Source organism: Streptomyces sp. BL1, from assembly GCF_057628045.1.
Genome location: NZ_JBXYWZ010000002.1, coordinates 3,814,576 through 3,870,104, shown reverse-complemented (window position 1 = coordinate 3,870,104; position 55,529 = coordinate 3,814,576). Strand labels below are relative to the sequence as shown.

Below are 55,529 nucleotides of genomic sequence, written 5' to 3'. Positions count from 1 at the left end.
AGCGCACAGCACAGAGAAGGCCCCGTCCGAGAAATCGGACGGGGCCTTCTGCGTGTGCGGCCCGGGCCGCCCGGCTCCCGAGGGGCCGCCGGTCCGCGCGGCTCCCGAGAGTTTGCCGGTCCGCGTCGCTCAGTCCTCCTTGAGGTGCTTCATCGTCAGGTGGGAGTCGACGCGGGAGACCGCGGGGTGGCCCATCACCTTCGTGATCAGGAAGCGCTCGTAGGCCTCGTGGTCGGGAACGGCGACGCGGATGAAGTAGTCGGGGCGGCCGAACATCCGGAGGAACTCCACGACTTCGTCGTACGACTGGACGGTCTCCTCGAACTCCTCGACCGTACGGAGGTTGTTGACGCCGATCTCCACGGCGACCATCACCTCGACCGCCCGGCCGGCCGCCGCCGGGTCCACCCGCGCGCGGTAGCCGGTGATGATGCCCGCGTCCTCCAGGCGCTTCACCCGGCGCAGACAGGGCGGTGGCGTGAGGCCGACGCGCTTGGCCAGCTCGACGTTCGAGAGACGGCCGTCCTGCTGCAGTTGGAACAAGATTTCACGATCGAGGGCATCCATGCCGCAATCATTGCTGATGACCCCGGATCTTGGGTAGCTATCGGTAATCCTGTTACGCGGGATTCTCCATAAAATTGCCCAGTATGACGATGACTGTGCATGCCGCTGAGGCTGCCGCGGAGGCCGGAGGGGGGCCTCCGGGGCGGCGGGGGAAAAGCGATGCTGTCGCGGCGTTCCGGGACACGAGTTCCGTGGGGCTGGGGCTGTTCCCGCTGGGGATCGCCTTCGGGGTGCTCGTGTCGCACTCCGGGCTCGACTGGTGGTGGGCGGCGGCCTGCACGGCCTTCGTCTACGCGGGCTCGCTGGAGTTCCTGCTCGTCGGCCTGGTCGTGGCGGCGGTGCCGCTCACCCAGATCGCGCTGACCGCGTTCCTCGTCAACTTCCGGCACGTCTTCTACGCCCTGTCCTTCCCGCTGCACCGGGTACCGGGCAAGGCCGGCAAGGCGTATGCCACGTTCGCGATGACGGACGAGGCGTACGCGCTGACCGCGGCCGAGCCGCCGGAGCGGATGAGCGGCCGCCGCATGCTGTGGCTCCAGCTGTTCTGCCACGCCTACTGGGTGCTGGGCGCCGTCGCCGGGGCGCTGCTCGGCAAGCTGATCCCCGACGGGGTGGTCGGCCTGGACTTCGCGCTGACCGCCCTGTTCGTGGTGCTCGCCATCGACGCGTACCGGGCGGGCCGCGATGTGCCGACGCCGGTGCTCGCGCTGCTGAGCTCGCTCGTGGCGCTGGTGCTCTTCCCCGGGCAGATGCTCGTGGTCGCGATGGCGCTGTTCACCGGCGCGCTGCTGGTGCGGTACGCCCTCATGCGGCTCCGCGAGGGAGGTCCCGCCGATGCCTAGCACCGGATATCTGCTGGCGGCCGTCGCCGTGGCCGCGGGCGTCACCTGGGCGTTGCGGGCCCTGCCGTTCGCGGCGCTGGCGCCCTTGCGGGAAGCGCCCGTCGTGCACTACCTGAGCGTGCACATGCCGATGGGCGTGATGGTCGTCCTCGTCGTGTACTCGCTGCACGACGCGGAAGTGACCCGCGCCCCGTACGGGGCGCCGCTGGGGCTGGCGCTCGCCGTCACCGTGGGACTTCACCTGTGGAAACGCAGCGCGGTGCTCAGCATCCTCGCCGGCACGGCGGTCCATGTGGTGCTCGCCAGCACGGTGTTCGCGAGCTGATACGGGCTCGTGAGCTGACGCGGCTCGTGGGCTGAGGCGGCTCGCGAGTTGACGGGGGCTCGTCCGTCGGGGTGCGGTTCTGTGCAGTACGGGCTGCTGTGCGGGCGCCCTATGGTAAACACTGCTGAATGATTGACTGGGATCTCCGGAAGTTCAGAGTGCTGCGGGAGCTCCAGCGGCAGGGCACCGTCACGGGCGCCGCGCAGGCGCTGTCCCTCACGCCGTCGGCCGTGTCACAGGCGCTGACCGGCCTGGCCAAACAGGTCGGTGTCCCCGTGATCGAGCCCGAGGGGCGGCGCGTCCGGCTGACGGAGGTCGCGCACGTACTGCTGCGGCACGGGGAAGCCGTGTTCGCGCAGCTGGAGCAGGCCGAAGCGGACATCGAGGCCCATGTGAAGGGCGACGCGGGGCTGGTGCGCATCGGCTCGTTCGCGACGGGCGTCGGCACGCTCGTGACGCCCGCGGCCGAACGGCTGCGTACCGCGCACCCCGGCCTCCAGGTGGAGGTGCACGAGGCCGAGGCGGCGGAACTCTACGACCTGCTGGAACGCGGCGTGATCGATGTGGCCCTGTCGCTCGCCGCGCAGGCGCCGGCCGCCGCGGACCGGAAGTTCACCCACTTCTCGCTGCTCGCCGACCCGCTCGACGCGATCCTGCCGGCCGGGCACCGGCTGGCGGGCGAGGCGGGACTGCGGCTGGCCGATCTCGCGGACGAGCCCTGGGTGTTCGGCGCGTCCGGGCCCTGGCGGGAGATCACCCTCGCGGTGTGCGCCGACGCCGGATTCGTACCGCGGGCCGCGCACACCGCGTCCGACTGGGGCGCGATCCTGTCCATCGTCCAGGCGGGGCTCGGCGTCGCCCTCGTCTCCCGGCTGGTCGACGCCCGGCGGGACGGTGTGGCCGTACGGGTCCTCGCCGCCGACCGGCCGCGGCGGCACGTCGTCGGCGCGGTACGCCGCGGGTCCGAGCGGGCGCCGAGGCTGCGGGAAGTGGTGCGCTGTCTGCGGGAGGTGGCGGAGGAGCGGTCTTCCGTTCAGTTCTCCTGAACGGTGCGTCCGGAAAGTTTAGATGGACGTGAAGCGTTGTGAGGGCCGAGAGTTGGCTTCATGAGCCGTACAGCGTCCCTTGCCTCTCCCCCTTCCGCCGCCTCTTCCTCTCCTGCCTCTGCCGCTCCGTCCGGTGTGTCCGTTGCGTCCGGGGGTGGTGAGCCGGTGGCGTCCGGTTCCGCGCCGGGCCGGTCGGTCGTCGTACGCGGGATGGCGCTGGCCACGGCCGCCACGGCCATCTGGTCCGGCAACTTCGTGATCGCCGACGGGATGGCCGGCACGATTCCGCCCGTCCAACTGGCCTTCTGGCGCTGGGTGATCGCGCTGCTCGCGGTGCTGCCGTTCGGCATCCGGCACCTGCGCCGCGACTGGCCCGTCGTCCGCCGGCACCTCGGCTTCCTGTCGGTCGCCGCGCTGCTCGGCGTGACGCTGTTCAACACCCTCATCTACGTGGCCGGGCGCACCAGTCCGGCCACGAACCTCGCCCTGATCGCGGCGGCGGCCCCGCTGGTGATCGTCGTCGGCGCGCGGGTGTGCTGGCGCGAACGGATGGGCGCTGCCCGCTGGGCGGGCGCGGTGCTGGCGTTCGCCGGCATCGTCGTCCTCCTCACGAAGGGCTCGCCGGCCGCGCTGCTCGGCCTGCGGTTCAGCGCGGGCGACGGCTGGATGGCCGCGGCGATGCTCACCTTCGCCGCGTACAGCCTGATGCTGCGGCGCAAGCCGCGCGGCATCTCCGGGCTCAGCCTGCTGCTGTCCACGTTCGTGCTGGGCACGCTCTTCCTGACGCCGGCGTACGCGGTGGACGTCGCGGTACGCGGCACGTTCCCGGTGGACGCGGGCACGGTGGGCGCGCTGCTGTACGTGGGCGTCGCGTCGTCCGCCGTCGCGTACTTCGCGTGGAACAAGGCGCTGGCCACGGTGGGGGCGGCGCGGGCGGGCGTCGTCTACTACCTGCAGCCGGCGTTCGTCGCCCTGTTGGCCTTCGCCGCGCTCGGCTCCGCGGTGAACGCCCCGCAGGTGGTGAGCATGCTCCTCATCCTCACCGGAGTAACCCTCAGCGCAAGACGCGCCACCGCTCGCGCGTAGGTGTGGGGCCCGGCGTCCCGCCCCGGTGTGGGCAGCTGGTCCGCCCAGGGGGCGGCTGCGTTGGATGTGCGGCTCCGCCGCGCGGGGCGGGCACACCTGCCCGGTGTGGGCAGCTGGTCCGCCCAAGGGGGCGGAACGGGTGGGCACACCGGACCGCACCCGCGAGGTCACGTCCCCCACGCACCCAACGCACGCGCCGCCGTGAGGGGTTGGCCCCAGACCCGCCCCTACCCGTTTCTTCCGGGGCTCCCGCCCCAGACCCCAGCCCTGCCCTACGGGCAGGAAAGAGGGGGAACCGGGGCTACGCCCCGGCCCCCACCGCGCTCCGCGCGAAAGAACGCGGGGCTCCGCCCCTGCACCCCACGCGCTGTGCCCGAAAACGGGGTCTGCGCCTCGTTCCGCAGGCGCGGGAGACACCGCGGGGCTCCGCCCCTGCACCCCACCGCGCTGGCGCGCGAAAGACCGGGGGATCCGCCCCAGACCCCGGCAGGGATCCCGTTACCGGGACGCCCCCAGGGGGAGCGCTTCGGCGAGGGTGCGCCACTCCTCGCGGGGGAGGTCGGCCAAGGGGTCGGTCGTGACGGGCTGGAGGGCTACGTGGTCGGCGCCGGCCGCGTGGAACGCGTCGACGCGGGCCCGTACACGGGCCGCGTCGCCGAGGGCGAAGACCGCGTCGAGCAGCCGGTCGCTGCCGCCGTCGGGGAAGTCCTCCTCGGCGAAGCCGAGCCGGAGGAGGTTGTTGGTGTAGTTGGGGAGGGCCAGATAGCGCGCGAGGTAGCCGCGGGCGGTCTCGCGGGCCCGCGCGAGGTCCGTGTCGAGGACGACCTTCAGCTCGGGGGCCAGCACCGCGTCGGCGCCCAGCGTCTCGCGGGCGGTGGCGACGTGCTCCTCCGTCACCAGGTAGGGGTGCGCTCCGGCCGCGCGGTCCCGGGAGAGCTCCAGCATCTTCGGGCCGAGCGCCGCCAGCACCCGCCGCTCGGCGGGCAGCGGCGTCGGCGCGGAGTCGAGGCCGGTCAGATACTCCTTCATCGCCGAGTACGGCTTGGCGTACGCCGGCGCCAGCGGCCCGTGGCTGACGCCGATGCCGAGCAGGAAGCGGCCGTCGTACGCCTCGTTGGCCGCCGCCGTCTGCGCGGCGACGTCCTCCGCGGAGTGTTCCCAGATGCTGAGGATGCCGGTGGCGACCTGGATCCGCCGGGTGGCCTTCAGAAGGGTCTCGGCCTGGGCGACGCTGGGGTTTCCGCCCAGCCACACCGTGCCGAAGCCGAGTTCGTCCAGTTCGGCGGCGGCTTCGGCGATCTCGCCGTCCGCTACGGGGGACGAGCCGGAGCGCAGTGCCGCCGTCCAGATGCCGACAGTGCCGAGGTCCTGTGCGGTGGAAGTCATGTCGGTCACAGCTCCGCCAGCCGGTACCGGTATTCCTGGGGCGGCACGACTCCCGTCTTTCGGGTGGTTCTCAGGTGATTCACAGGCTTGGCACAGGCGGCTCTCATAGCGGGCGCACAGCCTTGTGGACATGAATGAGTCGCCCGCGTCCTCTCCCGCCCCTGCCCGCAGTGACCTGCGGCGGCCCGACGGCAGTCCGGTCCGTGTGCTCGTCGTCGACGACGAGCCGTCGATCACCGATCTGCTGTCGATGGCCCTGCGCTACGAGGGCTGGGACGTACGGACGGCGGGCGACGGCGCGGGCGCGGTGCGGACGGCGCGCGAATGGCGGCCCGACACCGTCGTACTGGACGTGATGCTGCCCGACATGGACGGGCTGACCGTGCTGAGCAGGCTGCGCCGCGAGACGCCCGACGTGCCCGTCCTCTTCCTCACGGCGAAGGACGCCGTCGAGGACCGGATCGCGGGGCTGACGGCCGGCGGCGACGACTACGTGACGAAACCGTTCAGCCTGGAGGAGGTCGTGGCCCGGCTGCGCGGGCTGCTGCGCAGGGCGGGCGCGGCGGCGGCGCGGAACGATTCGATGCTGACGGTCGGCGATCTCGTACTGGACGAGGACAGCCACGAGGTACGCAGGGACGGGGCCGAAATCCGGCTCACCGCGACCGAGTTCGAGCTGCTGCGGTTCCTGATGCGCAATCCGCGCCGGGTGCTCAGCAAGGCACAGATCCTGGACCGGGTGTGGAGCTACGACTTCGGCGGCCAGGCCAACGTGGTCGAGCTCTACATCTCCTATCTGCGCCGGAAGATCGACGCGGGCCGGGACCCGATGATCCATACGCGGCGCGGCGCCGGTTATCTGATCAAGCCGGCCGAGTAGCGGAGGAGCCGGAGCCGATGGCCACCGCAGCCCCGCCCCCGCCCCGTAAGGGCAGCTCCCGTACGGGCGACTCCCTTAAGGGCGATCCCCGTCAGGGCAACTCCCGTACGGGGCGCACCCGTACGGGCCGTTCCCGCACCCGCGCGCCCCGTTCGCTGCGGACGCGGCTCGTCCTCGCCTGTGTCGCGCTGATCGCGGTGGTCGCCACCGTCATCGGCACCGTGACGACGATCGCCCTGCACTCGCGCCTCTACCACCAGCTGGACAAGCAGCTCACGGACGTCTCCATGCGCGCGGCGGGGCCGCCGGGGCACAGGAAGCCGCCCCGCGTGGACGACTTGGCGTTCCTCAACCTGGGCGGGCAGCCCATCGGGACGATCGGCGCCGTCGTGGACCCGGAGAGCGGCAACATCACCGAGGCGGAGACGAGCGTCCAGGAGTCGTCCGGCACCGGCCGCCCCTCCGTGACGACGGAGGCGCTCACCGCGGAGCAGATCGATGCCCTGAGCACGGTCCCCAGGGACAACGCGAAGCACACCGTCGACGTGCCCGGCCTCGGCGGCTACCGGATGCAGGCCGTACCCCTCGACGACGGCATCCTGCTCGTCGGCGTACCGACCGCCGAGGTCACGGACACCCTCAACACGCTGATCCTGGTCGAGGTGTGCGTCACCGCGTCCGGGCTGGTCGCGGCGGGAATCGCCGGCACCGTGTCCGTACGGTTCGCCATGCGTCCGCTGCGGCGCATGGCGCAGACCGCCACGCGCGTGTCCGAACTCCCCCTGCACGAGGGCGAGGTGCGGCTCAGCGAGCGCGTACCGGAGCGGGACACCGACCCCCGTACGGAGGTGGGGCAGGTCGGTGCGGCGCTCAACAGGATGCTGGGGCACGTCGGTTCGGCGCTGACGGCACGGCACGAGAGCGAGACGCGCGTACGGCAGTTCGTCGCGGACGCCAGCCACGAACTGCGCACCCCGCTGGCCTCCATCCGCGGCTACGCCGAACTCACCCACCGCGGGCGGGAGGAGACCGGCCCCGACACCCGGCACGCGCTGTCCCGCATCGAGGCGGAGTCCACCCGGATGTCGGGCCTGGTGGAGGATCTCCTGCTGCTGGCGCGGCTGGACGCGGGCCGACCGCTGGAACGTACGGAGACGGACCTCGTACCGCTCGTCGTGGACGCCGTCAGCGACGCCCGCGCCGCGGGCCCCGCGCACAGCTGGCGGCTCGGCCTGCCCGAGGAGCCCGTTCTCGTGCAGGGCGATTCCGCCCGTCTGCAACAGGTGTTGGTGAATCTGCTGGCCAACGCCCGTACGCACACGCCGGAAGGCACCGTCGTCACGGCCCGCGTACGGCAGGACGAGGACGGCCGGGCGGTCGTCGAGGTCGAGGACGACGGGCCGGGCATCCCTCCGGAGACGCTGCCGCGCATCTTCGAACGGTTCGCGCGCGGCGACGCGTCGCGCTCCCGCGCCCACGGCAGTACGGGCCTCGGGCTCGCCATCGTGCAGGCCGTGACGGCGGCGCACGGCGGAGAGGTGGACGTCGACAGCGCGCCGGGACACACGGTGTTCCGGGTGCGGCTGCCGGCCACGGACGGGACCTGAGCGGCACCTCACAGCCCCGGCACAGCTTCAGCACAACGGTCTGACAGGCCACTTCGGCAGCGTGCGGCCCATGCAGACCGATACCCGAACCGCCCCGCAGGCCCGCCCGCCGGCCGCGGCGGAGACCGCGGCGGGCACCCTCCCCGCCCGCCGCCACTTGCCCGCTTCCCGCTCCGGGCGCGGTACGCGCACCGTGCTGGATGTGGTGGTGCCTGTGTACAACGAGGAGGCGGGGCTGGAGGCGTGTGTGCGGCGGTTGCACGCGTTTCTCTCGGCGCATTTCCCCTACGGGTTCCGGATCACGGTGGCGGACAACGCGAGCGTGGACGGGACCCCGTATGTGGCGGGCCGGCTGGCGGGGGAGCTGGAGGGGGTGGCGGTGGTGCGGCTGGAGGAGAAGGGCCGCGGCCGGGCCCTGAAACACGTATGGGGAGCGTCCGATGCGCCGGTGCGGGCGTATATGGATGTGGATCTCTCCACGGATCTGAACGCGCTGTTGCCGCTGGTGGCGCCGCTGATCTCGGGGCACTCGGACCTCGCGATCGGCTCCCGGCTGGCGCGCAGCGCCCGGGTGGTGCGCGGGCGGAAGCGGGAGTTCATCTCCCGCACGTACAACGTGATTCTGCGCCGCTCGCTGGCGGCGGGTTTCTCGGATGCGCAGTGCGGGTTCAAGGCGATCCGCGGCGAAGTCGCCGAACGGCTGTTGCCGCTGGTGGAGGACAACACGTGGTTCTTCGATACGGAGTTGCTGGTGCTGGCGGAGCGGGCCGGGCTGCGGATCCATGAGGTGCCGGTGGACTGGGTGGATGATCCCGACAGTCGGGTCGACATCGTGCAGACGGCCACGGATGACCTGAAGGGGGTGTGGCGGGTGGGCCGCGCCCTGGGACGGGGGGTGCTGCCGTTGGACCGCCTGCGCCGCCCGTTCGGGGATGACCCGCGCGATCGCGAACTGGCAGGCGTACCACGGGGGTTGGCCCGCCAAGTCCTGGGCTTCTGTGTGGTGGGCGGGTTGAGCACGCTGGTGTTCCTGGCGCTGTTCTCGCTCTTCCGGCAGGGGATGGGGGCGCAGTGGGCGAACGCGCTGGCCCTGCTGGTCTCGGCGGTCGGGAACACGGCGGCGAACCGGCGCCTGACCTTCCGGGTCCGCGGCCGGGAACGGGCGGTACGCCACCAGGCCCAGGGGCTCCTGGTGTTCGCCATCGGCCTGATCCTCAGCAGCGGCTCTCTCGCCGCCCTCGACTGGGCGGTACCGCAGGCCTCGCACGGTACGGAGCTGGCGGTGCTGATCATCGCGAACCTCGCCGCGACCGTCGTGCGCTTCATCCTCTTCCGCCTCTGGCTCTTCCCCGCCTACGGCGGCAAGAGTCACAGCCCCGACCACGGCTCCACGGAGCGCGGCGGCAAGACCCACAGCGACCACGGCGGCGCCTGCAACGCCACCCGCACAGGAACAGCCCCGGACACAGACGCGAACACGAACAAGAACAACAACAAGAACAAGGAGCGGACTTCCGCATGACCACCGTCACTCACCCGCCCGCGGCGGCACCCGGGCAGGACGGCGGACCGCTCGCGCGGGCCCGTGCCCGGCTCGACGCCCGGCACCCGGACCGGCCCCGCTGGGAACGTCCCGCGTACTGGGGGCTGCTCGCCGTCACGGCGGTGCTGTTCCTGTGGGACCTCGGAGCCTCCGGCTACGCCAACTCCTTCTATTCGGCGGCCGCCCAGGCCGGCAGCGTCAGCTGGAAGGCGTTCCTGTTCGGCTCGCTGGACTCCGGGAACGCCATCACCGTCGACAAGCCGCCGGCCACGATGTGGCCGATGGCCCTGTCCGTACGGCTCTTCGGCCTCGGCCACTGGCAGATGCTGGTGCCGCAGGCGCTGATGGGCGTCGGGACGGTGGGCGTGCTGTACGCCGCCGTACGCCGCCGGGTCGGCCCGGCGGCGGGGTTGCTGGCCGGTGCGCTGCTGGCGTTGACGCCGGTCGCCGCGCTGATGTTCCGCTTCAACAACCCGGACGCGCTGCTCGCGCTGCTCATGGTGACGGCCGTCTACTGCGTGATGCGCGCGGTGGAGGACGCCCGCGCCAAGTGGCTGCTCCTGGCGGGCGCTTGCTTCGGCTTCGCCTTCCTGGTGAAGACCCTCCAGGCCTGGCTGATCCTGCCGGTACTGGCGGTGGTCTACCTCGTGTGCGGGCCCACCCGGCTGCGCCGCCGGCTCGGCCAACTCCTGCTGGGTGGGCTGGCGATGGTGGTCTGCGCCGGCTGGTGGGTGGCCCTGGCCGAACTCTGGCCCGCCGGCTCCCGCCCGTACATCGGCGGCTCGCAGACCAACAGCTTCCTTGAACTGACCTTCGGCTACAACGGGTTCGGCCGCCTCACCGGCGACGAGACCGGCAGTGTCGGCGGAGGCGGGCCCGGTGGACCCGGCGGTGGCGGCGGCCCGGGCGGCGGTGGCCCCGGCGGTGGAATGTGGGGGCAGACCGGCCTCGGCAGGCTGTTCAACGACTCGATGGGCGGCCAGATCGCCTGGCTGCTGCCCGCGGCGCTGCTGCTGCTCATCGCCGGACTTGTGCTGACGCGGAAGGCCCCGCGGACGGACGGCGTACGGGCTTCCCTGCTGCTGTGGGGCGGATCGCTGCTGTTCACCGGCCTGATCTTCAGCCTCATGTCCGGGATCTTCCACGAGTACTACAACATCGCGCTCGCCCCGTACGTGGCCGCCGTCGTGGCCATCGGCACGGTGCTGCTGTGGCGGCGGCGCGAACGGCGTTCTGCCGTGCTGACGGCGGCAGTTGTGGTCGCCGGTACGTCGGTGTGGGCGTTCGTCCTGCTCGGCCGGGCCTCGGGGTGGCTCCCGTGGCTGCGCTGGACGGTGCTCGTCGTGGGGGTCCTGGCGGCCCTCGGAATGGCGGCGCACGCCGTGCTGCCGCGCCGGGTCGGTGCTGTACTGGCGGGGGTGGGCCTGGTGGCGTCCGTCGCGGGCCCCGCCGCGTACACGCTGAGCACCGTCACCACCCCGCACTCCGGCTCCATCGTCCTGGCCGGCCCCTCCACGGGCGGCGGCCCTGGCGGGGGCCCCGGCGGCGGGGGTCCCGGAGGCCCCGGCGGCGGCCCGCCGAACGCGCCCGGCGGCAAGGGGAACGCGCAGGGGAAGTCCCCGGCGAATCCCGGCGGAGCGCCCGGCGCGAACGGTCGGCCCGGGGCTCAGGCCAACGGCAAACAGGGCACGCAGCCCGACGGAAGCGCCAACTCGCGCCCCAACTCGTCCCCCAACGCAAAGCCCAACTCGTCGCCGAACTCGCAGGCGCCGCCCGGAGGTCGGCGTGGCGCGATGCCGGGGATGCCCGGCATGCGGGGTGACGGCCGCGAGGGCATGCGGGGCGGAGGGCCCGGCGGAATGGGCGGGTTGCTCAACGGCGCACAGGTCAACTCGAAGGCGAAGAACCTCATCGCGAAAGACGCCGACAAGTACACGTGGGCGGCGGCCGCGATCGGATCGCAGAACGCTGCCAGCTACCAGCTGTCGACGGGCGATCCGGTGATGGCCATCGGCGGCTTCAACGGCAGCGATCCGTATCCGACGCTTGCCGGCTTCAAGAAGTTGGTGAGTCAGGGTCAGATCCACTACTTCGTTTCGGGGTCGATGGGGGGTCCTGGCGGGGGCAACGGGTCGGCTGCGGCGATCAGTTCGTGGGTCTCGAAGGGGTATGTGAAGGTCACGGTGGGGGGTGTGAGCTTCTACGACCTGACGCGGCCCAGGAGTTCACCGTGACGGCACCCCTCGCGGGGCGGCTCCCTGTGAGGGGCGCACTCCTCTTGAGGGGCCTGCCCTGTGAGGGGCACCCTTTACCCCTCAGCGGGGCGGCTCCCTGTGAGGGGCATACCTTTTACCGGGGCGGTGCCCTGTGCGGGGCAACCCCTCAGGGGGCGCGTGCGTTGGGTGCGTGGGGGACAGACCTCGCGGGTGCGGTCCGGTGTGCCCACCCGTTCCGCCCCTTGGGCGGACCAGCTGCCCACACCTAGGTGGGCCGTTGCCCACACCGAGGCTGGGGCGGGCCCCACAGCGCAAAGCGGCCCCAACTCCCCCCCCCTCCCACCTCACCGTTTGCGTGGTCGCGGGTGGGGGTGGGGGCGCAGGGGGCGCCCCGGGACAATAGAGCGTGATTTTCGGGCCGTGCACAGCCAATGTGGGGCCGGCCCGAACATGAGGGGGGCGCGGCCCGTAAATCATGCGTCCCGGGGTCCCCCGGAGCCACCACCCCCACCCCCGCACACCGGCAAACCCGGCCCCACCCCCACCGCCCACCCTCCCGTACGCTGTATAGCTCCACCCGTCATACAGCGTAAAGGAGTTGCCGTGGCGGCCGTCCCCGCTCACGTCCCGGCCCAGGCCGCAGGGCATCAGCGACGTTGGGCGATTCTCGCCGTCATCTGCTGTGCGCAGCTCACCGTCCTGCTGGACAACACCATCCTCAACGTCGCGCTCCCCTCCCTCACCCAGGAGCTGGACGCGACCACCGCCGACACCCAGTGGATGATCAACGCCTACGCGCTCGTCCAGTCGGGACTGCTGCTCACCGCGGGCAACGCCGCGGACCGCTACGGCCGCAAGCGGCTGCTGCTGACGGGCCTGGCGCTGTTCGGCGCGGGTTCGCTGTTCGCCGCGTACGCCCAGACCGCCGCCCAACTGATCGCTGCCCGCGCCGGAATGGGGATCGGCGGCGCGATGCTGATGACGACGACGCTGGCCGTGGTGATGCAGATATTCGACGACCGGGAGCGGCCGAAGGCCATCGGCATCTGGGGCGCGGTGAGTTCGCTCGGCTTCGCTTCGGGCCCCCTGATCGGCGGGCTGATGCTGAACCACTTCTGGTGGGGCTCGATCTTCCTGATCAACATCCCCGTCGCGCTGTTCGGGCTGCTGGCCGTGGCACGCCTCGTCCCCGAGTCGAAGAGCCCGCGCGGCGACCGCCCGGATCTGCTCGGGGCGCTGCTGTCCACGGTGGGCATGGTCGGGGTCGTGTACGCGATCACCAGCGGGCCCGAGCACGGCTGGACGTCGCCGCACGTGGTGCTGTCCGTGACGGCCGGCGCGGCCGTACTCGCGGCGTTCGTGGTGTGGGAGCGCAGGGTCGAACACCCCATGCTGGACATGTACTTCTTCCGGGAGCGCCGGTTCATCGGCGCCCTCGCGGGCGGCATTCTGGTCGCGTTCGGGATGGCGGGTTCGCTGTATCTCCTCACGCAGCAGCTGCAGTTCGTGCTCGGCTACAGCCCGCTGAGTGCCGGACTGCACACGGCACCGCTCGCGCTGACCGTCGTGGCGCTGAACTTCACGGGTGTCGGCGCCCGGGTCCTGGCCGTACTGGGCACGCCCCGCACCATCGTGGTCGGGATGAGCATGCTGGCCGTCGGGCTGGTCTGTGTGGCGCTGATGGGCCGCGCCGGATACGGGGGCATGCTGGCCGGGCTGCTCGTCATGGGCGCCGGTCTCGCACTGGCCAACCCCGCCATGGCGAACGCGGTGATGTCCGCGATCCCGCCGGCCAAGGCGGGGGTGGGCGCCGGAGTCAACGGCACACTGGCCGAGTTCGGCAACGGGCTGGGCGTCGCCGTGCTCGGCGCGGTGCTCAACTCCCGCTTCGTCGCGCTGCTTCCGGCCGGTCTCGCGGGCGCGGGCTCGCTGCCCGCGGCGACGGCGGCGGCGCGGGACGGAGGGGAGCGTGCGGCGGTGGCCGATGCCTTCGCGAACGGTATCGAGACGTCCCAACTGGCGGGCGCGGTGGCCGTGCTGGCGGGTGGCGTACTCGCTTCCGTGCTGCTGAGCCGTGCCGAGCGGGCAGACGCTCCGGCCGTGGCGGCATAGCATCGGGACACAACGGCCGGAAGGGCCCGGTCCGTTCGTGCTCCGCCACTCCGCCCGCTCTCTGTGAAACCTCCGACATTCCGACACGAGGAGCGCGCCATGGCACCCTCCGACGCCAGGACCGGCCGCCCGCCCAGGACCAGCGTGTGGCTGGAGGAGCGCCCTGCGCCCCGCCGCAAGGGGAGCAGAGAGAAGGGCGAGGACCAGCCGGAAGGGCTGGACCGCGGAAAGATCATCGGCACCGCGGTGCGGCTGCTGGACGCCGACGGCCTCGCCCGGTTCTCCATGCGGCGGCTCGCCACGGAGCTGGGCGTGACCGCCATGTCGGTCTACTGGTACGTCGACAGCAAGGACGACCTGCTGGAACTCGCCATGGACTCCGTCGAGGGGGAGCTCCAACTCCCGGACGGCGAGGGCCGGGACGGCGCGCACTGGCAGGACCAGCTGCGCACGCTGGCGTACGAGTACCGCCGGCTGTTCCACCGGCACCCGTGGGTGGCCGGGATGATGGGCAGCTATCTCAACGTCGGCCCGGAGGCGATGGCGTTCTCCGACGCGGCGCGCCGGATCGTGGAGCGCAGCGGCCTGCCGCCGCAGCGGCGTTCGGGCGCGCTGTCCGCTGTCTTCCAGTTCGTCTACGGGTTCGCCACCATCGAGGCGAGCTGGGACTCCCGCTGCAGCGCCGCGGGTCTGAGCCCCGACGAGTATTTCTCCACCGTCCACACGAAGGTGCGGGCGCGGCCGGAGTACGAGGAGTCGCTGCGTCTCATGGAGCAGGGCGGGGGCGGCACGGTGGAGGAGAGGCGCGAGCGGGACTTCACGGTCGCGCTCGATGTGCTCGTCGCGGGTATCGAGGCGATGCGCGGCTAGCGGCGCGGCTTTGCGCAGTTCCCCGCGCCCCTGATCCTGCGCCGTTCCCCGCGCTCCCAACAGATGCGCAGTTCCCCGCGCCCCCAATGACAAGCGGCCCGCTCCCGGAGGAGCGGGCCGCTTGTGCGCGGGTCAGAAGGGCAGTGCCTCGCCCTGTACCGCCTGGATGTCCAGCTCGACCTTGAGCGTGGTGCCGATCGCCGCGATGCCGGCCGCGACGACCTGGTTGTAGTTCATCTGGAAGTCGTCGCGCCGGAGTTCGGCCGTCGCGCGGAACGCGGCGCGCACGCCGCCCCACGGGTCGGGGCCCGTACCCAGGTAGGTGAGGTCCAGGTCCACGTCGCGGGCCATGCCGCGCATCGTCAACTGGCCGTGCACCAGCCAGCGGTCGGGGCCCGCGGGCTCCACGCCGGTGCTGTAGTACGCGATCTCCGGGAACTGCTCCACGTCGAGGAAGTCCCCTGCACGCAGGTGCCCGTCGCGCATCTGGTTGCCGGTGTCGATGCTGGTCGCCTTGATGGACGCCTCGACCCGGGACTTCTCCGGGTCCTCGGCGATCTCCACGCGCCCGCTGAAGTCCGTGAACCGGCCGTGCACGCTGGTGATCCCGAGGTGCTGTGCCGTGGCCGCGACGGTGGAGTGCATCGGGTCGATGACCCACGGTCCGGGCGGCGGCAGCTGCTCGCCGCCCTGCCGGGCCAGCGTGAGCGTGCCCACGTCGGCCCGCCCGGAGGCGGTCACCAGCGCGGTCGACGCGGCCGGTGCGTAACCGAGCGCCGTCGCGATCACGGTGTACGCGCCCTGGGCCAGCGGCTCCTCGCTGCGGATCACGCCCTCGGAGTCGGCCTCGGCGCGCACCACCTGGCTGCCCGTCATGTCGGTGACGGTGAGTACGGCGTTGTGCACCGCCCAGCCGTCGCGGGTCTGGATGCGTGCACGGACTCCCGCGCCCGCTCCTGTGCTGCCTGCGCCTGCCATCTGTCTTTCGCTCCTTCTCGCTGCTGCGTGGCCCCGGCACCCGCGTCAGCGGGCCGTCCCCTGCCCGCACTCCCAGAGCGCGGGATACCGGGGCCTCTCCGGTCCGGGTCCGCTCGGCGCGTGCCGCTCGACCGGGGTCCGGGGTGATCCCCTGGAGATCCCAGTGTTCACGCGTCTTCCCGGACCGGAGGTCTGGTCTGCCCTGTGTGGGGGTGGGCGGTTACTCGTCCGGGTGGTGCAGCTCGATGTCGTAGCCGTCCACTCCGGAGCCCCGGACGTTCAGGGCATTCGCCACCGGCGGGTAGCCGCTGGCGATGACCGAGTAGTCGCCGGAGTCCAGGTCGGTGAAGGCGTACGCGCCGTCCTCACCGGTGGTGGACGTGGCGACCACGTTGCCCGCCGCGTCGACGAGGGTGACCCGCGCGTCGGGCAGCGGCGCGCGGCCCGCCCCGGCGAGGACGCTTCCCTCGACGCGGGCGCCGGCGGCCAGGTCGATCTCGATCCGGGTCACGCCCTGGCCGTCCACCTCGACGGGGCGGGCGGTGGGGCGGTAGCCCGGCGCGTTGACGGCGATGGTGAAGGTGCCGGTGACGAGGTCGTCGAAGCCGAACTCGCCGCGCTCGCCGGTCTTCCCGGTGGCGAGCACCTCGCCGCGTACGTCGGTGACGATGACCATCGCCTCCGGTACGGGCTGTCCGTCGACGGAGCCGCGGACGACGCCCGCGAGGCCGCTCGTACCGGACAGCAGGATGTCGTGGCTGACCACGTCCTCGCGGATGACCACGGTGTTGGCCTGCGGCTGGAAGCCGTCGGCCGCCGCGATCAGCACGTAGCTGCCGGGGGACGGGGCGTCCAGCGCGTAGCCGCCGTCGGCCTGGGCGACGGAGCGGCCGAGCTGGCGCCCGCTCTGGCTGATGAGGGTCACCGCGGCCCGGGGCACGCCGGAGCCGTCACCGTTGCGGACCGTGCCGCGGACGCCGTACGCGCCGCCCGCGGAGTAGCCGGCTGCCGGTGCGGCGGCTGCCAGGGGCTGGGTGACCTGTCCGTTCGGCGTACCGGCGGAGTGCGCGGCGGACTGCGCGGCACTGGCGCCGGTGGCCGGGCCGGAACCCTCGGAGGGCTCCGGCCGCTCCATTCCGGACTGGGTCTTCAACGGGACCTCCTTGATGAACAGCACGCAGATGAGGGCGATGAGCGCGACGGGTGCGGCGTAGAGGTAGATGTCTCCGATGCCGTGCCCGTAGGCGCTCTCCACCACCGTGCGGATGGGGGCGGGGAGTGAGTTCAGGTCGGGGATGGCGCTGCCGCCACCGCCGGTCGCGGCGCCCGCGCCGTGGATGCCGCGGTCGGCGAGCCCGTCCTTCATGTAGTCGGAGATGCGGTGGGAGAGCACCGCTCCGAGGACGGAGACGCCGACGGCGCCGCCGAGGGACCTGAAGAAGTTGATGGTGGAGCTGGCCGCGCCGAGGTCCGAGGAGGACACCTGGTTCTGCGTGGCGAGCACGAGGTTCTGCATCATCATGCCGACGCCGAGGCCGAGCAGCGCCATGTAGATGGCCATGTGCCAGTACTCGGTGTCGTACCGCAGGGTGCCGAGCAGGCCGAGGCCCGCGGTCATCAGCACACCGCCGGTGACCAGGAACGCCTTCCAGCGGCCCGTACGGGAGATGATCTGGCCCGAGATGGTGGTGGCCAGGAACAGCCCCGCGATCATCGGGATGGTCATGACGCCTGCCATCGTCGGCGACTTGCCGCGGGCGAGCTGGAAGTACTGGCTGAGGTAGACGGTCGCGCCGAACATCGCGATACCGACGAACAGCGAGCCGAGGGCGGCCAGCGAGATGGTGCGGATGCGGAACAGCCGCAGCGGGATGAGGGGTTCGCTGACCTTGGACTCGATCAGTACGAAGATGAGCGCCAGCACGATCGCGCCGGCCACCATCGTGTACGTCTGCCAGGACAGCCAGTCGTACTTGTCACCGGCGAAGGTCACCCAGATCAGCAGCAGCGAGGCCGCGGCGGCGACGAAGAACGCGCCGAACCAGTCGACCTTCGCGTCCCGCTTGACCACGGGGAGCCGCAGCGTCTTCTGGAGCAGCAGCAGGGCGATGACGGCGAAGGGGATGCCGACGTAGAAGCACCAGCGCCAGCCGAGCCAGTCGGTGTCGGTGATGACGCCGCCGAGCAGCGGGCCGCCGACGGTGGCGACGGCGAAGGAGGCGCCGATGTAGCCGGAGTACCGGCCGCGCTCCCGCGGGGAGACCATGGCGCCGATCACGATCTGGGCAAGGGCGGATATCCCGCCCATGCCTATGCCCTGTACGGCACGGGACGCGATCAGCATGCCGCTGTTCTGCGCGAGACCGGCGCTGGCCGAGGCCAGCACGAAGATCACGATGGCCGTCTGGACCAGCACCTTCTTGCTGACCAGGTCGGCGAGCTTGCCCCACAGCGGGGTCGAAGCCGTCATCGACAGCAGCGAGGCGGTGACGACCCAGGTGTACGAGCTCTGCCCGCCGCCGAGGTCGGAGACGATCCTGGGCAGCGCGTTGGAGACGATCGTCGACGAGAGAATGGCGACGAACATGCCGAGCAGCAGCCCGGACAGCGCCTCCATGATCTGACGGTGTGTCATGGGCGGGGCATCGGCGGAGGCGGAGTGCGCGTGCGACGCGTGCTTCGCCCCGCTTCTGGCACCGGCTTCCTGCACACCGGTGGGTGTGGTCGTTGCCATGCGGTTCCTTCTTCTTCCTGCTCTCGTCTCAGCGACGTGTGGTGGTGGGGTCGGCGTCCCGGTCGCAGGAGAAACTCGAACGGAGCCGCTGCAGCAGTGCTGTCAGCTGCTCGACGTCCTCGTCGGACCAGTCGCCCAGGTGTCGCTCAAGTGCTTCGGTTGTGTGCTCGGAGAGCACGTCCAGCTGCTGCTGACCCAGGTCACTGAGCCGCAGCAACCGGGATCTGCCGTCGAGGGGGTCCGGATGCCGCTCGATCCATCCGCGGTCCGCGACGTGCGCCACGTGGCGGCTGGTGACCGACATGTCGATGGCCAACAGCTCCGCCAGCTTGCTGGTGCGCAGCTCCCCGTACTTCTTCAGCAGGGACAGCACACCGGCGGAGGCGGGCGGACAGTCGAGAGGGAGGCCCCGGGCCAGCTCGCGTTTCACGGAGCCGATCGCACTCAGGTGTCGGGCCAGCTCTTCGTACTGGCTGCGCGCGGCCATCTGCCACCCCCAACGTTTCGTTGCTTAGGGCAACCATAGGACCGGTTAGTTGCTGCACGCAAATTGATTGCGGGGTGCTCCGGGCAAACACTCCACAAAAGCTCGGTGTGCTCCGGACCAACCCCGAGGTGAAATGCCCGGTCCAGCCCCGTCGTTCAGGGCCCGGGCCGGGCGGGCGGCGTACGGGGTTCGCTAGGGTCCTGTCGCATGGCTCACAATCCCCACGCCCCGCAAGGCCCGGAGTCCGGTCAGGACCCGGCGGGCAACACCCAGATGTTCCGTGCCTTCGTCGACGAGGCACCTCAGCAGCAGCCTGCCGTGCAGGGCCGCTCCGGCCCGCGCGTCGGACTGATCGTGGGCGTCGTGGTGGCCGTCGTGGTCATCGCCGCGGCCGCCTGGCTCGCCCTCGCCTGACCGTACTTCCGGCCGGCGTCACCTCTGGCCGGCGACACCGCTGGCCGGCATCACCACCGGCCGGCGTCACTTCCGGTCAGGGCTTCTCGTTCGCGGTCCGTGCTTCGTCCGCGGTCCGCGCTTCCCGGGGGCCCAGGTCTCCGGTGCCGAGGTCCTGGGTCTCGGTGTGCATGCCCAGCGGCACCCGCCACGGGTCCACGCACACCTTCCAGGACTTCTTCTTCCGCTCGCCGGGCTCGACCGGCGCGGGCAGCTTCCGCTCGCTCTTGACCGTTCCCCAGTCGACTCCGAGCGCGCCGATGATGTGCGTCTCGAACGTGACCGTGCCGGACTCGACGCTCCGGCCGCCCGTGTTGCGGAAGACCACGGTCACCTTCTCGCACCACCGCTCGTCGCCCGCGCCGCGCTTCGCGCTCTTCGGCTTGCTCACGTGCAGGACGGGCGGCCCCGTGGGCTGTGCCGCGGCGTCCCCGCCGGGAGGTGAACTCCCGTTCTCCGGAGACCCGTTGCCGGCGCCCGTACCGGCGCCGCTGTCGCCGCCGGATCCGGCCCGTCCGCCGCCCGCCTCCGGGGTGCCAGCCTCCGGGCCGGCCGCTCCCGGGCCGGCCGAAGGAGACTGCGGAGGTGCCGCGGAGGCCGGCGGGGGATCCGCCGGGGCCTCTCCGGAGGGTCCGCCGCTCTGTCCGCCGCCCTCCCGGGGCAGCGGGACCATCCGTACGCCGTCCTCGGGCGGCACCGTACGGCCCTTCGCGCCGGAGGCGCCGGATGCCGGCTGCCCGGCCGAGCCGACCGCGACGTACGGGGTCTGTCCGCCGCCGTCACTGCCCGCCGTCAGCAGCGCGCCGGCACACAGCAGAGCCGCCGAGGCGGTCAGTGTGCCGCCGCCCCGGCGGCTCTTCGCGAACTTCCGGAAGGCCGCGCCCTGTTGTCGTAGCCGCTGTCGCATTCCGGCAGTGTCGCTGACGGTGTGTCAGATGTGAACCCCGCGTCGCGTCGTATCCCCCGTGGCAACCGGTCCTCCCGTCTCCACTAGTCCTCCGCGATCAGCCCCTCGCGCAGCTGGGTGAGCGTACGGGTCAGCAGGCGCGAGACGTGCATCTGCGAGATGCCGACCTCCTCACCGATCTGCGACTGGGTCATGTTGGCGAAGAACCGCAGCATGATGATCTGCCGTTCCCTGGGAGGCAGTTTGGCCAGCAGCGGCTTCAGGGACTCGCGGTACTCCACGCCCTCCAGGGCGCCGTCCTCGTAGCCCAGCCGGTCCGCCAGCGAGCCCTCGCCGCCGTCCTCCTCCATCGCGGGGGAGTCCAGCGAGGAGGCCGTGTAGGCGTTGCCCACCGCCAGTCCGTCGACCACGTCCTCCTCGGACACCCCGAGGCAGTCCGCGAGTTCGGTCACGGTCGGCGAGCGGTCCAGGGTCTGCGACAGGTCGTCGCTTGCCTTGGTGAGTGCCAGCCGCAGCTCCTGGAGCCGCCGCGGCACCCGGACGGACCACGACGTGTCCCGGAAGAACCGCTTGATCTCCCCGACGACTGTCGGCATCGCGAACGTGGGGAATTCCACGCCCCGTTCGCAGTCGAAGCGGTCGATCGCCTTGATCAGGCCGATGGTGCCGACCTGGACGATGTCCTCCATCGGCTCGTTGCGGCTGCGGAAGCGGGCCGCCGCATACCGCACGAGCGGGAGGTTCAGCTCGATCAGGGTGTCCCGCACATAGGTGCGCTCGGCACTGTCGCGGCTGTCCGCGCCGTCGCGGTCGAGCGTGGCCAGCCGCAGGAAGAGGGAGCGGGACAGGGTGCGGGTGTCGAGGGAATCCGCCGGCGCCGCCTCGGGCGCGACGGCCGCCGAGCCGTCGGACTGGCCTGGCAGGCCTGGGACTTCGGGCTCTGCGGAGACGTCCTCCAGCACCTCGTGCTGTGCGTCGGCGGTCGTGATCTCGGTGAGCACCTTCGACTCAGTGAGCACCTTGGAGCTGCCCAGTTCTACGGACATGCCACCCCCTTGAGGTCGCGGACGGGTCGCAGCGGCGCCCTCGCAAGAGGGAGACACCTCCCCCTGAATACCGGGAGCGCCGCCACGGCAAACGCAGCTCTTGCAGAATGTCACAAGTCAGCAACGCGACGTAGCTTCATGTCGATAAAACTGCACAGATGAAGCCCGTGAGTTCGGGGGAGGTGTCGCTCGTTCCGGTTACGCGTCGATCCGATTTGCGGCACGAAGCCGCGCGAAACTGCGGGCCAGCAGCCGTGACACATGCATCTGCGAGACGCCGAGCTCCGCACTGATCTGCGATTGCGTCAGATTCCGGTAGTAGCGCAGCAGCAGGATCCGCTGCTCCCGCTCGGGAAGCTGGACGAGCAGATGCCGTACGAGATCGCGGTGTTCGACTCCGTCCAGTTCCGGATCCTCGTAACCGAGCCGGTCCTGAAGGCCCGGAGCGCCGTCCTCGCGCTCCTGTGCGGCCTCCAACGATGTTGCGCGGTACGCCCGTCCGGCCTCGATGCAGGCGAGCACCTCGTCCTCGGTCAGCTGCAGCCGCTCGGCGATCTCCGCGTTGGTCGGCGACCGGCCGAGCAGCGTGGTGAGGTCCTCCGTCGCGCTGCTGACCTGCACCCACATCTCGTGCAGCCGGCGCGGTACGTGCACCGTACGGACGTTGTCCCGGAAGTAGCGCCGGATCTCCCCGATGACCGTGGGCATCGCGAAGGTCGGGAACTGCACGCCGCGCGCCGGGTCGAACCTGTCGATGGCGTTGATCAGACCGATGGTGCCGACCTGGACCACGTCCTCCATCGGCTCGTTGCGGCTGCGGAAGCGCGCTGCGACATACCGCACCAGCGGCAGATTGGCCTCGATCAGCGCTTCCCTGACCCGGGCGTACTCGGACGAGTCCTGCTCCAGCCCGGCCAGCTGCTCGAAGAGCACCTGGGTGAGTGCCCGGGCGTCCGCGCCACGGCTCACTCGGGTCTGGGTCGCCGCCACTCAGCCACCACTCCTTCTTCACCGTGCACGCCGGTATCGTCCAGTCTTCCGCACAAAGCGGTCATAGCATCACAAGACATGTGCACAGTGTGCAAGCACCGTATTACGCCGTGTTGTTCGCCAGTTGGTGCAATTCACCCGCTCTGAACTGGGACGCACGCCATTTCCGTACGGCACACGAAGAACCCCGTCCGCACAGGCGAACGGGGTGGAGGAGGGAGGTCTGCGCGACTGCCGTCAGCTGACCAGTTCCGTCATGAAACGGCCGACGCCCTGCGCCGCGCTGGAGATCCCCTCGAAGCCGATCTGCACGAGGTCCGCCGCGCGGTCCGGTGAAGTGATGATCGTGTACAGCACGAAGACCAGCACGATATAGAGCGAAACCTTCTTCGCTTGCACCATCCCCTGTCCCTCCACGACTGCCCGGGAGCCCTGTGCGATCGGGTGAGTCTAACCAGAGCAGGCCAGAGCATGATCCCGGCCAACGGGACCAAAGCCCTCGGAATCAGGGCCCTTTGCCGCTGATCCGCTGCCCGCGGAACGCGCACCATGGAGACACAGTCCCTCGGGTCCTGGCAGGAATCCGGGGGCGTACGGCGGGACGCCCTGCGGGGTCCGGCACGCGCATCTCCCCCTCCCTGATCGCGGTGCGGACCGGCGTCCTGCCCCTCGGGGGAAGCGGCGTGTCCCCCCGGCCGCTTCCCCCGCACGTGTCCCTCTGTCCCACCCCGCGGCGGCCGGCTCCTCGGCGGAAGGCATTCCGCAACGGCGGCGGAGACAGAAACGGCGAAGGGCCGGACCCTCGGGTCCGGCCCTTCGCCGTAAGAGCGGTAGCGGTGGGATTTGAACCCACGGAGAGTTTCCCCTCACTCGCTTTCGAGGCGAGCTCCTTCGGCCGCTCGGACACGCTACCGAGAGGAACTCTAGCCAACAGGGGGCCGTCTGCCCAAATCGGCGTCCGGGTCCGGTCGTGCGGAGCGGAAGAAGTCGGTGAGCAGGTCCCCGCATTCCGGGGCGAGAACGGCATTGATGACTTCCGGCCGGTGGTTGAGCCGGCGGTCGCGTACGACGTCCCACAGCGATCCGGCCGCGCCCGCCTTCGGATCGGCCGCCCCGTAGACCACCCGGTCGAGCCGGGACAGCACGATCGCGCCCGCGCACATCGTGCAGGGCTCGAGGGTGACGAGGAGGGTGCAGCCGGAGAGCCGCCATTCGCCGCGGGCGCGGGCCGCCGCGCGGACGGCGACGACCTCGGCGTGGCCGGTCGGATCGCCGGTCGCCTCCCGCTCGTTGTGCCCGCGGCCCAGCACGGTGCCGTCCGGGCCGAGCACGACGGCCCCGACCGGTACGTCTCCGGTACGGGGTGCGAGGGCGGCCTCGGCGAGTGCTTCGCGCATGCCGGGCCGCCACGGGTCGCGTACAGGGTCGGCGGCCGGCGGGGCGGGGGTGGCATCGCTCATGGGAACAGTGTCCACCGCCCCGCCGCCGCGGATCAGCGCACCGCCTCCAGTACGTCCGGGCAGCCGAGCGCGTCGGCGACCTCGCTCAGCGCGTCCTGCGGGGTGAGCGAGAGCAGCGCCTTCTCCTCGAGGCCGAAGTCGGACAGGAGGTCCGCGGGGCCGATCGGGCCGGGAGGTGCCGTGTCGGCGCCGCCCGTCTCGGCCGCGGCCGAGACGCTCTCTTCGCCGTCCCCGTCATCGTCGCCGGACTGCTCCGGCTCACCGTCCTCGGTGCCGTCCAGGTCGGTGAGCTGGTCCAGTACGGACGGATCCTCGGGTTCCCGGCCCAGCAGTTCGTCGGAGAGCAGTATCTCCCCGTACGAACTGCGCATGGCGGCGGCCGCGTCGGAGACGAAGACGCGCGGGTCGTCCTCGCCGTCCACTCTCACGACGCCGAACCACTGACCCTCCTGCTCGATGCAGACCAGTACGGTCTCGTCCTCGGTCGCGGCCTCACGGGCCAGATCGGCCAGGTCGGCGAGGGTCTCCACATCGTCTAGCTCTGTGTCGCTCGCTTCCCACCCGTCTTCGGTGCGCGCGAGCAGTGCGGCGAAGTACACCGTGACTCTCCCACTGGTTTCGGATGTGCCCGGAGTTGCTGGCAGCGGCGAGGTACATGGAGGTGCATCGCCCCGCCCCCTCGGAATCGTGGCAGAAACCAGGGCTGTGCGAAGGGTCTTCGGCAGTGCGTCGTGCTGGTGTTTTCCCGGAACTCATCGGTGAGTTGGCCGACGGCGACGCTCGGTCACCAGCGAAAGGTGCGCATCCGCATCTGCTGCCGCATCCGTGCCGCCCGTGCGCGCCGCGGCTGGACGCGCTCGCGGAGCTCCTTCGCCTCGTTCAGCTCTCGGAGAAAGCGGGCTCTGCGGCGCAGCCGGTCGGGATCCGCGCGCTCCCGGCGTACGGCCTTCGACTCCCGTGTCCCGCTGGGCTGCTGAGGTTCGGACATTTGCACACCTCCCGGCGTACCGCCCACCTTCCCCCCAAACAGCAGGGGTACGCCAGTGCGACCCCGGGTGGCGTCTCGGCTACCGTCGAAGCATGCGGACCCACGTCGTCGACCACCCCCTGGTGGCGCACAAACTCACCACCCTGCGCGATGAGCGCACCGACTCCCCCACCTTCCGCCGGCTGGCGGACGAGCTGGTGACGCTTCTCGCGTACGAAGCGACCCGGGATGTGCGCACCGAGGAGGCCGCCATCCGTACGCCGGTCACCGGCACCACCGGTGTGCGGCTGCGGCATCCGCGCCCGCTGGTCGTGCCGATCATCCGGGCGGGTCTCGGCATGCTGGAGGGCATGACCCGGCTGCTGCCCACGGCGGAGGTCGGCTTCCTCGGCATGATGCGCGACGAGGAGACGCTGCAGGCCACGACGTACGCGAACCGGATGCCCGACGATCTGTCCGGGCGGCAGGTGTACGTACTCGACCCGATGCTGGCGACCGGCGGCACGCTCGTCGTGGCCATCCAGGAGATGATCCGGCGCGGCGCCGACGACGTGACGGCGATCTGTCTGCTGGCGGCGCCGGAGGGCGTCGAGGTGATGGAGCGCGAGCTGGCCGGCGCCCCGGTGACCGTGGTGACCGCCTCGATCGACGAGCGGCTCGACGAGAACGGCTTCATCGTGCCGGGGCTCGGCGACGCCGGCGACCGGATGTACGGGACGGCCGGCTGACGGCCCCCGCCCCGCTGTGACAGAGGCCGGCCCCGGAACGGGAATCCGTTCCGGGGCCGGCCTCTGTTCCGGTGCCGTCGCGCCTGTCGCGGTGCCGTCGGACCTGGCGCGGCGTCAGCAGGTGTGCGAGGGGCTGGGCTTGGGCTTCGGGGTGTGCGCCGGCTCCGGCTGGGGGTCGGTGAGGTTCTTCAAGGCCTTGTCGGCTTCCTTCTCCGGCGTGAGCTTCTTGGAGCCGTCGCCGATGACCAGGTCGATGTCCCCGCCCTTGCGCTGGTCGTAGCCGGTCTCGGCGCCCTTCATCTGGAGGCCGAGGACCCTCATGCGGTCGGTCGTCTGCTTGCCGGGGGTGCCGATCAGCATCCCGTTGGCGTTCGCCTTGGCCTTCTTCTTCAGCGCGGGGGAGGCGTTGTCGACCTTGCCGATGCGGAAGCCGCGCTTCTTCAGCTCGTCGGCCGTGGACTTGGCGAGGCCGCTCTTCGAGGTGGCGTTGTAGACGTTGACGGGGATCTCGTCCGGGTCGGGGAGATCGATGCCCTTGGGCTTCGGGCCCTTGCTCGCCTTCGGCTTCGCACGGTCCCCGGCCGGCTCGGCGTTCTTCCCGCCGGCCTTGTCGCCGTTCTTGCCGCCTGCCTTGGCCTCGCTCTTGGCGCTCTTGTCGCAGGCGGCGGCGCCGCGGGTGCCGCTGCCCGACGCGCTGGCCTTCTCGCTGCCCGAGAAGACGTCGATGAGCTGCAACGTGCCCCAGCCGAGCACGGTCAGGGCCACGATGGCCGCAACGGAGGCGAGGACCACCCGGCCGCGACTGCGGCGGCGGCCCGCATAGCCGTAGTGGTCGCCCTTGAGGCGGTACTTGCCGTACCTGCCGCCCATGCCGGGTGGAGTGAGCATGCTCATGAGCGCAGCGTAATGCCGGGACAGCACTATGCCTACAAGCTGATCGGCCAGGAGGGGGTGCCCCCACCGGACGGCGCAACAGGCCGTGCGGCCGCGACGGCTGAGCCCCCGTCAGCCGGGGGCCCGGCCGCGGTCAGGCGACGGGGGCGTCGAGCTCCAGGACGCGGGCGTGCAGCACCTGGCGCTGCTGCAGGGCGGCCCGGACGGCGCGGTGCAGGCCGTCCTCCAGATAGAGGTCGCCCTGCCATTTCACGACGTGCGCGAACAGGTCGCCGTAGAACGTCGAGTCCTCCGCGAGGAGGGTCTCGAGGTCGAGCTGGCCCTTGGTGGTGACCAGTTGGTCAAGGCGCACCGGGCGTGGGGCGACATCCGCCCACTGGCGGGTGCTCTCCCGGCCGTGGTCGGGGTACGGCCGCCCGTTTCCGATTCGCTTGAAGATCACACGGAAAGCCTACCGGGCCGGTGCCACCGAGCGCAGCCTCCTGGCGCGCTCGGTGACACCCGGCGGGGGTCCGTATCCCCTCTGTTACGGGAGAGTGCGGGTGTCCCAGGCGTACCGCCCGACCGAGTCGGCGATCGTCTTGATGTTGACGTCGAACGCCTTCTTGTCGATGTTGCGGAGATCGTCGCAGCTCTGGTGGTAGCAGCTGTCGTACGCCTTGCCCGCCGTGCCGCCCCACAGCTTCTGCTGCTCGGCCGTCTTCAGGCCCTCGGCGCCGGTGAAGGTGCCGCCTGCGGGAATGCCGGTCTCGATGAACGGGCCGTAGTCGGAGCGTCCGTCGAAATCGGTGCCGCGCGGGGTCTCGCCGCGGGAGGTGAGGAAGGAGTTGATGCGGGCCTCGAGTTCGGCGGAGCCCTCGGGTCCTGGGCCCGCGCCCGTGCCGTCGGAGTCGTCTCCGTCGTAGACGAACAGGCCGTAGTTCGGTGAGGCGATCATGTCGAAGTTGAGGTAGAGAGCGATCTTTTCGCGTTCGCTCGCACTCAGCTTCTCTACGTAGTGCGTCGAGCCCTGGAGGCCGAGTTCCTCAGCAGACCAGAGGGCGAACCGCACCTTGTTCGGCGGTTGCTGACCGCTCTGCTGTGCCCGGGCGAGCTGGAGGGCGGTCTCCAGGATGCCCGCGGCGCCGGAGCCGTTGTCGTTGATGCCGGGGCCCTCGGCGACCGAGTCGAGGTGGGCGCCGAACATCACGGTGTCGCCCTTGGCGCCGCCCCTGGTCTCGGCGATCACGTTCGGGGTGGTGCGCTGCTCCTGGAACTCGCGGAGTTCGAGGTTCACCGTGACCGTGCCCTTGGCCGCGTCGGCCGCCAGGGCCTCGCCGGCCGCCTGGGTCACGCCGCCGGTGGGGATACGGGCCGCGGACGCCTCGCCGAGGGTGCCGTTCAGTTCGCCCTCGGTGTTGTTGTAGATCACCGCGCCGACTGCGCCGGCCTCGGCCGCCGCTGCCTGCTTCTCGGCGAATGGGCAGGCGCCGCGCTTGATGAGCGCGATCTTCCCCTCGTAGCCGCCCGCCGCGTAGTCGGAGGCCGTGCAGCCGCTGCTGCCGTCCTCGTCCACGGGGACCGGGGCGACGGCCGCCTCGATGCCGCCCACCGGGGTGCTCTTGGTGTACGTCATCAGCTTGACCGGCACGTCCCGCGGCGAGGGGGAGGTGACGGCCAGCTTCTCGGCGAGCGTCTCGCGGTAGGTGAAGTCGAAGTTCTGGTACGTGACCTTGTAGCCCGCGGCCCTGAGCAGTTCGCCGGCGTACTTCGCCGACTTGTCGTGACCGGGGCTGCCGGCCGCCCGGTTGCCGTCGTTGGCCTTGGCTATCGCCTGGAACATCTGGAGGTGCCGCTGGGCCTGCTGGCCGCTGCTGCGCTTCACCAGTTCGCGGGCGAGCTTCTCGCCCTGCCTGCCCGGGTCGGGGGCGCGTTCGCCCGCGAGCGAGGGGGAGGCGGAGGCGGCCAGCAGCAGGGGTGCGGCGAGGGCGCCGGCGGCGAGCACGGCGAGGGTGCGCCGCGGTCTGCGGTGGTGTGCCGGTGTTCCGGATCTTCGGATCGGTGCGTCCACGGTCGGGTCCTTACCTACGGGTGTGTGGCGGACTGCGCTGTGCGGCGTGGGGGGCACCGGCCCGGCGGGCCCGGGGTCCGGGGGCCAGGGGCTCCGGAAGTCTCCGTACGGACGCGGTGAAAGGGAACGTAGCGGCAAGGGGCCTCACGGGGAACCAAAGCGGCTGAAGTTGGCGGATGTTCGCCGTTGTCCTCCCCGGGCTTCCGGGAGTTAGTGGATAGAAAGGTGCGTATGCGACGAAACAGAAGAACTCTCGCGGTGGCCGGGATCGCCGGTCTCCTGCTGGGCGCGGCCCTCGCCGGCTGCTCCGACTCCGGATCCGAGGAGGGGCCGGGCTCGTCCGGCACCTCCTCGGCGCCCTCCAAGTCCGCGTCCCCGTCGGCCTCCTCGACCTCCCCGTCCTCCGTCGAGACGCCCGCCTCCGTACGGAACGGCATCCGGGCGCTGAAGACGGCGGAGGACGCGGTCTCCGGCAGCAAGGCCTACGACATCGAGCACGACGACGCGGGCCAGCGCGACTGGGAGGTGAAGCTGGCGGGCAAGGACGGTAAGCAGCACGAGGTACGGGTCTCGGACAGTGGCGGCAAGGTCGACGACAAGTGGGTGAAGAACGGCCGGGACGACGACGCGGCCAAGCTCAAGGGCACGAAGGTGACGCTGGCGGACGCCGTACGGAAGGCGTCCGAGCGGCAGCGCGGCGAGGAGCTGATGTCGGCCGAGATCGACCGGAACCGGGAGGGCACCACCGTCTGGCAGGTGCACACGATGAACCCGGCGAGCGCGAGCCCGGACGCCGGCGGGGACAGCGACGCGGCGGAGACCGAGACGGTGCTGGACGCCGGCACGGGGAAGATTCTGAGCGAGCGCCCGGACGACTGAGGACACGTGTACGGAAGGGGCCCGGCCCGCAGCCGGTGTGAAGGCGACTGCGGGCCGGGCCCCTTGCTGTCCGGGGGAGTTGAGGGGGCGTCAGCCCTTGCGGTGGCGGCTGCGCGCCGCGGCTGCGGGGTCCTGGCGGAAGGCCCAGGGCATCTTGGGCTCCATGGCCCACCGGAAGACCCGCTGGACGGGCGGTGTGCACAGCGCCGTGATGAGGGCCGCGGCGAACACGGTGATGACGACGGCGCCCCACGGGGTCTGCGTCCAGTCCGCCTCGTACCAGTCCCAGAAGCGGGAGCCCTTGGCGAGGAAGCCGTGCAGCAGGTAGCCGTACAGGGTGCCGGCGCCCAGTGCGGTGCACCACATGTGGCGGCGCGGGACCCAGGCGAGGAAGCAGGCCGTGAGCACCATCGAGCAGCCGAACATGGCGAAGGTCATCACGATGCCGACGTACCAGGGCACGCCCATGTCCTGTGCGGCGTCCCGGTGGTAGAACCAGGCGGCATTCATCCGCTCGACGGCCCAGTACGAGAAGACCAGCGCGACAGCCAGCACCGGCAGGGCCGCCATCCGGGCCTTACGGGTGCGGACGAGGTCGAAGTGGGCGGGCCTGAGGTTCAGGCCGATGACGAAGAACGGCAGGAACTGCAGCACCCGTTGGAGGTCGAGGTCGTTGCCGATCTCCGGTGAGACCGCGGCGAGCGCGGCGATGACCAGGGACAGCGTCACCGGCCAGCGCACGAGCTTCCACACCGGCGTGGTCAGCCGCCAGACGAACAGCGCGATGAGGAACCACGTCAGATACCAGGGGTCCAGCAGGCTGATGGGGTGCCCCGGGTCGTCGTCCGCCCACCGCTTGAAGAGCGAGTACGCCACCTCGAACAGCACGTACGGCACGGCCACGCCGGTGAGCAGCCGCTTCAGCTGCTCGGGCTTCCCCTGGAAACTCCGGGACATGTAGCCGGAGATGACCATGAAGGCCGGCATGTGGAAGGTGTAGACGAAGAGATAGAGGGCGCCCGCGGCGCGCGAGCCGTCGCGCAGCGGCTCCCAGGAGTGGCCGAGCGCGACGAGCACGATCGCCAGGTACTTCGCGTTGTCGAAGAACGGGTCGCGCTGCTTGGGGCGCGACTTCGCCGGGGCGGGTCCGGTGGCCGCGGGGGCCTGGTCACCGGTGCCGGACGGGGGTGTGTCCACCGCCACGGCCGAGAGCTTCATGGTCTGTTCGGCGGCGTCCGCGGGGGCTGCGGGGTGGGCCGGGGGGAGCGGGGAACTCCGTTGGCGCAGACTGTTGGTCACCGGCCCTCCGAGCGGGAACGGTCGTGACGTACGGGATGACCTGGGCGCGGAGCGACGGGGAGCGGGGGGAACATCGACAGCACTGTAGTAGTCGGCACAAGGAGCGTAAATCCCCCGCGCCGGTCGGCATACCGCGCGGTAGCCGGAACAGAGTACGCGGTCTGCTGACTGCCAAGTCAGGGGGGTGGCCTGCGAGTTCGCTCCGGAATGGGTGATTCCGACGGGGTTGGCGCAGAGTGATCCCACCTCCGCGGCGAAAGGCCCGGGGTGGATCGCGGCGCGTCTCTCAGTAGGATGCGAAGCCGCCCCGGCCACCCCGGGGCGGCTTCCGTGCGGAAAGGGGCCGGAATGGCGGTCGGTGACGCGAAGGCCGAGGGCGGCGGAGTGCGCCGTCGGCGGGCCCGCAAGCGTGGCCAGGGCGAGTTGGAGGCCCGGGTGCTGTCCGTGCTGCGCACGGCCCCGGAGCCGGTGAACGCCGCCTGGGTGCAGCAGCGGATCGGAGAGGGCCTGGCCTATACGACCGTGGTCACGATCCTGGGCCGGCTGCACGAGAAGGAGATCGTGCACCGCACCCGGTCCGGGCGGGCCTACGTCTGGTCGCCCGCGGCCGACGAGGCGGGCATCGCCGCGCTGCGCATGCGGAAGGTCCTCGACAGCGAGACCGACCGGGACGCGGTGCTGGCCAGCTTTGTCTCCTCGCTCTCCGAGCAGGACGAGCGGCTGATGCGCGATCTGCTGCGGGACGCCGGAGCCGCGGAGCACACGGGGGACGCCGACGGGAACGCCGGTGCCTGAGTCATGGGCGTGTTCGTCTTCCTGCCGCTCGTTCTGCCGCTGAGCGCGCTGCCGATAGCCCGCCTCGCCGAACAGCACCTGCATCCGCGCAGCGTCACCCGCCTGCTGACGGCGCTCGGCTGTGTCCTCGCGCTGTGCAGCACGCTCTGTCTCGGCCTGCTGATGGTCGTCGGTACGGCCCAGCTGCCCGGCAACCCGCTGCCCGACGCCTGGTCCGACCCGGAGGTGCGGGCCATGGTCCCGGTCCCCGACGTCACCGGGTCCGCCGCGATCGCCGCGCTGGTGGCGGTCGTCGGCGCCTGCGCCGCGACGGTGCGCCGCCACTACCGGGTACGGACGCGCGCCCGGCGCGCCCTGGCCGGAGTCGACACCGATCCCGCCGTGCTGCCGGACGACGAGCCGTACGCGTACGCGCTGCCCGAACGTGGCGGCACCGGGCGGGTCGTGGTCTCCAGCGGGATGCTGGCCGGTCTCGGCCCGGCCGAACGGGACGCGCTGCTGGCCCATGAGCGGGCCCATCTGGCCGCCCGCCACCACCGGTTCCTGCTGGCCGTACGGCTGGCCGGGTGCGCCAATCCGCTGCTGCGGCCGCTGCGTTCGGCCGTCGGCTACGGCGCGGAGCGCTGGGCCGACGAGGAGGCCGCGGGCGCCGTCGGCGACCGGAAGGCCACCGCGCGGGCCGTCGCCAAGGCGGCACTGGTGTCCCGCACGTCGGGGGTGCTGCCGGAGCTCGCCGGGTTCGCCGCGGTGGGCCCCGTGCCGCGGCGGGTCGCCGCGCTGCTCGGGCCCGTACCGCCCGCGCGCAGCTGGCCGCCGGCCGCCAGCCCGGCGGGGCTCGCCGCGATGATTGCCGCGGCCGGCACCACCGCCTCGGCGGTCTCCTCCGTGAACGCGACCGCGGCGCTCTTCCTGGTCCTGAAGGCCGTCACCCCGCTCTGACGGCGCCCCCGGACACCGCCCCGCGCGGGGTCCGGGGCGGTCGGGGCGGTCTCGACGGGACGGTGCGGCGCCGATACAGTCGCTGCGTGGCACTCACACGCATCGACTGGAGTGCCGTACCCGGCAGGGGAATTGCCCCCCGGGAGGCCGAGGGCCGGGGAGGTGACGCGGCATGAACGTACGACAGGCGCTCACGCAGCGGCGTCACGTCGACCTCGTGCGGGTCTCCAGCGCGCTCTGTCAGCGCACCGGCTGAGGAGAGCCCCGCCCCGTCGCGCCCACGGGCGCCTTACGGACCGCAGGGACCGCTCTCCGCGACACGAGCGCACTGTTCCACGCCCTCACCGGAGGAGAATTCCGCATGGCCACCGTCCTGTCCGTTTCCGGCAGTCCGTCCCCCACCTCCCGCACCGCGCGCCTGCTGCGCCACCTCGACGACCGGCTCGCGGCGCAGGGCCACGACGTCGTCCCGTTCGACGTCCGTACGCTCCCCGCCGAGGCGCTGCTGGGCGCCGACTTCGGGCATCCGGCGATAGTCGAGGCGACGGAGCTGTTCCGGCAGGCCGACGGCGTGGTGGTCGGCACTCCCGTCTACAAGGCCGCGTACTCCGGCCTGTTGAAGTCCCTGCTCGACCTGCTGCCGCAGTACGCGCTGACCGGCAAGACGGTGCTGCCGCTGGCCACCGGCGGCAGCACCGCGCACGTGCTGGCCATCGACTACGCGCTGCGGCCCGTGCTGTCGTCGATGGGCGCCGCGCACATCACGCAGGGCTGGTTCGTGCTGGACAAGGAGATCAGCACGGCGGACGACGGCTCGGTGTCGGTGGCGCCCGGCGCGCGCGAGGCGCTCGGGCAGGTCGTCGACCAGTTCGCGCTGGCGCTCGGCGGGGCGCCGCTGCTCGCCGCGACCGGCTGAGGCGCGAGGGCCGGCGTGCGCCGGCCGATCCGCGAAGGCCCGCTCCCGGCCGATCCGCGCGGGGCGGTACGTCCGAAGACCCGCTCCGGACCGGCCCGTTGCGGGCCGAAGCACCGCCCCGGCCCGGCCCGTCGCGGCCGGGCCCCGGGGTGTGCGCGGCCCCGGATAGGGTCGAACACATGACTCCCACCCCTTCCTTCCGGCCCACGGCTGCCCGGAACCGGCCGTGCACGCTCGTGGTGTGCCGGGGATGCTGCTGCGGCAATCCGCGCAAGCACCCGGGAACGGACCACGCCTGGCAGCTCGACCGGTTCCACGCCGCGGCGGACGCGTCGGGCGGCCGGTTCGCCGTCCGTACGAGCGACTGCCTCGGCGTGTGCGAGCAGGCCAACATCGTCGTGGTGCAGCCCTCGGGCGAGGGACGGCGGCGGGGCGGGAAGTCGGCCTGGATCGGCTGGGCGATGGGCGACGACTGCACGGACGACCTGATCGCCTGGGCCGAGGCCGGCGGCCCCGGCATCGCCGCGCCCCCGGACGCGCTGGAACTCCAACTGGTACGCGCCCCGCGCGGCGCGACCCGCTGAGTCGCGGGCGCGGGGAACGGCGCAAATAGGGGCGCGGGGAACTGCGCGGAGCCGGCCACGACGGAACCGCAGCCGTCCGGCATCGGCAACGGCCCACACGAGGCGGGGCGCTGAGCCGCGTCGACGGCTGAGTCGCGGGCGTGGGGAACGGTGCAAATAGGGGCGCGGGGAACTGCGCGGAGCCGGCCACGACGGAACCGCAGCCGCCCGGCATCGGCAACGGCCCACACGAGGCGGTGCGCCGATCCGCCGGGGCCCCGCGCGGCCCGTTGATCCGCCGGGGTGCGGGCAACTAACCTCTGCTGACTGTTCGTTCGAACGAACACTGACTCGGAGGGATGTTCGTGGCCGCACAGCCCGCGCAGCCGGTGGAGCCGGGAGAGCCGACGCGATACAGCCCCGGGCTCGCCGAGTCCGTCCGCGCGCTGGACGAGGGGCGGACGACGTCCGTCGCGCTCGTACGGGACGCGCTGCGGCGGATCGCCGCCACCCAGGACACGGTGAACGCCTTCCGCTGCGTACGGGAGGAGGCCGCGCTCGCGGAGGCCGAGGCGGCCGACCGGGCCCGCGCGGACGGCCGGACCGGCGAACGCCCGCTGCTGGGCGTGCCGTTGGCGGTCAAGGACGACACCGACGTGGCGGGCCTGCCGACCCTGTTCGGCTGCCGCGGGGAGCTGCCGCCCGCTTCGCAGGACGCCGAGGCCGTACGGCGGCTGCGCGCCGCGGGGGCGGTGATCGTCGGCAAGACAAACTCGTGCGAGCTGGGCCAGTGGCCGTTCACCGAGGGCCCCGCCTTCGGCGCCACCCGCAATCCGTGGAACACCGGTCACACGCCGGGCGGTTCGTCCGGCGGCTCCGCCGCGGCCGTCGCCGCGGGGCTCGTTCCGGCGGCGCTCGGCTCGGACGGCGCGGGCTCCGTACGGATCCCCGCCGCGTGGACGCACCTCGTCGGCATCAAGCCGCAGCGTGGCCGGATCTCCACCCATCCGTACCCGGAGACCTTCAACGGCCTCACCGTGAACGGGCCGTTGGCGCGCACCGTCCGGGACGCGGCACTGCTGCTGGACCTGGCGGCCGGCCAGCACGCGACGGATCTGCACCGGCCCGCGCCCGTACGGACGCTCGACGCGGCGGACCGCGACCCGGGGCGGCTGCGCATCGCCCTCGCGTGGCGGCCGCCGCTGACGGCCACGCCCGTACGGCTCGACCCCGGTGTGCGCGGCGCCGTCAACGGCATCGCCGAGACGCTGGCCCGGCTCGGGCACCGGGTCGAGGAGGCCAGGCCCGCGTACGGGCTGATCGGCCTCGGGTTCGTACCGCGGGCCACGGCGGGCATCGCCGAATGTGCCGCCCGCTACCCGGACCCCGCCCTCTTCGACGCCCGCACCCGCGGAGCGGTCCGTACGGGCACCCGTCTCGGCGGCCGCGTGCTGCGTGCGGCCCGCGCCCGTGAGACGCACCAGCACCGCCGGATCGGTGCGCTCTTCGAGAAGTACGACGTGCTGCTCACGCCGACGACGGCCCAACCCGCGCCGCGGGTCGGCCACTTCGACGGGCTGGGCGGGATGCGGACGGACTTCGCGATGACGGAGGCGTGCCCGTATGCCTGGCCGTGGAACGTGCTGGGGTGGCCCGGGGTGAACGTCCCTGCGGGGTTCGCCCCTGGGGGGCTTCCCGTGGGGGCCCAACTCCTTGGCCCGGAGGGGGCGGAGGAGGGGCTCGTCTCTCTCGCGGCGCAACTGGAGTCGGAGCTGCGGTGGGACGAGCGGCGGCCCTGACGTTTTTCGCGCGCAGCGCGAGGGGGCGCAGCCCCGGTTTTTCCGCGCGGAGCGCGGTGGGGGCGCAGCCCCCGGCTCTTCCGCGCGGAGCGCGGCGGGGTCCGGGGCGGGGCCCCTGGTCTTCCTCCCGCGCCCCCGCGCGGGGCGGTGCCTCCGTGCACCGGATGGCGGGGTGCAGGGGCGGAGCCCCGCGTTCTTTCCGCGCGGAGCGCGGTGGGGTCCGGGGCGAAGCCCCGGTTACCCTCGCCCCCCCGTGGGCAGGGCGTAGCCCCCCGTTTCGCGCGGAGCGCGGGTGGGGGCCGGGGCGGCTGCCCCGGAAGAAACGGGTAGGGGCGGGTCTGGGGCCAACCCCTCATGGGGGCGCGTGCGTTGGGTGCGGGCGGGACAGACCTCGCGGGTGCGGTTCGGTGTGCCCACCCGTTCCGCCCCTTGGGCGGACCAGCTGCCCACACCTCGGAGGTGTGCCCGCCCCGTGCGGTGGGGCCGCACATCCGGCGCAGCCGCCCCCAAGGGCGGACCCGCTGCCCACGCCGGGCAGGGGTGCCCGCGCCGTCTACGGCGGGCCCCGTACTCCGGCGGATACAGGGGCCGGCGGGCCTACATCTCGTGGTGGGGACGCTCGTCAACGGCGGGGGCCGTGCCGTACGTTCGCAGGAGCCGGACCGCAGGGGGCGTGATGTTCTACGAACGGCAGCGGCTGCCGCGTGCGCTGGATCTCACCGCGATGGTGGGCAGCATGGTGGGCGTGGCCTTCTGCGTGTGGATCGGGGAGACCCGTACGTACGAGCCGTCCTGGGCGGGGCTCGCCGTGGCGAGCGCCGTGCTGCTGGTGCTCGGCTTCGGCATGGAGATGCGGGTCCGGGTGCGGAACGGGGCCGTCGTGCTGATGCTGACGCCGGTGTACCGCAAGGTGCTGCCCGTGGCCGCGATCAGCGGCGCGTGCGCGTCGGAGGTGCACACCTTCCGCAGGAGCGGCGGGCGCGGGCTGCGCTCGGCGGGGCCCGGCCGCAGAGTGCTGATGGTGCACGCGGGGACGTGCGTCGAGCTGACCACCGCGTACGGCGGCACGTATCTGATCGGGACGTCCCGGCCCGGTGAACTGCTGTCCACGCTAGAGGACTTGGGCGTGTCCGTACGGGCCGCTAAGGCGCCCGCGGTGAGCGGCTGAGTTCCCGGAACGGGCCCGCCGCTTCTCAGTTCATCCTTTCGTGTGAGCGGTGGGTTCGGCCGGATGTTCGCCGGTCCGTGGGGTAGAGCTGGGGGCGACCGGGCGCCTGGTATGCGTGCCGGGAGTATCGAGGAGAGACCGGGGAGCCCGTGTCACAGCCGTTTGAACTGCCCGACTTCTACACGCCGTATCCCGCACGGCTCAATCCCCATCTGGAGGGGGCGCGGGCGCATTCGAAGGAGTGGGCCCGCGAGATGGGCATGCTCGAAGGGTCGGGGGTGTGGGACGAGGCCGACCTCGACGCCCACGACTACGCGCTGCTCTGCGCGTACACCCACCCCGACGCGTCGGGACCCGACCTGTCGCTGATCACCGACTGGTATGTGTGGGTCTTCTTCTTCGACGACCACTTCCTGGAGCTCTTCAAGCGCACCCTGGACCGGGACGGCGGCAAGGCCTATCTGGACCGGCTGCCGCAGTTCATGCCACTCGACCCGGCGGAGGGAACTCCCGAGCCGGTCAACCCTGTCGAGGCCGGGCTGGCCGAGCTGTGGGCGCGTACGGTGCCGGCGATGACGGTCGGCTGGCGGGCGCGCTTCAAGGAGAGCACCGAGGCGCTGCTGTACGAGTCGCTGTGGGAGCTGTCCAACATCGACGCGCACCGCGTCTCCAACCCCGTCGAGTACATCGAGATGCGCCGCAAGGTCGGCGGGGCGCCGTGGTCCGCGGGGCTCGTGGAGTATTCGGAGCGGGCCGAAGTGCCGGACAGGGTCGCGCGGTCGCGGCCGCTGCTGGTCCTGCGGGACAGCTTCTCGGACGCGGTGCACCTGCGGAACGACCTGTTCTCGTACCAGAAGGAGGTCGAGGACGAGGGCGAGCTGAGCAACGGCGTGCTCGTCCTGGAGACCTTCCTGGAGTGCTCCACGCAGGAGGCGGCCGACGCGGTCAACGACCTGACGACGTCCCGCCTCCAGCAGTTCGAGAACACCGCGCTGACGGAACTCACCCCGCTGTTCGCGGAGTTCGGGCTCGGCCCGGACGAGAGCGCGGCGGTGCTGAAGTATGTGAAGGGGCTGCAGGACTGGCAGGCCGGCGGCCTGGAGTGGCATCTGCAGTCCAACCGCTACCAGAACGGCTTCGCCGCCCGGTCCGTGCCGTCCGCGGCCGTGCCGGGGACGCCGCTGTTCGGCCTGGGCGCGGCGCTGGGCACGTCCGCGGCGAACGTCCAACTGACCACGGGCCGCGCCGAGTCGGCCCGCGCCCGTACGCACACGCATGTTCCGCATCGGCACGTGGGCCCGTCGCGGATGCCGGACGTGGACTTCCCGTTCGCCGAGCGGTTCAGCCCGCATCTGGAGAGCGCCCGGCGGAACGTCGTCGAGTGGGCGCACCGGATGGGCATCCTCCAGCCGCAGCCCGGCCTGCCGCACTCCGGGGTGTGGACCGAGGCGAAGCTCGTCGACTACGACCTGCCGCTGTGCGCCGCGGGCATCCATCCGGAGGCGGACGCCGACGCGTTGGACATCACGTCGCAGTGGCTGGCGTGGGGGACGTACGGCGACGACTACTACCCCGTCGTGTTCGGCAGGCCGCGGGATCTCGCCGGGGCGAAGGCCTGCACGGAGCGGCTGAAGCTGTGCATGCCGGTCGAGGATCCGGCGGCGGCGCCCGAGCCGGTCAACGCGCTGGAGCGGTCACTGGCCGACCTGTGGTGCCGCACGGCGGGCCCGATGCCCCTGGCGTCGCGCGAGACGTTCCGCGCGGCCATCGTCGTCATGCTGGACAGCTGGCTGTGGGAGCTCAACAACCAGGCGCAGAACCGCGTTCCGGACCCCGTCGACTACATCGAGATGCGGCGCCTCACCTTCGGTTCGTCGCTCACGTTCAGCCTGTCCCGGCTGGCGCTGGGCGACGCGATCCCGTCGGAGGTGTACCGCAGCGGCCCCGTGCAGGCGCTGGAGAACGCCGCCACGGACTACGCCTGCCTGCTCAACGACGTCTTCTCGTACCAGAAGGAGGTCGAGTTCGAGGGGGAGGTGCACAACTGCGTGCTGGTCGTGCAGAACTTCTTCGACGTCGACTATCCGGCGGGTCTCGCCATCACGGGCGATCTGATGAACTCGCGGATGGCCCAGTTCCGGCACGTCATCGACCACGAACTGCCGGTGCTGATCCGGGAGGAGAAGCTCGGCGACGAGGTGAGGGCCGCGCTCGGCACGTACGTACGGGACCTGGAGTACTGGATCGCCGGCATCGCCACCTGGCACCGGGACTGCCACCGCTACAAGGAGTCCGACTGCCTCCGGCACAACTCCGTCCCTGAGCTCCCCGCCCAGTCCGGCGCCCCGCTCCGTCCGACGGGCCTCGGCACCTCGGCGGCCCGGCTGGCCGAAGCCCTCACGTAGACCGACGGCCGCGGGCGCGGGGCACGCCTCTGCAGGGTGTGTCCCGCGTCCCCGCGCCGACGGTCAAGGGGCCGGTTTCGTCACGTCGGTGCCGCCGTCGACGACTTCCCGGGCCACCTCGGACAGCGGCCTGCCGTGCCGGCGCGCGTACCCGCGCAGGGCGGTGAACGCCTCCTCCATGGACACCGACGTGCGGGTCGCGATGATTCCCTTGGCCTGCTCGATGACGACCCGGCTGGACAGCGCGCCCTCCAGCTGTGCCACCCGGATCTCCGCGCCGTTCCGCGTGTCCTTCTGTTCCAGTGCGATCGCCGCCACGTCGGCCAACGACGAGGCCAGCGCCAGCACTTCGGGCGACAGCTCCGTCGGCGTGGTGCCCAGCAGGACGAGCGCCCCGCGGGTCGTGTCCCCCGCCCGCAGCGGACGGGCGGCTGCCCGGGTGTAGCCGAGTTCCGCCGCCGCCCGCGAGTAGCGGGGCCAGCGCGCGTCGGCCTCCTCGCCGGTCAGCGCCGAGGCGGCGAGCGGGGAGCCGTCGCGCCGGCAGTCGTGGGCCGGCCCCTCGCCCCAGCCGACGGCGGCGAGTTCCAGCCGGGCCACCGGGGGCCGGGATCCCGCGACGTGCGAGGAGTGCGGGGCGTCCGAGGCGGGGGCCACGGCGGCCGAGGGCGCTCCGAGGAGTTCGTCGCTCCACGAGGCGAGCAGCTCCAGCAGGCCGGGCACGTCGTGGGAGCCCGCCGTCGCGCCGCCGGCCAGTTCCACCAGGGCGTCGGCGATGCGTTGTTCCTTTGGGCCCATCCGGCATCTCCTAGGCGAGTTTCAGGTCCCCGCGCACGATTCCTTCGGCAATGGCTTCGATCGGGAGGTCGTCGGTGAAGGCCCGGGCCTTGATGAGGGACAGGGCGTCGTTGACATGACATCTTGCCTGGACCGACAGAATGCCGACAGCCTGCTGTACGGCGGCCAGATGGTTCAGGCCCCCGTACAGGTCCGGATCGGCGTCGGGGGCCAGGCACATGATCTGCATCAGTGCCTCGACGACCCCGGTGAGCTGTCCTTCCCTCGCCCGGCCCGGCCGTGGGTCGAAGACGGAGAGGGCGCCCAGGCAGGTGCCCGTCGTCTGCAGCGGCGCGGCGACCACTTCGTTGATGTGCAGGGCGGCCACTGCCGGTCCGTAGACCGGCCACCGGTCCGCCAGCTGCGGACCGGCGGCGACGACCGTACGGCGCTGCACGGCCGCATCCTTGGCGGGCCCCTCGTCCAGCAGGAATTCGAGCTCCTGCGCACGGCACGCGAAGCTGTCCGAGGAGGCGACGGCGAGCTGCTGATGGCCGGTGTCGACGAGGGTGAGGGCGACGCTGTCCGCCTCGCACGCCTCGGCGACACCGCTCATGAAGAGGTGGGAGGTGCGGCGGCTGTCCGCCCCGTCCGCGATGCGGCGGGCGTAGGACTCCTGGAGCTGTGCCGAGGACTCGTGGCAGGCCTCCGTCCGCCGGTGGATCTCGGCGGTGTGGGCGTACAGCGGGGAGCGGGCGTCGCGCGCGGCGAGGTGTTCGTACCGTTCGGCGTTCGCCCGGGCCCGTGCCGCCCGTTCGCGGGCCAGCGCGGCCCGTCGCCAGGCCGTGGCCGCGAGGCTGTCACCGGCCTCACCCTCGGCGTCGTTCATGAACCAACCGTACGCCCGGAGTTGGCGTCCTCGTCCGGTCGCGTCTCCTCCATCAGCAGGACCACGCCGCCGTTGTGCCCGTCGAACGGGGAGCAGGTGACTCCGCAGTCCACCGCCCTGCCGATGCGGTTCGTGGCGGGGATGCTGACCGGGTCCGAGCGGTTTCCGGTCTTCAGGCACTCGCGTACAGCGGGCTGCAGCGACTCTGTGGGCAGGCCGAAGTCGAGGGAGAAGAACGGCTCGTTCAGCACCTCGTCCGCGCGCAGGCCCCACATGTCGGCCGCGCCCCGGTTCCAGCTCTTCACGCTCAACTGCGTGTCCAGGACCACCACTCCGGCCGCGATGCTGCTCACCACGCCTTCCAGGAAGGCCCGCGTCTCGTCGAGCTCCTCGGTGCGGGTGCGCATCTCCTCGTTCATCGTCTCCAGTTCCTCGTTCCCCGACTGGAGTTCCTCGTTGGTGGTCTCCAGCTCTTCGTTGGTGGACTGGAGTTCCTCGTTGGTCGTTTCCAGTTCCTCGATGCTGGACTGGAGTTCCTCGTTGGTGGTCTCCAGTTCCTCGTTGGTGGACTGGAGTTCCTCGTAGGCGGTCTCCAGGTCCTCGCGTACGCGCTTCACCTCGGACTTCAGCTGGGTGGGCACGGTCACGTCGGTGAAGGTGATGTTGGTGGCGGAGAGGGTGCCGTTCGGCTCCAGGAGGGGCTGGATGAGGATGTCGAAATACTGGGTCTCCTCGCCCGTGCGCCGCTCCGCCCCGTTCACGCGGAGCGTCCGCCGCTCGTGTGTCACCTGCTCGATCAACGACCGCAGTTCGACGGGACGGTAGGAGATCTCCAGGTCCTGGAAGGGGCGGCCGACATCGTGCGAGTTCAGGCTGAACTGGATCTTCGCCTGGCCGTTGATCAGCACCACGACGCCCTCGGTGTCGACCGTCACCGACGAGGCCGGAATGGCGTCGAGGACCATGTCGCGCAGCTGACGGCTGCGGGCCAGCGAGGGCTGTTCCGTGGCCGTACCGTGCCTGACCTTCATCGGGGACGGCTGGTGCGGCATGCCCGCGCTGCCGGGGCGGCGGCGGAAGACGCGCTGCCGCATGCTCGCCACGTCGAACCGGTCCGAGTCGTTCAGCAGCATCTCCGCCTTGCCGAGGAAGAGGAAGCCCTCCTCGCGCAGCGCGAAGTGGAAACGGTCGACGATCTGCGTCTGCGCCTCGACGTTGAAGTACATCAGGGTGTTCCGGCACACCAGCAGATCGAGCCGGGAGATGGGGGCGTCCCGGGTGATGTCGTGCCGGCCGAAGATCACCCGCCGGCGGAGCTCCGGGTGGAAGCTGTGCTGTGCGCCGTTGTGTTCGAAGTACCGGTCGCGGAGCTCCGCCGACAGCGGCTCCAGCGCCTTCGCGGTGTAGAGGCCCGAACGGGCGTCGCGCAGCGCCTCCTCGTCGACGTCCGTGGCGTACACCTTGACCCGCCGCAGACACTCCTCGATGCCCAGCGCCTCGGCGAAGATGATGGCGAGCGAGAACGGCTCCTCGCCGCTGGAGCAGCCCGCGCTCCACACCCGGATCTCGTCGTCCTCGCCGGTGCGGGAGAGGATCTCGGGGACCACCTCGCGCTGGACGTGGTTCCAGGCGTCGGGGTCCCGGAAGAAGGAGGTGACGTTGATGAGGATGTTGTTGAAGAGCGCGTTGAACTCGTCCGCGTCGGCCTCCAGCCGGTCGCGGTAGTCCGCGTACGAGGTCACGCCGACGTCGGACATCTGTTTCCGGATCCGCCGCCCCAGCGAGGAGCGCTTGTAGCCGGTGAAGTCGAAGCCGCGCGCGTCCCGGAGGAAATGGAGCAGATCCTCCAGCCCTTCGTCCGTCTCGCCGTGGTCCTGTTCCGCGTTCATGGGGTCCTCTTGGCTTCGACGAGTCCGCGTACGGTGGCGGCGATGTCCTCCAGGGGCAGCACGAATCCGGCCGCTCCGGTCGCCTTCGCTGCCTCCGGCATTCCCTTGAACTCCGATGTCGCCGGGTCCTGCACGATGACCGTGCCGCCCTGCGCGCTGACGGCGGTCACCCCTTTCGCGCCGTCGGAACCGGAACCGGTCAGGACGCACACGAGAGCGTGCGGCCCGTACCGCTCGGCGACCGACTCGAAGAGCAGATCCGCGGCCGGGCGCAGGAAGTGCACCGGGTCGGCGTCGGAGAGGACCAGCTCCCCGCCGCCCCCGCCCTCCCCGCTGGTCCCGCTGTCGCCGCTCTCCCCGCCGTTGCCGACGAGGAGATGGCGGTCGGGCGGCGCGAGATACACGGTGCCCGGTACGGGGCGCTCCCCGGCCACCGCGAGCTTGACCGGCAGGTCCGTCGAGCGGGACAGGACCTCGTGGAGGAGCGTCCGGTGCTTCGGGTCCAGGTGCTGCACGATCAGCACGGGGACGGGCAGATTCACGGGGAGTCCGCGCAGCAGCGTGCGCAGCCCGTGAATACCGCCGGCGGACGAGGCGACCGCCAGGACGGTGTACGTGCCCTCACCGGCCTGCTCTTGCGTCACGCTGCCGAGCCTAGTCGACAGGCTGCCCCCGGTACGGCTCCCCGTTGGAGGGATTCCGGTTCCGTGTCACCCGCGCCGGGTGAGGAGTTCGGCGGCGCGGGCCGTGGGGAGGGCGGGGGTGCGGTGGCCCGCGCGGCCCGTCATCGGGGCGTTCACCCACAGGGAGTTGAGCACGGCCTCCTCGACGGCCTGCACCACCGCTTCGAAGAACGGGTCGAGACGGCCCCAGGGGATGAAGCGCAGCTCCTCGTACACCGCCTCCTCGTTCCCCGGCGTTCCGGGGAACTCGCTGCTCAGCGCGGAGGGGTTGGCGGTGGAGAAGGCCAGGAAGATGTCGCCGGAGAAGTGCGAGCCCGCGGTGCCGGTACGGGCCAGGCCCAGCGGCACCCGGCGGGCCAGCGCGGCGCACTGGCCGGGCAGCAGCGGCGCGTCGGTGCCGATGACGACGATGACGGAGCCGGCGCCGGGCGGCGCGCTCGCCGCGGGCTCCTCCATCGGATTGTCGTCGGCCAGGTCGCGGCCCAACGGCACGCCCGCGACGGTCAGTTCGCGCCGCGACCCGAAGTTGGCCTGGACGAGGGCGCCCACCGTCCAGCTGTCCTGCCCGTACGGCACGACGCGGGACGAGGTGCCCGTACCGCCCTTGAACGCATAGCAGTTCATGCCGGTGCCGCCGCCGACGGAGCCCTCCGGGACGGGCCCGCCGCGCGCCGCGTCGATCGCCGCGACGGCGTGCTCCTTGCGCACGGAGTCCGCGTTGATGTCGTTGAGCCAGCCGTCCCAGGTCTCGGCGACGACGGGCAGCAGCCACTTGTTCCGGCCGGGGCGTTCCCGCGCCGCCCACTCCACGGTGCCGCGGTGGCAGGTGCCGACCGCGTGCGTGTTGGTGATCAGTACGGGCAGGGTGAGGGACCCCGTCTCGTGCAGCCAGTGGCTGCCGGTCATCTCCCCGTTGCCGTTCAGCGAGTGCACGGCCGCGGCGCACGGCACGTCGAACCCGCCCCGCCCGCGCGGGAGTACGGCAGTGACACCCGTACGGACGGCCTCCCCCTCGACCAGCGTGGTGACACCGACCTCCACACCGGGCACGTCGGTCAGCGCGTTGTACGGCCCCGGCCTCCCGTCGAGCGGCACCCCCGCCTCCCGGGCCCGGGGCTTCGCTTCGCGCTGCTCATGGTCCTCGGTCATCGGGGCTCCTCCACGTCGGAACGGGCGGCGCCGTGTGCCGCCCCGGGGTCCGATCATGCCGTCGCCGTAGTCTGCGAGCATCGGCGCGGAGACGCACGAAACCGTGCGTATCCGTGCAGAGCGACGATGATCTTTACGTACGACAGCAGCGCGGAGGCTAGCGATGTCCGACCCGACGATGCGAGCGATCACCCAGGATTCCCTCGGCGGCCCCGAGGTGCTGTACGAGGCGCAGGTGCGGAAGCCCGCGCCGCTGCCCACCGAGGTGCTGGTGCGGGTGCACGCCGCGGGCGTCAACCCCGTTGACCACAAGTCGCGTTCGGGCGGCGGCATGGCGGGCGTGCTGGGCGACCCGCCGTTCGTCCTCGGCTGGGACGTGTCGGGCGTCGTCGAGGAGGCCGGGTTCGGCGTCACCACGCTGGCGCCGGGCGACGAGGTGTACGCGATGCCGTGGTTCCCCCGCGAGGCCGGCGCGTACGCCGAGTATGTGACCGCCCCCTCCCGGCAGTTCGCCCGCAAGCCCGCCTCCCTCACCCACGACGAGGCGGCGGCCGTACCGCTCGCGGCGCTCACCGCCTGGCAGGCCCTCGTCGACACCGCCGACATCCGGCCCGGCCAGCGGGTCCTGATCCACGCCGCGGCCGGCGGAGTCGGCCACCTGGCCGTGCAGTTCGCCAAGCAGCTCGGCGCGTACGTCATCGGCACGGCGAGCGCCGCCAAGCACGACTGGCTCACCAAGCTCGGCGCCGACGAGCTGATCGACTACCGCTCGGCGCGCTTCGAGGACGCGGTGCGCGACGTCGACGTCGTCCTCGACCTGGTCGGCGACGAGCACGACGAGACCAGCACCCGCTCCCTCTCCGTGCTCCGCCCGGGCGGCCTGCTGATCGCCGTACCGTCGGGCGTCGCGCCCGAACTCCTGCGGCGCGCCGAGGAGTCCGGCCTCCGCGCCACCGGCTTCCTCGTGGAACCCGACGCCCCGGCCCTCGACCGCATCGCCGCCCTCATCGACGCGGGCGACGTGAGCGTCGAGGTCGAGGCCGTACTCCCCCTGGACCAGGCCCCCGAGGCCCACCGCCGCATCGCCACCTCCCGCAGCACGGGCAAGCTCGTCCTCCACGTCACGGACTGACTCGATCCGTTCCACGAGGTCCCGGCCCCGGTACTTCCTGTGCTGGGGCCGGGGCGGGCCCGGTGCGCTGCTCAAGACCCGTGAGCAGCGGCCGTGTGGTCACCGGTCGCACTCGCGCGCCATTCCGGGGCTTCGAAGTCCTCGCGGAACTCCAGCAGATGCTGCCCGGCAACGCGCTGCAGAGCGGCTCGGACATCCGACGGGCTCACGTAGAAGAACTCCCGTCGCCGGTTGACCCGGTTCACCCTGCGGCCCTCGAACTCCTGGTGCAGGCTGCGTTCGAGCCCGACGGCGTCTTCGCTGAAGATCAGGGCGTGTACGTCGAAGCGGAACGGGACGGAGGCATCGCCCAGTTCGTTCACCCGGTCCATGGGCTCCAGCCGCCGCGTCATGCCGATTTTGACCATGCGCTCGCCGAAGGCCCCGACGTTGGAGATGACGTAGACGTACCCGGCGCGGATGTTGGCTTCCCTGGCGTCGACCGAGGCCATGGCCGCCTGGATCTCGTCCAGCTTCTGCTGCATTTCCGCGGCTCCGGCGTCACTGGTGCCGGACGCGGCCAGCCGCGCGAGTGCCGCCTCGTAGTGGCGGCGTTCCTTGTCGAGACGTGACCGCTCACGCTCGAGCTCCCGTTGCAGCCGCTCCTCTTCCCGCTGCTGCTCCCGGAGCTCGCGTCGGCGTTCCTTCTCTTCTTCCTGCTTGGCCAGGTGGTCGGCGGTCAATTCCAGTTCGCGGACGCGCAGCCGGTGGTACTCGTCGCTGATACGGATGTGCATCGTCGCCCCGAGCCGGGCGATGGTCTGCCGTGATTTCTCCAGCCGGTCGATCATCGAGCTCAATCGGTGCGGGCGCATCGTCCGTATCGCGTTGTCGGCCTCGGAGTTGTAGGCGCGCAGCATCAGTTTCGAAAAGTCGCGGACCATCTTGCGCCCCTCGGAGAGAGACCCGTTGACGTGCCAGTCCGTGGCCGCCTGGACGGCTCCGTTCCCCCGGGCCAGCGCCTTGACCCGGTCCTTGAGGCTCTCCAGCTCGGCCTTGTACGCGACGGCGTCCGCCAGGGGGTGCCGGTATTCGTAGATCCCGGCTTCCTGGAGCATCGCGGCTTCCTCGGTGCTCACCACCTGGGCGTGCAGCCGGCGCAGGTTCTGACCGGCTTGTTCCGACTGCGCCTCCAGTCCGGTGATCCGGCCGGTCAGTTCCTCGAGACGCTGCTGTTCATGGGCGAGATCCTGCTGGAGCTGCGCGGAGGCGTTCTCGCACTTGGCGAGCAACAGTTCGTCGAGGCGGGCGAATTCGGCGCGCAGACGCTCGGTCTCCACGACCAGATCTGCCGCGTCCTTGCCCTGGATGTGTGCCAGTTGCTGGTGCAGAGCTGCGCATTCGGCAGCCTGCTGAGAGCGGGCGGCCTGCGCGCTCAGCAATTCCTCCTTGAGCCGTTCGGCTTCCGCCTCCGCCTGTTTACGGCGGCGCCCGAAGACCCCACCCGATGCGTTCTCCTGCCGCTCCGGGGAATGCGGGGGTGCGTCGTGTCCCGGTGCGCGGGGCTCGTCGACGGGTACGGCGGCAGCCCCGTAGCCGTCCGGGGTGTCCGCGGGTATCCAGAGCTGCCATCCAGGTGGGGGCGCGGGCCAGGAAGGGTCCGGCTGCCAGCCGGGAGGTGGTTCCCATCCTTGCGGTGGCTGAGGCCAGGATGGGGGCGGATTGAACCTGTAGGACACCACTAGCCCTCCATATGCGCAGATACACCGCCAAGAGTGCGGCAGAAACTCGCAACTCTGTGCATGGTGGTGGCGTTTTGTTATGCCGCCGCAACGATGCGGCCGGGGGTGGCCATGTGGCTGCGGCGCCCGGGTTGCCACGTCACGGACTGACCCGATCCGCCCCTCCGGCAACGGTGTTGCCGCGCCGTTGCCGGGGGTAGAGTCCTGTCGTGAAAACGGGGAGAGCTCCCCGTTTCTTCTACCGGCCTGCCGGTACAGGGGAAACCGGCGGGCCGGTCGGCTGAGGGATGGTGGACGGTGCGCGTCGGAGCGGGGCCGGGCCGGGGTGGGGCGCTCATGATGGGGGGATGGGTGAGGCAGTGGGATCGCTCGGCGGGGGCGGGGTGGGCGTGTGGCCGCGGCACGTGTGAGGCGCGAGACGTGGGCGCGGGAGCCGGCCGTGGTGTGGGCGGTGTTCGGTGGGGCGGTGGGCGTGCTGGTCGCGGCGTACGCGCTGGTGCCGCTCGGTGTCTTCGGGCCCCAACGGCCCGTACTGAGCTGGACGGTGTTCTTCGCGACGCTCGTCGTGCTCGGCTTCTCGCTGCTGAAGTACGTCAGGGACGTGCTGCTCGACCGGCCCGGCACCCGGCCGGGTCTCGCCATCGCGCTCCTCATGTGCGTGACCGTGCTGGTCTTCTCCACCGCCTATCTCGCGCTGGCGCGGCAGCCCGGCGGGTTCGAAGGGCTGCGCACCCGGCTGGACGCGCTGTACTTCACGCTCGTCACGCTCGCGACGGTCGGCTTCGGGGACGTGGCCCCCAAGGGGCAGGGGGCGCGGCTCGTCGCGATCCTCCAGATCGTCTTCAACCTGGTCTTCCTGACGGCGGCCGCCACCGCGCTGTCGCAGCGTATGAAGGCGCAGGTCGGCCGCGACACGCGGCCTCGCGAGGGGCACCCCCGCGAGGGGCCCGGCCACGAGCGCCCCGGCCCGGAGCGCCCCGGCCCTCCGGGCAACTCCGGGCCCCCTGACGGCTGCTGACGGCTGCTGACGTACGACGGTCCGGTCTCCTCGTAGCCGGCGGGCCGGGAGCGCGGTGCGGTCAGCGGCGCCGGTACGAGGCGCGGTACATCGTGCGGCGGCCGCCGCCGCCGCCCCCGCCCCCGCCCCCGCCCCCGCCGCCGTCCCCGCCCCCGTACGCGCCGTCCTCGTCCTCATCGAGGTCGACCCCGTCGTCCAGTTCGTCCAGGTCGTCGAGCTCGTCCCCGTCCCCGTCCTCGTCACCGTCGCCGTCCCCACGCACCCCGAGCAGCCGACGCGTCAACCGGTCGTGGTCGCCGAGGAGTTCGTCCAGGGCGGCCGTGAGGTCCGCGGGGGACGGGCCGGCGGCCTCCCGTTCCGCGGCGAACAGGACGGTGCGGCGGACCAGTTCCTTGGTGAAGGAGGCCGTGGTCCCCTCCGTACGCCGTACCGCCTCCTCCAGGGCGTCCTCCGGAAGCCCGAGCCGGCCGCCGTACAGCCGGAACAGCTCCCGCCGCGCCTCCGCGTCCGGGAGCGGGACCTCCACGGCCATGTCGACCCGGCCCGGCCGCTGGGCCAGCGCGGGCTCCAGCAGGTCGGCGCGGTTGGTGGTGAGCAGGAACGCGACGTCCGCGTCGTCGCCCAGGCCGTCCATCTCGTTGAGCACCTGGAACAGCAGCGGCTGCTCATCGTCGGTGAGGTCCCGGGATTCCGCGACGAGATCGCAGTCCTCCAGGACGACCAGCGCCGGCTGGAGCATTCGCGCCAGCGCGCAGGCCGCGCCGACGAACCGGATGGACATCCCGGAGAGCACGATCACCGTGAACTCGGGGAGCTGCGACAGCAGATAGCGCACGCTGTGCGTCTTGCCGGTGCCGGGCGGCCCGTACAACAGCAGTCCGCGGCGCAGGTGCTGGCCGTGCGCGCGCAGCGTCTCGCGGCGCCGTGCGACGCCGACGACCTGCCGCTCGATGCGTGCCAGCAGCCCCGGCGGCAGCACGATGTCGCCCTGTCCGAGGCCGGGCCGGGCGTGCAGCTTGAACGGGCCGACGCCGTCCGCGAAGTCGCTGCCCTCGAAGGAGAGCACCTTGCCGCGGAACACGTTGTGCTCCCGCATGCCGGCGCCCACGGAGGCCAGCAGCGCCTTCGCGTCCTCGCGGGAGGGCGCGAGGACCTCCAGACGTACGGATTCCTCGCCGAAGTCGGGGTCGGGGCCGCGCAGCAGGACGGCGTACCGGTCCGCGCCGTCCGTGCCGAGGTAGAGCCCGAACGTGACGCAGGCCAGCTCCTCTTCGCTGGACACCGGTACGTACGCGTAGTCGACCGCGCCCAGCTGTACGTTCCCGAGCCGGTCCGCCGAGTCGATCAGCTCGGAGAGCGACTCGGCGCGCCGGCCGTCACCCGCGACGCCCACCAGTTCGTGCGTACGCCCCCCGCTGCCGAACCAGCGCTCCAGCGCGAGGTGCACGTTCGCGTGGTCGTACGCCGCGTAACTCGCGCGCACCACGGGCACCTTGCCGGGGTCGTCGCCCAGGTGCTCGCGCAGCCGGTTGACCAGGCCGCGGGCCGGGTCGGTGTGCGGCCGGTCCACGACCTGCTCCATGAACAGCCGGAACAGCGTGCCGAATTCGTCGACCTGACTCTGCTCCATGAGTCCCCCTGCCCCCGTGCGTACGTGGCGCGCTCTCCGCGACCGTACTGACCCGCCCCCCGCTCCCGCGAAGCATTTACGCCCCGGCGGCACCCGGCCCCGGCCGGCTGCTTCCCGGGGCGGCTGCCGGGGGCCGTGGGCTGCTCCCCGCGGAGTGGGCGGGGTGTCTCTCGGCGGGGGACGTCGCGGGGGCTGCCGGCTGTGACGGTGAGAGTGCCGAGTCTCACACCGGAACGGAGCCCGTCATGAGCAGCGCAGCACCGGCTGAACAGGCCGAAGGCGGAGGCGCGCGGGCCGCGTTGCGGCTGCGTCCGCGTACCCGCAAGACACTGCTGACCGTGCACATCGTCGCGTCGGTCGCGCTGCTGGGCGAGGTGTGGGGCCTGGTGGTGCTGAACCTGTACGCGACGCTGACGTCCGACACCGGCCTCGCACACGCCGCCTACCGGCTGATGACCGCCATGATCTTCGCCGGCGGCATCCCGCTGAGCCTGCTGTCGCTCGTCACCGGGATCGTGCTGGCCGTACGGAGCCACTGGGGCCTGGTGCGGTACGTCTGGGTGTTCGCCAAGTTCCTGATGCTGATCGCCGTGATCCTCATCGGGATGCTGCTGTTCCGGCCGGAGGACGCGGCCGCCGCGTACGCCGCGTACGAACGCGGTACGGGCGCGCTCCCCTCGTCGGCCGCGGCCTGGCGCGGAACGGCCGCCGTGGGAACGCAGCTCGCGCTCCTCGTCACCGCGACAGCCCTCTCGGTCTTCAAGCCCCGCCGCACACTCCGGCGCGCACGCCCCGCGAACGGCGCACGCCCGGCCCGTGGCTGAACCCGTCCCGCGCTGACACCCGTCTCGCGCTGAACCTGTCCCGCAGGGACGCCACATGCACGACGAAGGCCCCCGCCGGCGAACCGGCGGGGGCCTTGTCACTTGCCCGGTGAAGGCAAAGGCGGAGGATACGAGATTCGAACTCGTGAGGGGTTGCCCCCAACTCGCTTTCCAAGCGAGCGCCCTAGGCCTCTAGGCGAATCCTCCGAGAAGAACACTACAAGACGCTGAGGGGTGCTCGCGAACTCGGTCCGCCGGGTCGTTTCCGCGCGTCGGCCGCGCTCGATTCCAGGTCCGCGCATCGGGTAGTGTGTGGGCCAGCCCCTCACGTGGCGCTATCTCTCTGAACTCCCCCAGGGCCGGAAGGCAGCAAGGGTAGGAGGGCTCTGGCGGGTGCGTGAGGGGCGTTTGCGTTCTCTGCGGCCCGTGTTGAGCCCGCGCTGAGGCCCTTGTGCGGCCCCGGCGGTTTTCCGGCCCGCTTCCGTGGACGGTTTCCGTACGGGTTCCGGGGCGCTTCGGCGGACCGTTCCGTACGTGCCCGGCGGACGCGGCCGGCGGATTTCCGTACGGGGCGCGCGGGCCGGTCCACGCGCGGCGGAGCCCCTGGATCGGTGTGAGCGAAACCACTTGTCGGCGGTCCCCGATATCGTCGGGGTTGTGTCGTCCCTCGCCCTGTACCGCCGCTACCGCCCCGAGACCTTCGCCGAGGTCATCGGGCAAGAGCACGTAACCGACCCGCTGCAGCAGGCGCTGCGCAACAACCGCGTCAACCACGCCTATCTCTTCAGCGGGCCGCGCGGTTGCGGCAAGACGACCAGCGCGCGGATCCTCGCCCGCTGTCTCAACTGCGTGCAGGGGCCGACCCCCTCGCCGTGCGGTGAGTGCCAGTCGTGCCGCGACCTCGCCCGCAACGGCCCCGGCTCCATCGACGTGATCGAGATCGACGCCGCCTCGCACGGTGGCGTCGACGACGCGCGCGAGCTGCGGGAGAAGGCGTTCTTCGGCCCCGCCTCCAGCCGCTACAAGATCTACATCGTCGACGAGGCCCACATGGTCACCCCGGCGGGGTTCAACGCCCTGCTGAAGGTCGTCGAAGAGCCGCCGGAGCATCTGAAGTTCATCTTCGCGACGACGGAGCCCGAGAAGGTCATCGGCACGATCCGGTCGCGTACGCACCACTATCCGTTCCGGCTCGTGCCGCCGGGCACGCTCCGCGATCACCTCTCCGCGGTGTGCGAGCGCGAGTCGATCCCGGTCGACGACAAGGTGCTGCCGCTCGCGGTGCGGGCCGGCGCGGGATCCGTCCGTGACTCCATGTCCGTGATGGACCAGCTGCTGGCCGGCGCGAGCGACGACGGTGTGACATACGCCATGGCCACCGCGCTGCTCGGCTACACCGACAGCGCCCTCCTCGACGACGTCGTGGACGCCTTCGCCGCGGGCGACGGCGCGCGCGCCTTCGAGATCGTGGACCGGGTCATCGAGGGCGGGCACGATCCCCGCCGGTTCGTCGCCGACCTGCTGGAGCGGCTGCGCGATCTCGTGATCCTCGCCGCGGTGCCGGACGCGGTGGAGAAGACCCTGATCGACGCGCCGGCCGAGATCGTCGAGCGGATGCAGGCACAGGCGTCGGTCTTCGGCCCCGCCGAGCTCAGCCGCGCGGCGGACCTCGTCAACACCGGTCTGACGGAGATGCGGGGGGCGACCTCGCCGCGGCTCCAGCTCGAACTGATCTGCGCGCGGGTGCTGTTGCCCGCCACGTACGGGGACGAGCGCTCCGTCCAGGCGCGGCTGGACCGCCTGGAGCGGTCCGCGCCCGCGGGGCAGCCGCTGCCGGGCGGAGGCGTGCCGGGAGCGGTCGCGCCGGCGGTGGCGCCTGCGGTTGCGCAGCCCGCGCCGGCCCCTGCTCCGGCGCCCGCTGCGGCTCCGGCCCCTGCTCCGGATCCGGCCGCGGGTGGGGCCGTGGGTGGGGCCAACTCGCCTGCCGCGCCCGCCCCGTCGGCGCCCCCGCAGGACGCGGCTCCGGAGACTCCGGAGGCCCCCGCGGCTCCGGCCCGGCGCCCCGGCGCCTGGCCCGGCGCGAGCGGTACGGCATCCGGCCAGGGCGGCGACGGTGCCGCGCAGGGCGGGGCCGCGCAGGGCGGCGCTCCTGAGGGGCGGCGACCGGGTGCGTGGCCCGGCGCCGGCGACGCGACGGGCGGCTCCGGCCCCGCGCAGGGTTCCGGTCCCGCGCAGGGGTCCGGTGGCGGGGGCAACGGCGGGCAGCGGCCCGGCGCTTGGCCGTCCGGCCAGAGCGAAGCGGCTGCCGCGCAGCCGTCCGCGCCCGCGCAGCCCGCGGCGCCGGCCGCGCCCGAGCCGGCGGCGACCCCCTCTGCCCCGGGCCAGGACCCGTCCCAAGGGGCGGCGCAGGTACGGCAGATGTGGCCGCAGATCCTCGACGCGGTGAAGAACCGCCGCCGCTTCACATGGATTCTGCTCAGCCAGAACGCGCAGGTCGCCGGCTTCGACGGCACCACGCTCCAGCTCGGCTTCTCCAACCCGGGCGCGCGCGACAGCTTCGGCAACAGCGGCAGCGACGAGGTGCTGCGGCAGGCCCTGAGCGAGGCGCTCGGCGTGCAGTGGAAGGTCGAGGCGATCGTCGACCCGTCGGGCGGGTCCGGCGGCTCGGGCGGTTCCGGGGGCGGTGGCGGCGGTGCACCGCGTCCGCCGCAGCAGCCGGCCCCTGCGGCGCCCGCCGCGCCTCCGGCGGCCCCGGTCCCGGCGCCCACCCCGGCCCCTGCGGCGCCGAGTTCACCCCCGCCGCAGGCCGCGGCGGCGGCCCCGGCCCCGCCGCCGGACGACTACGAGCCGCCGCCGGAGCCCCCGGAGCCGTCCGACCCGTACGCCGGCATGGAGCACGACATGCCGGCAGCGGACGACCCGGACCTCGACGAGTCCGCCCTCTCCGGCCACGACCTCCTCGTCCGAGAACTGGGCGCCACAGTCATAGAAGAAATCCCCCACGAGTAACCCTCACGGGAAGCCACCCCGGGGAGCAGGAGGGCCCACCTCCAACTCCCCGGCGCCGACGGGAGGGCCGCCCCTCCCAACTCCGCCGCGCGAAATCTGGACCGGGGCGGGAGAGACCAGCGCCCCCAACTCCGCCGCAGCGGCACTCTCCCCGAGCGATGCGCCCCGGCGGTGACCACGCAACGCGCCCCGGCACAGCCGCGGGGCCAGCGCGGGAGGAAGCGGGGCCGCCCTCCAACTCCGCCGCAGCGGCGCTCTCCCCGAGCGCGCCTGCCCGGCGGTGACCACGCAGCGGAACCGGACGACGCCGCGCGCCGCACCGGCAGCAGCAGCCGCCCGGGGCGGGCAGGCCGGCAGCCCTCCAACTCCGCCGCAGCGGCACTCTCCCCGAGCGATGCCCCCCGGCGGTGACCACGCAACGCGCCCCAGGGCCGAGGAGCAGGCGGGCCCCGCCAACTCCCGCGCGCACTGCGTGGCGACCCGGCGCCGCCCCGTACTCACCGCCGACCCGTGCCGCTCGGCCCGGCCGCCGCCGCGGCGGAGTTGGAGGGGCGGGGCCCTCCCGGATCGGGGCGGCGCCCGGCCGCTATCGCGGGGCCCCTCACCGTTCGGTGGAGATGCTTGCACCGTTCCCGCACAGCGCGCAGCGACCACGTAGGCTCGGGCCACGCACACCGTACGTACCCCTTCGTGCGGCAAGACGTCGTCGACGACCAGGAGCCAAGACGTGATTCCCGGTGGTGGCCAGCCCGATATGCAGCAGTTGCTGCAGCAGGCCCAGAAGATGCAGCAGGACCTCGCCGCGGCCCAGCAGGAGCTCGCCGAGACGCCCGTCGAGGGCTCCGCGGGCGGCGGCCTGGTGAAGGCGACCGTGACCGGAGCCGGTGAGCTCCAGGGTCTGGTCATCGACCCGAAGGCCGTGGCGGTGGATCCGGACGGCGGCTCGGCGGAGGAGACGGCCGAGACCCTCTCGGATCTCGTGCTCGCCGCCGTGCGCGACGCGAACGCCGCCGCGCAGGAGATGCAGCAGCAGAAGCTGGGCCCGCTCGCCGAGGGGCTGGGCGGCGGCGGCATGCCGGGCCTCCCGTTCTGAGACCCGGCACGTTTCCGGCGCCCCCGGCGCCGTCCCGCGGCCCGCGCTGCCGCCGGAAGCTGGTGGCGGGCGCGCGGGGCAACTACGGTTCGTAGAGCAGGATGAGAGCGGTCGGCTGAGAGCAGCGGGCCGAGAGGAAAGAGGCGGGCGCTTCCGTGTACGAAGGCGTGGTTCAGGAGCTGATCGACGAGTTGGGCAGGCTGCCCGGCGTCGGTCCGAAGAGCGCGCAGCGGATCGCCTTCCACGTCCTGCAGGCGGAGCCTGCCGATGTGCGGCGGCTCGCGCAGGCGCTGACGGAGGTCAAGGAGAAGGTCCGGTTCTGCGATGTCTGCGGCAATGTGGCGCAGGAGGAGCAGTGCCGGGTGTGCCTCGACCCGCGGCGTGACCCGTCGGTCATCTGCGTGGTGGAGGAGCCGAAGGACGTGGTCGCCATCGAGCGCACCCGCGAGTTCCGCGGGAAGTACCACGTGCTGGGCGGGGCGATCAGCCCCATCGAGGGTGTCGGCCCGGACGATCTGCGGATACGGGAACTGATGACCCGGCTCGCGGACGGCACCGTCACCGAGCTGATCCTGGCCACCGACCCCAACCTGGAGGGCGAGGCGACGGCCACGTACCTGGCGCGCATGGTCTCGGCCATGGGCCTCAAGGTGACGCGGCTGGCGAGCGGCCTTCCGGTCGGGGGAGACCTGGAGTATGCCGATGAGGTCACGCTGGGGCGTGCCTTCGAGGGGAGAAGGTTGCTCGATGTCTGACGCCA

General features: G+C 71.9%; 51 protein-coding genes, 3 tRNA genes and 1 other RNA gene (2 of these 55 only partly in view). 30 read left to right on the top strand and 25 right to left on the bottom strand.

Annotation, left to right across the window (positions count from 1 at the left end; all coding sequences use genetic code 11):
* Positions 1-6, top strand: a tRNA-Arg gene (locus AC3AGO_RS17085); it begins 67 nt to the left of the window's first position.
* Between the two features lie 123 nt (positions 7-129).
* Here the strand turns inward: AC3AGO_RS17085 and AC3AGO_RS17080 are convergent.
* Positions 130-567, bottom strand: coding sequence for an Lrp/AsnC family transcriptional regulator (locus AC3AGO_RS17080; protein WP_487821070.1), 438 nt, complete (start codon positions 565-567; stop codon positions 130-132).
* 191 nt (positions 568-758) lie between these two features.
* Here AC3AGO_RS17080 and AC3AGO_RS17075 point away from each other — a divergent pair, with 191 nt between their 5' ends.
* From AC3AGO_RS17075 to AC3AGO_RS17060, 4 genes are all read left to right on the top strand, one after another.
* Positions 759-1,409 carry an AzlC family ABC transporter permease gene (locus AC3AGO_RS17075; protein ID WP_487821069.1) on the top strand — a complete coding sequence of 217 codons (651 nt, stop codon included), beginning with the start codon at positions 759-761 and terminating at the stop codon, positions 1,407-1,409.
* Positions 1,402-1,734, top strand: coding sequence for a branched-chain amino acid transporter permease (locus AC3AGO_RS17070; RefSeq protein ID WP_487821068.1), 333 nt, complete (start codon positions 1,402-1,404; stop codon positions 1,732-1,734). The genes AC3AGO_RS17075 and AC3AGO_RS17070 overlap by 8 nt, the downstream gene beginning before the upstream one ends.
* A 128-nt stretch (positions 1,735-1,862) precedes the next feature.
* Positions 1,863-2,780, top strand: a complete 918-nt coding sequence (locus AC3AGO_RS17065; protein WP_487821067.1) for a LysR family transcriptional regulator — start codon at positions 1,863-1,865, stop codon at positions 2,778-2,780.
* A gap of 165 nt (positions 2,781-2,945) precedes the next feature.
* Positions 2,946-3,866 carry a DMT family transporter gene (locus tag AC3AGO_RS17060; protein ID WP_487821066.1) on the top strand — a complete coding sequence of 307 codons (921 nt, stop codon included), beginning with the start codon at positions 2,946-2,948 and terminating at the stop codon, positions 3,864-3,866.
* Positions 3,867-4,364: 498 nt separating this feature from the next.
* Here the strand turns inward: AC3AGO_RS17060 and AC3AGO_RS17055 are convergent, their stop codons facing one another.
* On the bottom strand, positions 4,365-5,252 hold the full coding sequence (locus AC3AGO_RS17055; RefSeq protein WP_487821065.1) for an LLM class F420-dependent oxidoreductase: 888 nt from the start codon (positions 5,250-5,252) through the stop codon (positions 4,365-4,367).
* Positions 5,253-5,382: 130 nt separating this feature from the next.
* Between AC3AGO_RS17055 and AC3AGO_RS17050 the strand changes: the two genes are divergently transcribed.
* The 6 genes from AC3AGO_RS17050 (at position 5,383) to AC3AGO_RS17025 (ending at position 14,480) form a co-directional block, all read left to right on the top strand.
* Positions 5,383-6,132 carry a response regulator transcription factor gene (locus tag AC3AGO_RS17050; protein ID WP_487821064.1) on the top strand — a complete coding sequence of 250 codons (750 nt, stop codon included), beginning with the start codon at positions 5,383-5,385 and terminating at the stop codon, positions 6,130-6,132.
* 17 nt (positions 6,133-6,149) lie between these two features.
* A complete protein-coding gene (locus AC3AGO_RS17045; protein ID WP_487821063.1) occupies positions 6,150-7,739 on the top strand; it encodes a sensor histidine kinase in 1,590 nt (529 codons plus the stop codon).
* A 70-nt stretch (positions 7,740-7,809) separates the two neighbouring features.
* Entirely contained in the window at positions 7,810-9,261 is a 1,452-nt protein-coding gene (locus AC3AGO_RS17040) for a bifunctional glycosyltransferase family 2/GtrA family protein (protein ID WP_487821062.1), read from the top strand.
* Positions 9,258-11,516: an ArnT family glycosyltransferase gene (locus tag AC3AGO_RS17035; protein WP_487821061.1), complete on the top strand. Its 2,259-nt coding sequence runs from the start codon at positions 9,258-9,260 to the stop codon at positions 11,514-11,516. The genes AC3AGO_RS17040 and AC3AGO_RS17035 overlap by 4 nt, the downstream gene beginning before the upstream one ends.
* Positions 11,517-12,101: 585 nt before the next feature.
* Complete coding sequence (locus AC3AGO_RS17030; protein ID WP_487821060.1) at positions 12,102-13,610, top strand: MFS transporter; 1,509 nt, start codon at positions 12,102-12,104, stop codon at positions 13,608-13,610.
* Between the two features lie 99 nt (positions 13,611-13,709).
* A complete protein-coding gene (locus AC3AGO_RS17025) occupies positions 13,710-14,480 on the top strand; it encodes a TetR/AcrR family transcriptional regulator (protein ID WP_487821059.1) in 771 nt (256 codons plus the stop codon).
* 132 nt (positions 14,481-14,612) lie between these two features.
* Here the strand turns inward: AC3AGO_RS17025 and AC3AGO_RS17020 are convergent, their stop codons facing one another.
* The 3 genes from AC3AGO_RS17020 to AC3AGO_RS17010 all read right to left on the bottom strand — a co-directional run bounded on the left by AC3AGO_RS17020 (position 14,613) and on the right by AC3AGO_RS17010 (position 18,679).
* Positions 14,613-15,458 (bottom strand): YceI family protein, encoded by an 846-nt coding sequence (locus AC3AGO_RS17020; RefSeq protein ID WP_487821058.1) that lies wholly within the window; start codon positions 15,456-15,458, stop codon positions 14,613-14,615.
* A gap of 220 nt (positions 15,459-15,678) precedes the next feature.
* The gene (locus AC3AGO_RS17015; protein ID WP_487824688.1) at positions 15,679-18,093 is read right to left on the bottom strand and encodes an MFS transporter; all 2,415 of its coding nucleotides are present in this window, start codon (positions 18,091-18,093) and stop codon (positions 15,679-15,681) included.
* Between the two features lie 127 nt (positions 18,094-18,220).
* Positions 18,221-18,679, bottom strand: coding sequence for a MarR family winged helix-turn-helix transcriptional regulator (locus AC3AGO_RS17010; protein ID WP_487821057.1), 459 nt, complete (start codon positions 18,677-18,679; stop codon positions 18,221-18,223).
* 207 nt (positions 18,680-18,886) lie between these two features.
* Between AC3AGO_RS17010 and AC3AGO_RS17005 the strand changes: the two genes are divergently transcribed.
* Positions 18,887-19,093: a hypothetical protein gene (locus tag AC3AGO_RS17005; protein ID WP_487821056.1), complete on the top strand. Its 207-nt coding sequence runs from the start codon at positions 18,887-18,889 to the stop codon at positions 19,091-19,093.
* Positions 19,094-19,169: 76 nt separating this feature from the next.
* Here the strand turns inward: AC3AGO_RS17005 and AC3AGO_RS17000 are convergent, their stop codons facing one another.
* The 8 genes from AC3AGO_RS17000 to AC3AGO_RS16965 all read right to left on the bottom strand — a co-directional run bounded on the left by AC3AGO_RS17000 (position 19,170) and on the right by AC3AGO_RS16965 (position 24,523).
* Positions 19,170-20,039, bottom strand: a complete 870-nt coding sequence (locus AC3AGO_RS17000; RefSeq protein ID WP_487821055.1) for a hypothetical protein — start codon at positions 20,037-20,039, stop codon at positions 19,170-19,172.
* 83 nt (positions 20,040-20,122) lie between these two features.
* Positions 20,123-21,085, bottom strand: a complete 963-nt coding sequence (locus AC3AGO_RS16995) for an RNA polymerase sigma factor SigF (protein WP_487821054.1) — start codon at positions 21,083-21,085, stop codon at positions 20,123-20,125.
* A gap of 198 nt (positions 21,086-21,283) precedes the next feature.
* Positions 21,284-22,075: an RNA polymerase sigma factor SigF gene (locus tag AC3AGO_RS16990; RefSeq protein ID WP_487821053.1), complete on the bottom strand. Its 792-nt coding sequence runs from the start codon at positions 22,073-22,075 to the stop codon at positions 21,284-21,286.
* Positions 22,076-22,312: 237 nt separating this feature from the next.
* On the bottom strand, positions 22,313-22,477 hold the full coding sequence (locus AC3AGO_RS16985; protein ID WP_487821052.1) for a hypothetical protein: 165 nt from the start codon (positions 22,475-22,477) through the stop codon (positions 22,313-22,315).
* Positions 22,478-22,903: 426 nt separating this feature from the next.
* Positions 22,904-22,988: transfer RNA gene (locus AC3AGO_RS16980), tRNA-Ser, on the bottom strand.
* A gap of 10 nt (positions 22,989-22,998) precedes the next feature.
* Positions 22,999-23,535 carry a tRNA adenosine(34) deaminase TadA gene (gene tadA / locus AC3AGO_RS16975; RefSeq protein ID WP_487821051.1) on the bottom strand — a complete coding sequence of 179 codons (537 nt, stop codon included), beginning with the start codon at positions 23,533-23,535 and terminating at the stop codon, positions 22,999-23,001.
* Between the two features lie 32 nt (positions 23,536-23,567).
* Complete coding sequence (locus AC3AGO_RS16970; RefSeq protein WP_487821050.1) at positions 23,568-24,134, bottom strand: tRNA adenosine deaminase-associated protein; 567 nt, start codon at positions 24,132-24,134, stop codon at positions 23,568-23,570.
* Between the two features lie 185 nt (positions 24,135-24,319).
* Positions 24,320-24,523, bottom strand: a complete 204-nt coding sequence (locus tag AC3AGO_RS16965; RefSeq protein WP_487821049.1) for a hypothetical protein — start codon at positions 24,521-24,523, stop codon at positions 24,320-24,322.
* A gap of 92 nt (positions 24,524-24,615) precedes the next feature.
* Between AC3AGO_RS16965 and upp the strand changes: the two genes are divergently transcribed.
* Entirely contained in the window at positions 24,616-25,251 is a 636-nt protein-coding gene (upp, locus tag AC3AGO_RS16960; protein WP_487821048.1) for a uracil phosphoribosyltransferase, read from the top strand.
* Between the two features lie 114 nt (positions 25,252-25,365).
* On the opposite strand, the gene AC3AGO_RS16955 is transcribed toward upp, so the two are convergent.
* From AC3AGO_RS16955 to AC3AGO_RS16945, 3 genes are all read right to left on the bottom strand, one after another.
* The gene (locus AC3AGO_RS16955; protein WP_487821047.1) at positions 25,366-26,145 is read right to left on the bottom strand and encodes a LytR C-terminal domain-containing protein; all 780 of its coding nucleotides are present in this window, start codon (positions 26,143-26,145) and stop codon (positions 25,366-25,368) included.
* Between the two features lie 133 nt (positions 26,146-26,278).
* Positions 26,279-26,587 (bottom strand): type II toxin-antitoxin system VapB family antitoxin, encoded by a 309-nt coding sequence (locus AC3AGO_RS16950; protein WP_487821046.1) that lies wholly within the window; start codon positions 26,585-26,587, stop codon positions 26,279-26,281.
* Between the two features lie 84 nt (positions 26,588-26,671).
* A complete protein-coding gene (locus AC3AGO_RS16945; RefSeq protein ID WP_487821045.1) occupies positions 26,672-28,195 on the bottom strand; it encodes a M28 family metallopeptidase in 1,524 nt (507 codons plus the stop codon).
* 231 nt (positions 28,196-28,426) lie between these two features.
* Between AC3AGO_RS16945 and AC3AGO_RS16940 the strand changes: the two genes are divergently transcribed.
* Entirely contained in the window at positions 28,427-29,074 is a 648-nt protein-coding gene (locus AC3AGO_RS16940) for a PepSY domain-containing protein (protein WP_487821044.1), read from the top strand.
* 90 nt (positions 29,075-29,164) lie between these two features.
* Here the strand turns inward: AC3AGO_RS16940 and AC3AGO_RS16935 are convergent, their stop codons facing one another.
* The gene (locus tag AC3AGO_RS16935) at positions 29,165-30,373 is read right to left on the bottom strand and encodes an acyltransferase family protein (RefSeq protein WP_487821043.1); all 1,209 of its coding nucleotides are present in this window, start codon (positions 30,371-30,373) and stop codon (positions 29,165-29,167) included.
* A gap of 348 nt (positions 30,374-30,721) precedes the next feature.
* On the opposite strand from AC3AGO_RS16935, the gene AC3AGO_RS16930 reads away from it, so the two are divergent.
* From AC3AGO_RS16930 to AC3AGO_RS16895, 8 genes are all read left to right on the top strand, one after another.
* Positions 30,722-31,168 (top strand): BlaI/MecI/CopY family transcriptional regulator, encoded by a 447-nt coding sequence (locus tag AC3AGO_RS16930; protein WP_487821042.1) that lies wholly within the window; start codon positions 30,722-30,724, stop codon positions 31,166-31,168.
* A gap of 3 nt (positions 31,169-31,171) precedes the next feature.
* The gene (locus AC3AGO_RS16925) at positions 31,172-32,107 is read left to right on the top strand and encodes a M56 family metallopeptidase (protein WP_487821041.1); all 936 of its coding nucleotides are present in this window, start codon (positions 31,172-31,174) and stop codon (positions 32,105-32,107) included.
* 172 nt (positions 32,108-32,279) lie between these two features.
* Positions 32,280-32,363, top strand: coding sequence for a putative leader peptide (locus tag AC3AGO_RS16920; RefSeq protein WP_487824687.1), 84 nt, complete (start codon positions 32,280-32,282; stop codon positions 32,361-32,363).
* A 105-nt stretch (positions 32,364-32,468) separates the two neighbouring features.
* The gene (ssuE, locus tag AC3AGO_RS16915) at positions 32,469-33,023 is read left to right on the top strand and encodes an NADPH-dependent FMN reductase (protein ID WP_487821040.1); all 555 of its coding nucleotides are present in this window, start codon (positions 32,469-32,471) and stop codon (positions 33,021-33,023) included.
* A 179-nt stretch (positions 33,024-33,202) separates the two neighbouring features.
* Complete coding sequence (locus AC3AGO_RS16910) at positions 33,203-33,607, top strand: (2Fe-2S) ferredoxin domain-containing protein (protein WP_487821039.1); 405 nt, start codon at positions 33,203-33,205, stop codon at positions 33,605-33,607.
* A gap of 344 nt (positions 33,608-33,951) precedes the next feature.
* Positions 33,952-35,385, top strand: coding sequence for an amidase (locus AC3AGO_RS16905; RefSeq protein WP_487821038.1), 1,434 nt, complete (start codon positions 33,952-33,954; stop codon positions 35,383-35,385).
* 676 nt (positions 35,386-36,061) lie between these two features.
* The gene (locus tag AC3AGO_RS16900) at positions 36,062-36,553 is read left to right on the top strand and encodes a hypothetical protein (protein ID WP_487821037.1); all 492 of its coding nucleotides are present in this window, start codon (positions 36,062-36,064) and stop codon (positions 36,551-36,553) included.
* Between the two features lie 149 nt (positions 36,554-36,702).
* Positions 36,703-38,958, top strand: a complete 2,256-nt coding sequence (locus AC3AGO_RS16895) for a terpene synthase family protein (protein WP_487821036.1) — start codon at positions 36,703-36,705, stop codon at positions 38,956-38,958.
* 63 nt (positions 38,959-39,021) lie between these two features.
* On the opposite strand, the gene AC3AGO_RS16890 is transcribed toward AC3AGO_RS16895, so the two are convergent.
* The 5 genes from AC3AGO_RS16890 to AC3AGO_RS16870 form a co-directional block, all read right to left on the bottom strand.
* Positions 39,022-39,753: a GAF and ANTAR domain-containing protein gene (locus AC3AGO_RS16890; RefSeq protein WP_487821035.1), complete on the bottom strand. Its 732-nt coding sequence runs from the start codon at positions 39,751-39,753 to the stop codon at positions 39,022-39,024.
* 10 nt (positions 39,754-39,763) lie between these two features.
* Complete coding sequence (locus tag AC3AGO_RS16885; RefSeq protein ID WP_487821034.1) at positions 39,764-40,621, bottom strand: GAF domain-containing protein; 858 nt, start codon at positions 40,619-40,621, stop codon at positions 39,764-39,766.
* Positions 40,618-42,510, bottom strand: a complete 1,893-nt coding sequence (locus tag AC3AGO_RS16880; RefSeq protein WP_487821033.1) for a CheR family methyltransferase — start codon at positions 42,508-42,510, stop codon at positions 40,618-40,620. The genes AC3AGO_RS16885 and AC3AGO_RS16880 overlap by 4 nt, the downstream gene beginning before the upstream one ends.
* Positions 42,507-43,154, bottom strand: a complete 648-nt coding sequence (locus AC3AGO_RS16875; RefSeq protein ID WP_487821032.1) for a chemotaxis protein CheB — start codon at positions 43,152-43,154, stop codon at positions 42,507-42,509. The genes AC3AGO_RS16880 and AC3AGO_RS16875 overlap by 4 nt, the downstream gene beginning before the upstream one ends.
* A 66-nt stretch (positions 43,155-43,220) precedes the next feature.
* Positions 43,221-44,342, bottom strand: a complete 1,122-nt coding sequence (locus AC3AGO_RS16870; RefSeq protein ID WP_487821031.1) for a DmpA family aminopeptidase — start codon at positions 44,340-44,342, stop codon at positions 43,221-43,223.
* 163 nt (positions 44,343-44,505) lie between these two features.
* Here AC3AGO_RS16870 and AC3AGO_RS16865 point away from each other — a divergent pair, with 163 nt between their 5' ends.
* The gene (locus AC3AGO_RS16865) at positions 44,506-45,474 is read left to right on the top strand and encodes an NADP-dependent oxidoreductase (RefSeq protein WP_487821030.1); all 969 of its coding nucleotides are present in this window, start codon (positions 44,506-44,508) and stop codon (positions 45,472-45,474) included.
* Between the two features lie 71 nt (positions 45,475-45,545).
* On the opposite strand, the gene AC3AGO_RS16860 is transcribed toward AC3AGO_RS16865, so the two are convergent.
* On the bottom strand, positions 45,546-46,895 hold the full coding sequence (locus AC3AGO_RS16860; RefSeq protein WP_487821029.1) for an SNIPE associated domain-containing protein: 1,350 nt from the start codon (positions 46,893-46,895) through the stop codon (positions 45,546-45,548).
* A 691-nt stretch (positions 46,896-47,586) separates the two neighbouring features.
* Between AC3AGO_RS16860 and AC3AGO_RS16855 the strand changes: the two genes are divergently transcribed.
* A complete protein-coding gene (locus AC3AGO_RS16855) occupies positions 47,587-48,213 on the top strand; it encodes a potassium channel family protein (RefSeq protein ID WP_487821028.1) in 627 nt (208 codons plus the stop codon).
* A gap of 61 nt (positions 48,214-48,274) precedes the next feature.
* Here AC3AGO_RS16855 and AC3AGO_RS16850 read toward each other — a convergent pair whose 3' ends face one another.
* On the bottom strand, positions 48,275-49,843 hold the full coding sequence (locus tag AC3AGO_RS16850) for an AAA family ATPase (protein WP_487821027.1): 1,569 nt from the start codon (positions 49,841-49,843) through the stop codon (positions 48,275-48,277).
* Between the two features lie 245 nt (positions 49,844-50,088).
* Here AC3AGO_RS16850 and AC3AGO_RS16845 point away from each other — a divergent pair, with 245 nt between their 5' ends.
* A complete protein-coding gene (locus AC3AGO_RS16845) occupies positions 50,089-50,667 on the top strand; it encodes a hypothetical protein (RefSeq protein ID WP_487821026.1) in 579 nt (192 codons plus the stop codon).
* A gap of 122 nt (positions 50,668-50,789) precedes the next feature.
* On the opposite strand, the gene AC3AGO_RS16840 is transcribed toward AC3AGO_RS16845, so the two are convergent.
* Positions 50,790-50,874: transfer RNA gene (locus tag AC3AGO_RS16840), tRNA-Ser, on the bottom strand.
* Positions 50,875-50,984: 110 nt separating this feature from the next.
* On the opposite strand from AC3AGO_RS16840, the gene ffs reads away from it, so the two are divergent.
* From ffs to AC3AGO_RS16815, 5 genes are all read left to right on the top strand, one after another.
* Positions 50,985-51,079: signal recognition particle sRNA small type (ffs, locus tag AC3AGO_RS16835), an RNA gene on the top strand.
* A 245-nt stretch (positions 51,080-51,324) separates the two neighbouring features.
* Complete coding sequence (locus tag AC3AGO_RS16830) at positions 51,325-53,676, top strand: DNA polymerase III subunit gamma and tau (protein ID WP_487821025.1); 2,352 nt, start codon at positions 51,325-51,327, stop codon at positions 53,674-53,676.
* Between the two features lie 727 nt (positions 53,677-54,403).
* Entirely contained in the window at positions 54,404-54,769 is a 366-nt protein-coding gene (locus AC3AGO_RS16825; RefSeq protein WP_487821024.1) for a YbaB/EbfC family nucleoid-associated protein, read from the top strand.
* Positions 54,770-54,924: 155 nt separating this feature from the next.
* Positions 54,925-55,524, top strand: coding sequence for a recombination mediator RecR (gene recR, locus AC3AGO_RS16820; RefSeq protein WP_487821023.1), 600 nt, complete (start codon positions 54,925-54,927; stop codon positions 55,522-55,524).
* Positions 55,517-55,529 carry the beginning of a DUF5063 domain-containing protein gene (locus tag AC3AGO_RS16815; RefSeq protein ID WP_487821022.1) on the top strand. It continues 656 nt past the right edge of the window, so 13 of the gene's 669 nt are visible here — the first part of the coding sequence; its start codon is at positions 55,517-55,519; the stop codon falls past the right edge of the window. Before recR ends, AC3AGO_RS16815 begins: the two co-directional genes overlap by 8 nt.

What these genes read in the sequence shown, in the direction of transcription:
- AC3AGO_RS16910 (WP_487821039.1), top strand. Translation starts at nt 33,203, where the DNA reads ATGACTCCCACCCCTTCCTTCCGGCCCACGGCTGCCCGGAACCGGCCG.
- AC3AGO_RS16940 (WP_487821044.1), top strand. Translation starts at nt 28,427, where the DNA reads ATGCGACGAAACAGAAGAACTCTCGCGGTGGCCGGGATCGCCGGTCTC.
- AC3AGO_RS17050 (WP_487821064.1), top strand. Translation starts at nt 5,383, where the DNA reads ATGAATGAGTCGCCCGCGTCCTCTCCCGCCCCTGCCCGCAGTGACCTG.
- AC3AGO_RS16870 (WP_487821031.1), bottom strand. Translation starts at nt 44,342, where the DNA reads ATGACCGAGGACCATGAGCAGCGCGAAGCGAAGCCCCGGGCCCGGGAG.
- AC3AGO_RS16885 (WP_487821034.1), bottom strand. Translation starts at nt 40,621, where the DNA reads ATGAACGACGCCGAGGGTGAGGCCGGTGACAGCCTCGCGGCCACGGCC.
- AC3AGO_RS17000 (WP_487821055.1), bottom strand. Translation starts at nt 20,039, where the DNA reads ATGCGACAGCGGCTACGACAACAGGGCGCGGCCTTCCGGAAGTTCGCG.
- AC3AGO_RS17055 (WP_487821065.1), bottom strand. Translation starts at nt 5,252, where the DNA reads ATGACTTCCACCGCACAGGACCTCGGCACTGTCGGCATCTGGACGGCG.
- AC3AGO_RS16880 (WP_487821033.1), bottom strand. Translation starts at nt 42,510, where the DNA reads ATGAACGCGGAACAGGACCACGGCGAGACGGACGAAGGGCTGGAGGAT.
- AC3AGO_RS17005 (WP_487821056.1), top strand. Translation starts at nt 18,887, where the DNA reads ATGGCTCACAATCCCCACGCCCCGCAAGGCCCGGAGTCCGGTCAGGAC.
- AC3AGO_RS17040 (WP_487821062.1), top strand. Translation starts at nt 7,810, where the DNA reads ATGCAGACCGATACCCGAACCGCCCCGCAGGCCCGCCCGCCGGCCGCG.
- AC3AGO_RS17015 (WP_487824688.1), bottom strand. Translation starts at nt 18,093, where the DNA reads ATGACACACCGTCAGATCATGGAGGCGCTGTCCGGGCTGCTGCTCGGC.
- AC3AGO_RS17065 (WP_487821067.1), top strand. Translation starts at nt 1,863, where the DNA reads ATGATTGACTGGGATCTCCGGAAGTTCAGAGTGCTGCGGGAGCTCCAG.
- ssuE (WP_487821040.1), top strand. Translation starts at nt 32,469, where the DNA reads ATGGCCACCGTCCTGTCCGTTTCCGGCAGTCCGTCCCCCACCTCCCGC.
- AC3AGO_RS17020 (WP_487821058.1), bottom strand. Translation starts at nt 15,458, where the DNA reads ATGGCAGGCGCAGGCAGCACAGGAGCGGGCGCGGGAGTCCGTGCACGC.
- AC3AGO_RS16925 (WP_487821041.1), top strand. Translation starts at nt 31,172, where the DNA reads ATGGGCGTGTTCGTCTTCCTGCCGCTCGTTCTGCCGCTGAGCGCGCTG.
- AC3AGO_RS17080 (WP_487821070.1), bottom strand. Translation starts at nt 567, where the DNA reads ATGGATGCCCTCGATCGTGAAATCTTGTTCCAACTGCAGCAGGACGGC.
- AC3AGO_RS17070 (WP_487821068.1), top strand. Translation starts at nt 1,402, where the DNA reads ATGCCTAGCACCGGATATCTGCTGGCGGCCGTCGCCGTGGCCGCGGGC.
- AC3AGO_RS16890 (WP_487821035.1), bottom strand. Translation starts at nt 39,753, where the DNA reads ATGGGCCCAAAGGAACAACGCATCGCCGACGCCCTGGTGGAACTGGCC.
- AC3AGO_RS16930 (WP_487821042.1), top strand. Translation starts at nt 30,722, where the DNA reads ATGGCGGTCGGTGACGCGAAGGCCGAGGGCGGCGGAGTGCGCCGTCGG.
- AC3AGO_RS17010 (WP_487821057.1), bottom strand. Translation starts at nt 18,679, where the DNA reads ATGGCCGCGCGCAGCCAGTACGAAGAGCTGGCCCGACACCTGAGTGCG.
- AC3AGO_RS17045 (WP_487821063.1), top strand. Translation starts at nt 6,150, where the DNA reads ATGGCCACCGCAGCCCCGCCCCCGCCCCGTAAGGGCAGCTCCCGTACG.
- AC3AGO_RS16965 (WP_487821049.1), bottom strand. Translation starts at nt 24,523, where the DNA reads ATGTCCGAACCTCAGCAGCCCAGCGGGACACGGGAGTCGAAGGCCGTA.
- AC3AGO_RS16900 (WP_487821037.1), top strand. Translation starts at nt 36,062, where the DNA reads ATGTTCTACGAACGGCAGCGGCTGCCGCGTGCGCTGGATCTCACCGCG.
- AC3AGO_RS17025 (WP_487821059.1), top strand. Translation starts at nt 13,710, where the DNA reads ATGGCACCCTCCGACGCCAGGACCGGCCGCCCGCCCAGGACCAGCGTG.
- AC3AGO_RS16985 (WP_487821052.1), bottom strand. Translation starts at nt 22,477, where the DNA reads ATGGTGCAAGCGAAGAAGGTTTCGCTCTATATCGTGCTGGTCTTCGTG.
- AC3AGO_RS16850 (WP_487821027.1), bottom strand. Translation starts at nt 49,843, where the DNA reads ATGGAGCAGAGTCAGGTCGACGAATTCGGCACGCTGTTCCGGCTGTTC.
- AC3AGO_RS16865 (WP_487821030.1), top strand. Translation starts at nt 44,506, where the DNA reads ATGTCCGACCCGACGATGCGAGCGATCACCCAGGATTCCCTCGGCGGC.
- AC3AGO_RS16845 (WP_487821026.1), top strand. Translation starts at nt 50,089, where the DNA reads ATGAGCAGCGCAGCACCGGCTGAACAGGCCGAAGGCGGAGGCGCGCGG.
- tadA (WP_487821051.1), bottom strand. Translation starts at nt 23,535, where the DNA reads ATGAGCGATGCCACCCCCGCCCCGCCGGCCGCCGACCCTGTACGCGAC.
- AC3AGO_RS17035 (WP_487821061.1), top strand. Translation starts at nt 9,258, where the DNA reads ATGACCACCGTCACTCACCCGCCCGCGGCGGCACCCGGGCAGGACGGC.
- AC3AGO_RS16920 (WP_487824687.1), top strand. Translation starts at nt 32,280, where the DNA reads ATGAACGTACGACAGGCGCTCACGCAGCGGCGTCACGTCGACCTCGTG.
- upp (WP_487821048.1), top strand. Translation starts at nt 24,616, where the DNA reads ATGCGGACCCACGTCGTCGACCACCCCCTGGTGGCGCACAAACTCACC.
- AC3AGO_RS16955 (WP_487821047.1), bottom strand. Translation starts at nt 26,145, where the DNA reads ATGAGCATGCTCACTCCACCCGGCATGGGCGGCAGGTACGGCAAGTAC.
- AC3AGO_RS16995 (WP_487821054.1), bottom strand. Translation starts at nt 21,085, where the DNA reads ATGTCCGTAGAACTGGGCAGCTCCAAGGTGCTCACTGAGTCGAAGGTG.